General features: G+C 34.3%; 56 protein-coding genes and 2 tRNA genes (1 of these 58 cut by a window edge). 31 read left to right on the top strand and 27 right to left on the bottom strand.

Annotation, left to right across the window (positions count from 1 at the left end):
• Positions 1–223 precede the first annotated feature (223 nt).
• Positions 224–559 (bottom strand): hypothetical protein, encoded by a 336-nt coding sequence (locus tag QLS31_RS03115; protein ID WP_282742504.1) that lies wholly within the window; start codon positions 557–559, stop codon positions 224–226.
• A 123-nt stretch (positions 560–682) separates the two neighbouring features.
• Between QLS31_RS03115 and QLS31_RS03110 the strand changes: the two genes are divergently transcribed.
• The 6 genes from QLS31_RS03110 (at position 683) to QLS31_RS03085 (ending at position 7,285) form a co-directional block, all read left to right on the top strand.
• Positions 683–859, top strand: a complete 177-nt coding sequence (locus QLS31_RS03110; protein ID WP_158589746.1) for a DUF5522 domain-containing protein — start codon at positions 683–685, stop codon at positions 857–859.
• A gap of 217 nt (positions 860–1,076) precedes the next feature.
• Positions 1,077–3,059 (top strand): urocanate hydratase, encoded by a 1,983-nt coding sequence (locus tag QLS31_RS03105; RefSeq protein WP_282742502.1) that lies wholly within the window; start codon positions 1,077–1,079, stop codon positions 3,057–3,059.
• 49 nt (positions 3,060–3,108) lie between these two features.
• Positions 3,109–3,645, top strand: a complete 537-nt coding sequence (locus tag QLS31_RS03100) for a DUF4136 domain-containing protein (RefSeq protein WP_121342739.1) — start codon at positions 3,109–3,111, stop codon at positions 3,643–3,645.
• 60 nt (positions 3,646–3,705) lie between these two features.
• Entirely contained in the window at positions 3,706–4,107 is a 402-nt protein-coding gene (locus tag QLS31_RS03095; protein WP_282742500.1) for a group III truncated hemoglobin, read from the top strand.
• Between the two features lie 63 nt (positions 4,108–4,170).
• Positions 4,171–5,304: an esterase-like activity of phytase family protein gene (locus QLS31_RS03090; RefSeq protein WP_282742498.1), complete on the top strand. Its 1,134-nt coding sequence runs from the start codon at positions 4,171–4,173 to the stop codon at positions 5,302–5,304.
• Positions 5,305–5,527: 223 nt separating this feature from the next.
• Positions 5,528–7,285, top strand: coding sequence for an aromatic amino acid hydroxylase (locus QLS31_RS03085; RefSeq protein ID WP_282742496.1), 1,758 nt, complete (start codon positions 5,528–5,530; stop codon positions 7,283–7,285).
• Between the two features lie 57 nt (positions 7,286–7,342).
• On the opposite strand, the gene QLS31_RS03080 is transcribed toward QLS31_RS03085, so the two are convergent.
• The 4 genes from QLS31_RS03080 to alaS all read right to left on the bottom strand — a co-directional run bounded on the left by QLS31_RS03080 (position 7,343) and on the right by alaS (position 12,713).
• A complete protein-coding gene (locus QLS31_RS03080) occupies positions 7,343–7,963 on the bottom strand; it encodes a DUF4230 domain-containing protein (RefSeq protein ID WP_282742493.1) in 621 nt (206 codons plus the stop codon).
• A 2-nt stretch (positions 7,964–7,965) separates the two neighbouring features.
• Entirely contained in the window at positions 7,966–8,922 is a 957-nt protein-coding gene (locus QLS31_RS03075; protein WP_282742491.1) for a GSCFA domain-containing protein, read from the bottom strand.
• A 134-nt stretch (positions 8,923–9,056) separates the two neighbouring features.
• Complete coding sequence (locus QLS31_RS03070) at positions 9,057–9,746, bottom strand: hypothetical protein (RefSeq protein ID WP_282742489.1); 690 nt, start codon at positions 9,744–9,746, stop codon at positions 9,057–9,059.
• A 333-nt stretch (positions 9,747–10,079) separates the two neighbouring features.
• Positions 10,080–12,713, bottom strand: coding sequence for an alanine--tRNA ligase (gene alaS, locus QLS31_RS03065; RefSeq protein WP_282742487.1), 2,634 nt, complete (start codon positions 12,711–12,713; stop codon positions 10,080–10,082).
• Between the two features lie 344 nt (positions 12,714–13,057).
• Between alaS and QLS31_RS03060 the strand changes: the two genes are divergently transcribed.
• The 9 genes from QLS31_RS03060 (at position 13,058) to QLS31_RS03020 (ending at position 20,909) form a co-directional block, all read left to right on the top strand.
• The gene (locus QLS31_RS03060) at positions 13,058–14,035 is read left to right on the top strand and encodes a M23 family metallopeptidase (protein ID WP_282742485.1); all 978 of its coding nucleotides are present in this window, start codon (positions 13,058–13,060) and stop codon (positions 14,033–14,035) included.
• Between the two features lie 102 nt (positions 14,036–14,137).
• Positions 14,138–14,470 (top strand): MerR family transcriptional regulator, encoded by a 333-nt coding sequence (locus tag QLS31_RS03055; protein ID WP_099714491.1) that lies wholly within the window; start codon positions 14,138–14,140, stop codon positions 14,468–14,470.
• Between the two features lie 12 nt (positions 14,471–14,482).
• Positions 14,483–15,070: a LemA family protein gene (locus QLS31_RS03050; RefSeq protein ID WP_282742483.1), complete on the top strand. Its 588-nt coding sequence runs from the start codon at positions 14,483–14,485 to the stop codon at positions 15,068–15,070.
• 4 nt (positions 15,071–15,074) lie between these two features.
• Positions 15,075–15,512, top strand: a complete 438-nt coding sequence (locus QLS31_RS03045) for a TPM domain-containing protein (RefSeq protein WP_282742481.1) — start codon at positions 15,075–15,077, stop codon at positions 15,510–15,512.
• A gap of 1 nt (position 15,513) precedes the next feature.
• Positions 15,514–16,314, top strand: a complete 801-nt coding sequence (locus tag QLS31_RS03040; protein ID WP_282742478.1) for a TPM domain-containing protein — start codon at positions 15,514–15,516, stop codon at positions 16,312–16,314.
• 113 nt (positions 16,315–16,427) lie between these two features.
• On the top strand, positions 16,428–16,841 hold the full coding sequence (locus QLS31_RS03035) for an Rrf2 family transcriptional regulator (protein ID WP_282742476.1): 414 nt from the start codon (positions 16,428–16,430) through the stop codon (positions 16,839–16,841).
• Between the two features lie 243 nt (positions 16,842–17,084).
• Positions 17,085–19,628 carry a TonB-dependent receptor gene (locus QLS31_RS03030; protein ID WP_282742474.1) on the top strand — a complete coding sequence of 848 codons (2,544 nt, stop codon included), beginning with the start codon at positions 17,085–17,087 and terminating at the stop codon, positions 19,626–19,628.
• 182 nt (positions 19,629–19,810) lie between these two features.
• On the top strand, positions 19,811–20,554 hold the full coding sequence (locus tag QLS31_RS03025) for a DUF2490 domain-containing protein (protein ID WP_282742472.1): 744 nt from the start codon (positions 19,811–19,813) through the stop codon (positions 20,552–20,554).
• Between the two features lie 115 nt (positions 20,555–20,669).
• Positions 20,670–20,909 carry a hypothetical protein gene (locus QLS31_RS03020; protein WP_282742470.1) on the top strand — a complete coding sequence of 80 codons (240 nt, stop codon included), beginning with the start codon at positions 20,670–20,672 and terminating at the stop codon, positions 20,907–20,909.
• A 98-nt stretch (positions 20,910–21,007) separates the two neighbouring features.
• Here QLS31_RS03020 and QLS31_RS03015 read toward each other — a convergent pair whose 3' ends face one another.
• The 3 genes from QLS31_RS03015 to era all read right to left on the bottom strand — a co-directional run bounded on the left by QLS31_RS03015 (position 21,008) and on the right by era (position 24,231).
• Complete coding sequence (locus QLS31_RS03015) at positions 21,008–21,799, bottom strand: SDR family oxidoreductase (protein ID WP_282742468.1); 792 nt, start codon at positions 21,797–21,799, stop codon at positions 21,008–21,010.
• Positions 21,800–21,878: 79 nt separating this feature from the next.
• Positions 21,879–23,189 (bottom strand): ribosome biogenesis GTPase Der, encoded by a 1,311-nt coding sequence (gene der, locus QLS31_RS03010; protein ID WP_099714481.1) that lies wholly within the window; start codon positions 23,187–23,189, stop codon positions 21,879–21,881.
• Positions 23,190–23,349: 160 nt separating this feature from the next.
• Positions 23,350–24,231, bottom strand: coding sequence for a GTPase Era (gene era, locus QLS31_RS03005; RefSeq protein WP_099714480.1), 882 nt, complete (start codon positions 24,229–24,231; stop codon positions 23,350–23,352).
• A 117-nt stretch (positions 24,232–24,348) separates the two neighbouring features.
• On the opposite strand from era, the gene QLS31_RS03000 reads away from it, so the two are divergent.
• From QLS31_RS03000 to QLS31_RS02990, 3 genes are all read left to right on the top strand, one after another.
• A tRNA-Met gene (locus QLS31_RS03000) sits at positions 24,349–24,421 on the top strand.
• Between the two features lie 137 nt (positions 24,422–24,558).
• Positions 24,559–24,631, top strand: a tRNA-Met gene (locus tag QLS31_RS02995).
• Between the two features lie 50 nt (positions 24,632–24,681).
• Positions 24,682–24,936: a GIY-YIG nuclease family protein gene (locus QLS31_RS02990; RefSeq protein ID WP_282742466.1), complete on the top strand. Its 255-nt coding sequence runs from the start codon at positions 24,682–24,684 to the stop codon at positions 24,934–24,936.
• A gap of 193 nt (positions 24,937–25,129) precedes the next feature.
• On the opposite strand, the gene QLS31_RS02985 is transcribed toward QLS31_RS02990, so the two are convergent.
• Entirely contained in the window at positions 25,130–25,984 is an 855-nt protein-coding gene (locus tag QLS31_RS02985) for a leucine-rich repeat domain-containing protein (protein WP_282742464.1), read from the bottom strand.
• A gap of 182 nt (positions 25,985–26,166) precedes the next feature.
• Here QLS31_RS02985 and QLS31_RS02980 point away from each other — a divergent pair, with 182 nt between their 5' ends.
• On the top strand, positions 26,167–26,649 hold the full coding sequence (locus QLS31_RS02980) for a DUF1761 domain-containing protein (RefSeq protein WP_099714477.1): 483 nt from the start codon (positions 26,167–26,169) through the stop codon (positions 26,647–26,649).
• A 50-nt stretch (positions 26,650–26,699) separates the two neighbouring features.
• Here the strand turns inward: QLS31_RS02980 and QLS31_RS02975 are convergent, their stop codons facing one another.
• Complete coding sequence (locus QLS31_RS02975) at positions 26,700–26,987, bottom strand: 4a-hydroxytetrahydrobiopterin dehydratase (protein ID WP_282742462.1); 288 nt, start codon at positions 26,985–26,987, stop codon at positions 26,700–26,702.
• 98 nt (positions 26,988–27,085) lie between these two features.
• On the opposite strand from QLS31_RS02975, the gene QLS31_RS02970 reads away from it, so the two are divergent.
• A complete protein-coding gene (locus QLS31_RS02970) occupies positions 27,086–28,234 on the top strand; it encodes an 8-amino-7-oxononanoate synthase (protein WP_282742521.1) in 1,149 nt (382 codons plus the stop codon).
• Here the strand turns inward: QLS31_RS02970 and QLS31_RS02965 are convergent.
• The gene (locus tag QLS31_RS02965; RefSeq protein WP_099716273.1) at positions 28,227–29,117 is read right to left on the bottom strand and encodes a diacylglycerol kinase family protein; all 891 of its coding nucleotides are present in this window, start codon (positions 29,115–29,117) and stop codon (positions 28,227–28,229) included. The genes QLS31_RS02970 and QLS31_RS02965 overlap by 8 nt on opposite strands.
• Positions 29,118–29,181: 64 nt before the next feature.
• Here QLS31_RS02965 and QLS31_RS02960 point away from each other — a divergent pair, with 64 nt between their 5' ends.
• The gene (locus QLS31_RS02960; protein WP_099714475.1) at positions 29,182–30,150 is read left to right on the top strand and encodes an App1 family protein; all 969 of its coding nucleotides are present in this window, start codon (positions 29,182–29,184) and stop codon (positions 30,148–30,150) included.
• 32 nt (positions 30,151–30,182) lie between these two features.
• Here QLS31_RS02960 and QLS31_RS02955 read toward each other — a convergent pair whose 3' ends face one another.
• Complete coding sequence (locus tag QLS31_RS02955) at positions 30,183–32,090, bottom strand: ATP-binding cassette domain-containing protein (protein WP_099714474.1); 1,908 nt, start codon at positions 32,088–32,090, stop codon at positions 30,183–30,185.
• A gap of 86 nt (positions 32,091–32,176) precedes the next feature.
• Here QLS31_RS02955 and QLS31_RS02950 point away from each other — a divergent pair, with 86 nt between their 5' ends.
• Entirely contained in the window at positions 32,177–32,560 is a 384-nt protein-coding gene (locus QLS31_RS02950) for a DUF983 domain-containing protein (RefSeq protein WP_282742460.1), read from the top strand.
• Between the two features lie 2 nt (positions 32,561–32,562).
• Here QLS31_RS02950 and QLS31_RS02945 read toward each other — a convergent pair whose 3' ends face one another.
• The 7 genes from QLS31_RS02945 to topA form a co-directional block, all read right to left on the bottom strand.
• Positions 32,563–33,615 carry an FAD-dependent oxidoreductase gene (locus tag QLS31_RS02945; RefSeq protein ID WP_282742458.1) on the bottom strand — a complete coding sequence of 351 codons (1,053 nt, stop codon included), beginning with the start codon at positions 33,613–33,615 and terminating at the stop codon, positions 32,563–32,565.
• A gap of 100 nt (positions 33,616–33,715) precedes the next feature.
• Entirely contained in the window at positions 33,716–34,606 is an 891-nt protein-coding gene (gldN, locus tag QLS31_RS02940; RefSeq protein ID WP_099716271.1) for a gliding motility protein GldN, read from the bottom strand.
• A 53-nt stretch (positions 34,607–34,659) separates the two neighbouring features.
• Complete coding sequence (gene gldM / locus QLS31_RS02935) at positions 34,660–36,207, bottom strand: gliding motility protein GldM (protein ID WP_099714472.1); 1,548 nt, start codon at positions 36,205–36,207, stop codon at positions 34,660–34,662.
• 45 nt (positions 36,208–36,252) lie between these two features.
• Positions 36,253–36,900, bottom strand: coding sequence for a gliding motility protein GldL (gene gldL, locus QLS31_RS02930; protein WP_099714471.1), 648 nt, complete (start codon positions 36,898–36,900; stop codon positions 36,253–36,255).
• A gap of 46 nt (positions 36,901–36,946) precedes the next feature.
• The gene (gldK, locus tag QLS31_RS02925) at positions 36,947–38,356 is read right to left on the bottom strand and encodes a gliding motility lipoprotein GldK (RefSeq protein ID WP_282742455.1); all 1,410 of its coding nucleotides are present in this window, start codon (positions 38,354–38,356) and stop codon (positions 36,947–36,949) included.
• 267 nt (positions 38,357–38,623) lie between these two features.
• Complete coding sequence (locus tag QLS31_RS02920) at positions 38,624–39,775, bottom strand: formimidoylglutamase (RefSeq protein WP_282742453.1); 1,152 nt, start codon at positions 39,773–39,775, stop codon at positions 38,624–38,626.
• Positions 39,776–39,846: 71 nt separating this feature from the next.
• Positions 39,847–42,366 carry a type I DNA topoisomerase gene (gene topA, locus QLS31_RS02915; RefSeq protein ID WP_282742451.1) on the bottom strand — a complete coding sequence of 840 codons (2,520 nt, stop codon included), beginning with the start codon at positions 42,364–42,366 and terminating at the stop codon, positions 39,847–39,849.
• A 394-nt stretch (positions 42,367–42,760) separates the two neighbouring features.
• Here topA and miaB point away from each other — a divergent pair, with 394 nt between their 5' ends.
• The 7 genes from miaB (at position 42,761) to groL (ending at position 49,510) form a co-directional block, all read left to right on the top strand.
• Positions 42,761–44,206, top strand: coding sequence for a tRNA (N6-isopentenyl adenosine(37)-C2)-methylthiotransferase MiaB (gene miaB, locus QLS31_RS02910; protein WP_282742449.1), 1,446 nt, complete (start codon positions 42,761–42,763; stop codon positions 44,204–44,206).
• An 81-nt stretch (positions 44,207–44,287) separates the two neighbouring features.
• Complete coding sequence (locus QLS31_RS02905) at positions 44,288–45,544, top strand: sigma 54-interacting transcriptional regulator (RefSeq protein WP_099714467.1); 1,257 nt, start codon at positions 44,288–44,290, stop codon at positions 45,542–45,544.
• Positions 45,545–45,643: 99 nt separating this feature from the next.
• Positions 45,644–46,147 (top strand): LptE family protein, encoded by a 504-nt coding sequence (locus QLS31_RS02900; RefSeq protein ID WP_099714466.1) that lies wholly within the window; start codon positions 45,644–45,646, stop codon positions 46,145–46,147.
• Between the two features lie 80 nt (positions 46,148–46,227).
• The gene (locus tag QLS31_RS02895; protein WP_282742447.1) at positions 46,228–47,079 is read left to right on the top strand and encodes a tetratricopeptide repeat protein; all 852 of its coding nucleotides are present in this window, start codon (positions 46,228–46,230) and stop codon (positions 47,077–47,079) included.
• A gap of 3 nt (positions 47,080–47,082) precedes the next feature.
• Positions 47,083–47,427, top strand: coding sequence for a preprotein translocase subunit SecG (secG, locus tag QLS31_RS02890; RefSeq protein WP_282742446.1), 345 nt, complete (start codon positions 47,083–47,085; stop codon positions 47,425–47,427).
• Between the two features lie 139 nt (positions 47,428–47,566).
• A complete protein-coding gene (locus tag QLS31_RS02885) occupies positions 47,567–47,842 on the top strand; it encodes a co-chaperone GroES (protein WP_007137725.1) in 276 nt (91 codons plus the stop codon).
• A 39-nt stretch (positions 47,843–47,881) separates the two neighbouring features.
• Positions 47,882–49,510 carry a chaperonin GroEL gene (gene groL / locus QLS31_RS02880; RefSeq protein WP_099714464.1) on the top strand — a complete coding sequence of 543 codons (1,629 nt, stop codon included), beginning with the start codon at positions 47,882–47,884 and terminating at the stop codon, positions 49,508–49,510.
• A gap of 76 nt (positions 49,511–49,586) precedes the next feature.
• On the opposite strand, the gene QLS31_RS02875 is transcribed toward groL, so the two are convergent.
• The 8 genes from QLS31_RS02875 to xrtF form a co-directional block, all read right to left on the bottom strand.
• Entirely contained in the window at positions 49,587–50,267 is a 681-nt protein-coding gene (locus QLS31_RS02875) for a VTT domain-containing protein (protein WP_099714462.1), read from the bottom strand.
• 273 nt (positions 50,268–50,540) lie between these two features.
• Positions 50,541–50,882 carry a cation transporter gene (locus QLS31_RS02870; protein ID WP_099714461.1) on the bottom strand — a complete coding sequence of 114 codons (342 nt, stop codon included), beginning with the start codon at positions 50,880–50,882 and terminating at the stop codon, positions 50,541–50,543.
• 18 nt (positions 50,883–50,900) lie between these two features.
• Positions 50,901–52,913 (bottom strand): TonB-dependent receptor, encoded by a 2,013-nt coding sequence (locus QLS31_RS02865; RefSeq protein ID WP_282742444.1) that lies wholly within the window; start codon positions 52,911–52,913, stop codon positions 50,901–50,903.
• A gap of 71 nt (positions 52,914–52,984) precedes the next feature.
• Positions 52,985–53,386 carry a hypothetical protein gene (locus QLS31_RS02860; protein WP_282742443.1) on the bottom strand — a complete coding sequence of 134 codons (402 nt, stop codon included), beginning with the start codon at positions 53,384–53,386 and terminating at the stop codon, positions 52,985–52,987.
• A gap of 51 nt (positions 53,387–53,437) precedes the next feature.
• Positions 53,438–54,793, bottom strand: coding sequence for an MBL fold metallo-hydrolase (locus tag QLS31_RS02855; protein ID WP_282742441.1), 1,356 nt, complete (start codon positions 54,791–54,793; stop codon positions 53,438–53,440).
• A gap of 37 nt (positions 54,794–54,830) precedes the next feature.
• Positions 54,831–55,661: an ATP cone domain-containing protein gene (locus QLS31_RS02850; protein ID WP_121342762.1), complete on the bottom strand. Its 831-nt coding sequence runs from the start codon at positions 55,659–55,661 to the stop codon at positions 54,831–54,833.
• Positions 55,662–55,718: 57 nt separating this feature from the next.
• Positions 55,719–56,162, bottom strand: a complete 444-nt coding sequence (locus QLS31_RS02845; RefSeq protein ID WP_282742439.1) for an exosortase F system-associated protein — start codon at positions 56,160–56,162, stop codon at positions 55,719–55,721.
• Positions 56,140–56,688: an exosortase family protein XrtF gene (gene xrtF / locus QLS31_RS02840; RefSeq protein WP_282742438.1), complete on the bottom strand. Its 549-nt coding sequence runs from the start codon at positions 56,686–56,688 to the stop codon at positions 56,140–56,142. Before xrtF ends, QLS31_RS02845 begins: the two co-directional genes overlap by 23 nt.
• Positions 56,689–56,763: 75 nt before the next feature.
• Between xrtF and QLS31_RS02835 the strand changes: the two genes are divergently transcribed.
• Together QLS31_RS02835 and QLS31_RS02830 are read left to right on the top strand one after the other, a co-directional pair.
• On the top strand, positions 56,764–57,219 hold the full coding sequence (locus QLS31_RS02835) for a GAF domain-containing protein (RefSeq protein ID WP_282710681.1): 456 nt from the start codon (positions 56,764–56,766) through the stop codon (positions 57,217–57,219).
• A gap of 34 nt (positions 57,220–57,253) precedes the next feature.
• Positions 57,254–57,671: the beginning of an energy transducer TonB gene (locus QLS31_RS02830; RefSeq protein WP_282714765.1), read on the top strand. The gene runs 524 nt beyond the window's last position; the window shows 418 of its 942 coding nt (coding positions 1–418); its start codon is at positions 57,254–57,256; the stop codon falls past the right edge of the window.

Raw genomic sequence — 57,671 nt, 5'->3', positions numbered from 1 at the left:
CGATAAAAAGTACAAATAATCGATTAAATACATCTTTTTTTATTTTAAATATATAATTTCTTACAATTAAAAATTTAAACAGTAGCAATTAACCATTTAAGGATTTCTAATAAAAAAATATTTAAAACACTGTAAGTTAATACTGTAGAATTGTTTTAACTCAATAAACAAAAAGCGATAAAACACAATCGAATGAAACAAAATGATTCGCCTAAGACTATTCCTATTTTATGTCTAAATATTTTAAGAATCGAAAAGAAGGTCTGTTTTTTAAGTACTCAAAATTTGATTCATTTGTATAAGCTTCTCTTTCAAAACTAATGTTTCTGTAAGCCAGATTTGCATTTTTATACTGAATCAATCGAACACAATATTCTATCAGATACCAAATAAAAAAGGGAAGTATTAATAATTCTAATTGTTGGCGAAGATGAATTTTCTCGTGATTGACAAAAATTCTATTTCCTTTATCCATTTCATATTTTACAAATACAAAAGGAAATACAGCCAATCCACGATATCCTTTAGGAATTAAATATTTAGCAACAATCAGAAACATTCGCTATAAAATTTATAAATTTGTAATGATAAAAGGGTTCTATTTAATGAAAATCTCAATCGTTTGAGTCGATTTTAATGAATTAGTAATCCAAATAAATTTTACAATAGAATAATCCCAAACATGATTGACCAAAGTAATGAAAATAAATTGATAGAAGGGGAAGATTTCTATTACACACCCGAGGGCTATAAATGCTTTACTGAAAAATACCATTTAAAACGTGGTTATTGCTGTAAAAGTGGCTGTCGCCATTGTCCCTATGGTTTTGATAAAAAAACAGGAACCAATAAAAAGTAATCGAATTTTAGAATCAAAATCAACAAAATAAGAAAACATCAGTTTTAAAAAACATCAAATAAAATGGATATTTGTTCACAGAAATATAGAATCAAAATTCACAAATCCTACCACAGGTCGGATATTCGTTATCCTTAGTCGTTACATTTTTTTTCACACAAAGTTTAAGCTTCTTAAATGAACCAACACAAAAAAAATAACGAATCAACAGCTAAAAATGACTTTTCAAGAACAAATACAACAAGGAATTCCATCGGTTTTACCAAAACCAAAACCATACGAAATTGACATCAATCATGCACCAAAGCGCAAAGAAATCCTTTCAATTGAAGAAAAAAAATTGGCACTTCGCAATGCCTTACGTTATTTTGAACCGCAACATCACGCTGAATTAATCAAAGAATTTTCAGAAGAACTGGAAACCTATGGTCGTATTTATATGTACCGTTTGCGCCCAGATTATAAAATGTACGCAAGACCTATTGCTGAATATCCAGGAAAATGTGAGCAGGCCAAAGCAATTATGCTGATGATTCAAAACAATTTGGATTATGCCGTAGCACAACATCCGCATGAGCTGATTACTTATGGTGGAAATGGGGCCGTTTTTCAAAACTGGGCACAATATCTTTTGACGATGCAATATTTGTCTGAAATGACAGAGGAACAAACGCTGACCATGTATTCCGGTCATCCAATGGGATTGTTCCCTTCCCATAAAGAAGCTCCGCGAGTTGTCGTGACTAACGGAATGGTAATTCCTAATTATTCTAAACCGGACGATTGGGAAAAAATGAATGCACTGGGCGTTTCTCAATACGGACAAATGACCGCAGGAAGCTACATGTACATAGGACCACAAGGAATTGTACACGGAACAACAATTACGGTTTTGAATGGTTTTCGTAAAATAAAACGCAGCCCAAAATGTGGATTATTTGTCACCTCTGGCTTGGGCGGAATGTCTGGCGCGCAACCAAAGGCCGGAAATATTGCCGGTTGTATCACTGTCTGTGCCGAAGTAAACCCAAAAATAACGCACATTCGCCATAGTCAAGGATGGATCAATGAAGTCATTGATGATGTGGATGAATTAGTAAAAAGAGTCACTTTAGCACAAGCTAATAATGAAATTGTTTCCATTGGATATCTTGGAAATGTGGTTGATATTTGGGAAAAATTTCACGAAGAAAACATCCATATCGATTTAGGATCAGATCAAACTTCCTTACATAATCCTTGGGCGGGCGGCTATTATCCAGCTGACATTTCCTTTGAAGAAGCTAATATAATGATGGCATCAACTCCTGATTTATTTAAAACAAAAGTACAGGAAACATTACGTCGTCATACGACAGCAATCAATAAACACACTGCCAAAGGAACGTATTTCTTTGATTATGGAAATGCTTTTTTACTGGAAGCTTCCCGCGCCGGTGCTGATGTTATGGCAGAGAATCATATTGATTTCAGGTATCCGAGTTACGTACAGGATATTATGGGACCAATGTGTTTTGATTATGGTTTTGGCCCTTTTCGATGGGTTTGTGCTTCGGGAAAACCAGAAGATTTAGCCAAAACAGATTTAATTGCTTGTCAGGTTTTGGAAGAAATGGCAAAAACGGCTCCTGAAGAAATTCAGCAACAAATGCAGGATAATATCCATTGGATAAAAGGCGCACAAGAAAATAAATTAGTCGTAGGTTCCCAAGCCCGAATCTTGTATGCTGATGCTGAAGGGCGCGTTAAAATTGCCGAAGCCTTTAATCAGGCGATTGCCAAAGGTGAAATAGGAACTGTCGTTTTAGGCAGGGATCACCATGATGTTTCCGGTACTGATTCGCCATACAGAGAAACTTCAAATATTTATGACGGCTCAAGATTTACAGCTGATATGGCGATACAAAATGTCATTGGAGACAGCTTTCGAGGTGCTACTTGGGTATCCATACACAATGGCGGTGGCGTGGGCTGGGGCGAGGTAATAAACGGTGGATTTGGTATGGTTCTTGATGGATCTCAAGAAGCTTCAAGACGTTTAGAATCAATGCTTTTCTGGGATGTCAACAATGGAATTTCCAGAAGAAGCTGGGCTAGAAATGACGGAGCATTATTTGCAATAAAAAGAGCGATGGAGACGCAACCTTTATTGAAAGTGACCATCCCTAATATAGTAGCCGACAATTTGTTGGATTTTTAAAAATTTGAACGTAACTTTAGTAAACATATAGTAATCAAATAACTAACCCATGAAAGCAATTAAACTCCTTCCAGTACTCCTACTTTTTGTAGCTGCATCTTGCAGTTCCGTAAGAGTGTATTCCGATTATGATAATAACATAAATTTTAGTCAATATAAAACGTATGCTTTCCATAAGAAAGGCATCGATAGAGTTGAAATTTCAGAATTGGATAAAAAAAGAATCCTTAATGCCATAGACCGAGAATTAAGCAAAAAAGGGATGACCAAAAGTGAAAATCCAGATTTGCTGATTAATATTCTTACCAAAGAAAGAGAACGAATAGACGTAAACCAATACAATGCCGGTTGGGGATATGGATGGGGTTACGGATGGAATCCTTACTTATGGGGAGGTCGAAGCACTTATGTTTCCTCTTCAACTGAAGGAACATTGTATATTGATTTAATTGATGCCAAGAAAAAAGAATTGGTTTGGCAAGGTGAAGGTGTTGGTTATCTAACTGAAAACCGCACTGAAAAAGAAAAACAAATCAATGAATTTGTCGCAAAAATTTTAGAGCAATTTCCTCCTAAAGCAAAATAGTTTACCATTACATTTCAACATAAAAGCCTACCTTTGCGTAGGCTTTTTTTATACCCGATCATGGCACAATTTAACGACATTACCACATTCGAAGATATCAAATTACTGGTTGATACTTTTTATTCTAAAGTTCAAAAAGACGAATTTATTGGACCCATATTCAACGAGAAAATAGGCAACCGCTGGCCGGAACATCTGGAAAAAATGTACCGCTTTTGGCAAACTATTTTGCTCGAAGTTCATTCTTATTCCGGAAGTCCATTTCCACCACACAAACAATTACCGGTTGCCAAAGAACATTTTGACCGCTGGATGGAAATTTTCACAGCAACTACCGATAGTTTATTTGTAGGTCCATTGGCCGAAGAAGCGAAACTACGTGCTAAAAATATGGCTGAAATGTTCCATTATAAAATTGATTATTTCCGCAATCTTGAAAAAAATCAAACGAACAATTCATAGTTTTTAAAGTGGGTTTTTAATCCAAAAATCAGATCCTTTTTGCAAACAGCAACACATTTTTTTATGCGCAAATTATTATTTCTTGTCGTTTTACCCGCTTTTCTTCTTTCTTGTTCCAATTTAAAACAAACCGCTGAAAACAAACCAACTCCAAGTTTAAAATTGGTCAGTTCCATTGAAATTCCTTTTGATAAAACGTTTCAGAATACAAAAGTGGGCGGATTGTCCGGAATCGATTATGATGCAAAAAACGATTTGTATTATTTGATATGTGATGACAGATCGATGTTTAACGATTCGAGATTTTATACTGCAAAAATTCGTTTGCTCGAAAATAAAGTAGAAGGTATCGATTTCCAAAGTGTCAGCACTTTAAAAAACGAAACCGGAACAGCGTATGGCGATTGGAACACCACACCAACTACTTCAGCAGATCCCGAAGATATCCGATTCAATCCAAAAACGAATACTTTGATTTGGAGCAGCGAAGGCGCGCGAGTGCTAACTGCCGACAAGGAAGTTTTACAAGATCCTTCACTAAATTTTATGGATTTAAAAGGTGATTTTCTAGGCAATGTTACCTTACCGGAAAATTTAAAAATGAAAAAGCTAGAAAAAGGCCCGAGAAATAATGGAACTTTAGAAGGAATTACATTCGATTTTAAATACAAAAATATTTACACCAATATTGAAGAACCTTTATTTGAAGATGGCGACCAAGCCAATACCAGCAAAGGAGGTTTTATTAGATTCTATCAATTTGATGCCAAAACAAAAGTAAACACCGCTCAATACGGCTACCAACTGGAACCCATTGCTCGCGAACCCAATCCGAAAGGAGCTTTTGGTGTAAATGCCGTTTCAGCAATTCAGTATTATGGTAAAAATCAGTTACTGATAGTAGAACGCTCCTACTCGACCGGAACGCAAGCTTGCACGATAAAAGTATTTTTATGTGATTTAAAAAAGGCAACTAATGTTAAAAACCATCCTTCATTACAGAACCAAAAATTGGAATTAGCTTCTAAAAAACTGATTCTAAACATGGATGATTTGGGAATTTTTATTGATAATATTGAAGGACTTACTTTTGGACCAAAATTAGCAAATGGTAATCCATCTATCATTTTTGTTTCGGATAATAATTTTTCTGATAAACAAAAAACACAGGTTTTGGTGTTTGAGTTGGTGAAGTAGTAAATCCAAAAAAAAGCTGTCAATCCCCAACTCCCCTAGCCCCGATTGCAATGAAAAGCTTTTTGCGAAAGCCGTTTTGGTTTTTCTTGTTGCTGCAGAGCGACCAAAGGAAGCTCCTGCGGGAACTGTAGAAAAACAAACGGGTTTGCAAAAACTTGCAATGAAAAGCGGGAAATAGCTCCTGAAATTCGTACTTTTGCAGTAGAACTACAACGTTTTCGATATGAACTCAACTATAGAAAGCAATCCGTTATTAGACCGATTGCCAAAGCACTTAAAACAATTCATTAAGCCTCAGGATTATAGCGATTATACGCCCATAAATCAAGCGGTTTGGCGTTATGTGATGCGCAAAAATGTAGATTACTTATCAAAAGTGGCGCATAGTTCCTACTTGGAAGGCTTGAAAAAAACGGGAATCGAAATTGACAATATTCCGAGCATGTATGGCATGAACCGTATTTTGACCGAAATAGGTTGGGCTGCAGTTGCCGTGGATGGATTTATTCCGCCTAATGCTTTTATGGAGTTTCAGGCGTATAATGTGCTTGTAATTGCTTCTGACATTCGCCAACTCGAACATATAGAATACACGCCCGCGCCGGATATTATTCACGAAGGAGCCGGTCATGCGCCCATTATTGCCAATCCGGAATATGCGGAATACCTGCGTCGTTTTGGTGAAATAGGATGTAAAGCGATTTCTTCGCATAAAGATTACCAAATGTATGAAGCCATCAGACTGCTTTCTATCTTGAAAGAAGCCGAAGATACACCGCAAGCCGATATTGATGCTGCCGAAAAAGCAGTGGAAGATTTGCAGAATAACATGGGTGAATTATCAGAAATGGCGCAAATTAGAAACCTGCATTGGTGGACTGTGGAATATGGTTTGATTGGAACTATCGACAATCCAAAAATTTACGGTGCCGGACTGCTTTCGTCTATTGGAGAAAGTGCGTGGTGCATGACGGACAATGTGAAGAAAATCCCTTACGATATATCAGCGGCGAACCAGAGTTTTGATATTACAAAACTGCAACCGCAACTTTACGTTACTCCAGATTTTGCTTATTTAAGTTTGGTTTTGGAAGAGTTTGCCAATAAAATGGCGTTGCGTACCGGAGGATTATCCGGAATTAATAAACTGATTCATTCCAATGCTTTAGGAACAATTGAATTGAGTACCGGAATTCAGATTTCGGGCGTTTTTACCAATGTTATTGAAGAAGAAGGAAAACCCGTTTATATCCAAACAACCGGAAAAACAGCATTATCTTACCGTGAAAAAGAATTAGTAGGTCATGGAACAATTAAACATGCCGAAGGTTTTGGAAGTCCTATTGGAAAACTAAAAGGTATAAATCTAGCGATTGAAGACATGAGTCCAAGAGATTTAAGCGCTTATTCTATCACTGAAAGTAAAAGTGTAACGCTTGAATTTGAAGGAGATATTACCGTAAAAGGGGAAATTATTACCGGATCGAGAAACCTGCACGGAGAGATTATTTTAATCAGTTTAAAGAATTGTATCGTGACTCACGGAGAAACTATTTTGTTTCAACCAGAATGGGGAATTTACGATATGGCTGTCGGTAAAAAAGCGATTTCAGCTTTTTCAGGTCCTGCTGATGTGAATAGTTTTGATTTGATTTCACATGTACCAACAAGCAAAACCATCAAAGCGAAACATACAGCGGAACGTGATGATTTAGAGGTTTTATATCAAACGATTCGAAACATAAGAGAAACAAAGGATACAGAAACTTCTTTAGCACCAATTTTTGATAAATTACACACCAATCATCCAAACGACTGGTTGTTAGCTGTTGAAATCGCAGAGCTTTTGAAGGACCGAAACGAACCGCAATTACTACAGGAAATAATGGTTTATCTTGATCAATTAAAACAAAAAAGACCCGAAGTAGCCCATTTGATTGCTGGTGGTTTGGACTTGATTTTCGATAAAGAGAAAGCTTAAAAAAGGAACCGCAGATTCGCAAATTATTAAATGGGTTAATCCGCGGTTCTTTTTTAATTATAATTTTATTTTTTGCCCAAAATCTTTCTCGCTTTCGATAACCTTTCCTTCGTATTGCAATTTCCACCCCATGGTATTGGTCAGAATCAATATTTTAGATAATTCGCTTATCAAGCGATTTTGAGCATTCGTTTTCAACGATGATTTTTCTATTTTCTTCGCCAGATTAGCTTTTACCGATTTGTTGATTTTATTGTAATCATCTCCCGTAAACGGATTCAATTTACTTTGTTCTACATCATAAAACTGAATATCAGGACTTATTTTTATTTCCTCTTTTGGAATACTTACAATTGTGATGGTTTTATTCTTTTCATCGATATCGTATTTCATTTTGTGCAAATCATACGCTACAGTCACATCGGCATTGACGACAACCAAGGCTTTTTTCTCGAAAGAAAGCATGTCCAACAAATATTTTTGCTGATTTTTATAGGTTATCACTTCAGAGAAATGTCCTTCTGTAACAACCAATTTCCCTACGTTCAGAATTTGTTGTTGAATAAGATTCGTATTGTACGTGATATCTTCATCATCGTTTTTCTTAAAATCACAGAATTTGAATAATAAAAATATTCCGCCAATAACTGCTATTCCAATAAGTATTCTTTTAAGCATAATTAAAATTTCATGAATGAATATTGATTTTCCAATTTAGTGATTTTTTCTTTGACTTTCGACTCAAACTTCAAATGACTTTCAGAATCTGGGTTAAAAGGCTTGTGCGAAAGGCTTTTTTGGACATTCTCGACTTCATCCATCACAGCAAAAGCAGTTTCTGAAATGGTAGTTTCCTTGAAACGTTTCCAAATATAATCGATTGCCACTTGATTGGGATGCAACATATCTTCGGCATAAAAACGGTAATCCCGAAGTTCATCCATCATGATTTCGTAGCTGGGAAAATATTCAGTACTCAGTTTACAGTGCTCAGTATTCAGAACATCGTGAATTGCAGAAATCAAATGTGCTTTACTCAACTGATTCTCTACAAAACCGTCTTTAATGTGGCGCACCGGCGAAACCGTAAAAATAATAGTGCAATTTGGATTTACAGAATGAATTAATTCTACTGTATTTGCTATACTATCTTTTATTTCCTCAACAGAAAGTAATTCTTTCTTGAACTGTTTTTGAGGTACTTTATGGCAATTCGCCACAATAGAATCGCTTTCTATATTTCGATAAACCCAAGAGGTTCCATACGTGATGACGAAATGTGTTGATTGGGTTATTTGTTGATTTGTTGATTTGATTATTGCGTTTAATGATGCTAATAATTCCTCTTTATTTGAATTACTCAAATCTGAATGTACATCAAAACAATGCCACCGTTCATTGTGAAAAAAAATATCGTTTTCTGTAAATTGCTTTCCTGAAACTGCAAAATCAATTAACTTTTCAATCGCTAACGGATGAAACAAAATCCCAACTGGATTACAGCTGTTTTTAAATTTAAAATAGTCCAGTTTCTCCGCCATATTTACCGCAAAACAAGAACCTAAAGACATAATAGTAGCATTATAATCTATTGGATAATCACTTTTAGGAATGGGAATTTGGGTTCTGAATTGCATTGCTATTTTATTTACTACAAATTTGAATAATTTTAGCGAATTAAATGAGGTTTAGTTCTTTTTTCATTGGTATAAAAAACCCTTTCAGAGTTTTAAACTTTGAAAGGGTTTATCAATCCTATAAACTCAAAAATTTATTCATAAAAATATTGTGTTTTCAGATACCCCGTATTTCCCTTAGCAAAAATTACTGTTTCCGAAACCTGTTCTGTTGGATAATTATCCGAATCATATTTAAAAGAGCTTTTATAAAAATTAGCTACCGATAATACTTGGTCTCCATTTGTAGTAATTGCAATTACTGTATTTATTAAACTGTTATTAGACGATATGGTCTCCATATGGTCCAATAAATTTTTATATCCCAAGACATTATACAACGGATTATTTTTAGCATCATAGTCAAAACTTACACTGTAACTTGAAGTGATTCCTACTGGCATAGTATCTAAAATCCTTTCATTTTTTATCAAATTTTCATTCTCAAAATACAATGCTCCATGAAATTCTTTTACTTGCTGATTGCCTGAAATCCTGAATCTTTCATAAGAAACCGTTTTATCTGAATTATGAATGTAATTTATTCTGTAATTACCCAAAGATTCAACTTCAACTAATTTACCCACAAGGTAACTGTATTCAATGGTCTCCGAAAGCTGATTTGTTTTATTTAGTATTACCCTTTTTGTAATTAAACCATCCGTATACGTGAAATCAGTACGTTTCTCAGTACCGTCAATACTAACTATTTCAGTTCCATTATAAGTATATACAGTTGTTTCTGAAGTCCCATTTTCTGAAGTTTCAACAACTTTCTTTAGCAATTTTAAACTATCGTCATTATCATTTGAACATGAATAAAGTGTCAATAAAAAAATTGATAATACCCAAAAAATATTTTTTGTTTTTTTCATTATAATAAATAAATCGATTCACCTTACTCAAACCTTGGGGTGCTACATCGATCAAACCTAGAGAAATAAAGTAAAAACGACAATATTCATCGTTACAATCCCTATATTTCAGTTAAACTACTATTTTTAAACTTATCTATGGCACAATAAGGAAGACCCTATAAATAGTGTGTCGAACAAAAAAATAAACCCTTTTAGAACATCTGTCCTAAAAGGGTTTCTATTATAAAAAATAAATTTGTTCTACTTTACAAAGTCAATCGCTTTTTCCAAAGCTTGTTGAATTCCTGCGACATTTTTTCCTCCTGCTGTAGCAAAAAACGGTTGTCCGCCACCACCACCTTGGATAAATTTACCCAATTCACGAACAACTTGTCCAGCATTTAGGTTTTTCTCTGCGACTAATTCTTTAGAAACATAACAGGTTAACATTGGTTTTTCTTCGTCGGCTGTAGCCAAAACTAAAAATAAATTATTCCCTAAATTTCCTAATTCATAAGCCAAATCCTTAGCTCCTTCCGGGTTCAAATCGACTTGTTTTGCCAAGAATTGAACGCCGTTTATTTCCTGTATTTCAGCTATTAAACTCGCTTTTAAGTTTTTGACTTTATCTTTTACCAAAGTCTCGATTTGTTTGGACAATTTTGCATTTTCTTCTTGCATCGAATGAACGGCTTTCAAAATATCCTGAGGATTTTTCAAGGCTGTTTTTACTTCATTCAATGTGCTTTCATACGATGCGAAATGTGCTTTTACCGCATCACTTGTAATGGCTTCAATACGACGAATTCCTGCAGCAACCGCTCCTTCAGAAACGATTTTGAAATGCCAGATTTCAGCTGTATTTTTTACGTGAATTCCACCGCATAATTCCATGCTTTCGCCAAATTTTATCGCACGAACCTCATCACCATATTTCTCTCCAAAAAGCGCCATCGCTCCTTCTTGAATCGCTTGCGCAAAAGGAATATTTCTTCTTTCGATAAGTGGTAATTGCTCCTGGATTCTTGCGTTTACAAAATCTTCTACTTGTTGCAATTCAGCTTCAGTCATTTTAGCAAAATGCGAAAAGTCAAAACGCAAATAGTTTGGATTTACTAAAGATCCTTTTTGTTCTACGTGCGTTCCAAGAATACTTCTCAAGGCTTGGTGCATCAAGTGTGTAGCCGAGTGATTTCTGGAAGACAAGCTTCTCAAATCCTGATTTACTTTAGCCACAAAACCAGCATTTACATTTTCTGGTAATTTTTTTGCAAAATGTAAAATCAGATTATTTTCTTTTTTGGTATCGATGATTTCGATGGTTTCATTTGCAGAAACCAACATTCCTTTATCTCCTACTTGTCCTCCACCTTCTGGATAAAAAGGCGTGTTATCTAAAACAATTTGGTATAAAACACCATCTTTTTTACTGTCAACTTTACGGATACGAGTGATTTTTACGCCACTTTCTGATTGATCGTACCCTACAAATGTTTCTACATTTCCAGGAATCAACACAGACCAGTCTTCGGTAGAAACTTCTGATGCTGCACGGGAACGATTTTTTTGTTCTTGCATAGCAGCATTAAAACCAGCTTCGTCCAGTTCGAATCCTTTTTCTCTAAGAATTAATGCCGTCAAGTCAATTGGAAATCCGAAAGTATCGTATAATTCAAATGCTTTTGCTCCAGAAACGGTTGAACCTTTAGTTTCGGCAACTACATTTTCCAGTAATTGTAATCCTTGGTCTAATGTTCTCAAGAAAGAAGCTTCTTCTTCACGAATCACATTGGTAACCAATTGTTGTTGCGATTTGATTTCCGGGAAAAATTCACCCATTTGATTCGCCAAAACAGCAACCAATTGATTGATGAAAGGTTCTTTGGTATTCAAGAACGTAAATCCGTATCGAATTGCACGACGCAAAATTCTACGAATTACGTAACCAGCTCCTGTGTTAGATGGTAATTGACCGTCAGCAATAGCAAAAGCAACGGCACGAACGTGATCGACCACTACACGAATAGCGATATTGGTTTTCTCCTCGACTGCGCTCGGAGTGACAGAATTATCAAGATATTTATATCCTGTAATTTGTTCTACTTTTTCAATAAGCGGTGTAAAAACATCGGTGTCATAATTCGAAGTTTTCCCTTGCAATGCCATACACAAACGCTCAAATCCCATTCCGGTATCAACGTGTTTTGCAGGCAGTTTTTCTAAAGAACCATCGGCTTTACGGTTGAATTCCATAAATACATTGTTCCAGATTTCCACAACTTGCGGATGGTCATTGTTTACCAAACTTTTTCCTGAAACTAAAGCTTTTTCTTCTGTAGAACGAATGTCAACGTGAATTTCTGAACATGGACCACACGGACCTTGATCTCCCATTTCCCAAAAGTTGTCTTTCTTGTTTCCAAGAATGATTCGGTCTTCATCGATCAATTCCTTCCAAATGTCCCAAGCTTCCTGATCGAATGGTACGTTTTCATCCGGATTTCCTTCAAAAACGGAAACGTATAAGTTTTCTTTTGGAATTTTATATACTTCTGTCAAAAGTTGCCAAGCCCAGTTGATGGCTTCTTTCTTGAAATAATCTCCAAAAGACCAGTTCCCCAACATTTCAAACATGGTGTGGTGGTAGGTATCAAAACCTACATCTTCTAAGTCATTATGCTTTCCTGAAACACGAAGACATTTTTGCGTATCGGCAATTCTGGTACTTTTTGGAGTTCCATTACCCAGAAAATATTCTTTGAACTGCGCCATTCCTGAGTTGTTGAACATCAGTGTTGGATCATCTTTTAGAACTATGGGTGCCGATGGAACGATTAAGTGTCCATTTGATGCAAAAAAATCCAGAAATTGTTTACGTACGTCTTGTGATTTCATTTTTATTGTTTGTTCGGTTATTTGTTAATTTGGTTAATCGGCTGCATCGCATAAACGAATAACCAAATTAACGAATTAACATTTTTTTGCCCCAGATAGCAGTGAAAAGCTTCGAGATTTATAGATTTATTTTTTCTTGAGGTGGCAGAGCGACTCCCGAAGTCTCGGGATAAGATCCTGCTGGCTCATTAGAAAAAAAGATTTATAAACGAGAACTTGTAACGAATAGCTGGAATATGCACATTATTTTATTTATTATTGAAAAAAGGGTGTAACAAATGAAACATTTATTAAATTTGTTCGTCTAACCTTTTACAGTGTGCAAAAATAGGGTATTTTAAAATATGTCGAAAGTAAAATATTATTACGATTCCGAAAATCTAGCCTATAGAAAAATAAAAACACGAAAAAGAAGAAAACTTGGTGTTATTATTCTGTTTTTATTGGCATCGGCATTGTTTGGTTTTTTGAGCTTCATTGTTTTATTGAACACTCCTTATTTTGAAACGCCGAAAGACCGTTTGCAAGCGCGTGAAATTGAAAATTTGAGATTGAATTATGCGCTGCTGAACAAAAAAATGGATCAGGTAAATGGCGTTATTGAAGCTATTGAAAATCGAGATAATAATTTATATCGTGTGTATTTCAACAAATCAGCGATTCCGGATTCTATTCGAAAAGCGGGATTACCAGGAATAAGCAGGTATAAAACACTAGAAGGTTATTACAATTCCCAGTTGGTAATCAATACCACAAAAAGAATTGATGTCCTTAGCAAGGAATTAGCGATTCAGTCGAAATCATTGGATGCAATTTTGAAATTGGCAGAAGCCAAAAGTGATTTTTTATCAGCTATTCCTGCCATTCAGCCAGTACGAAATGAAAATTTAAAGCAAATGGCATCTGGTTTTGGATACCGAACGGATCCTTTTACAAAAGCAAGGAAGATGCATGAAGGCATGGATTTTACAGCTAAAACAGGCACTCCCATTTATGCCACAGGCGACGGAGTTGTAGCAAAAGCGGACAATACTGCCTCAGGATTTGGAAATCATATTGTTATTCGGCATGGATTTGGATACGAAACTTTATACGCGCATCTGAGCAAATACAAAGCTAGAGCGGGACAACGTGTAAAACGAGGCGACATTATAGGTTATGTAGGAAGCACGGGAAGATCCGAAGGGCCGCACTTGCATTATGAGGTTCACAAGGATAAAAAAGTGGTGAATCCGCTTAATTTTTATTACGGAAATATTTCGGCTGTAGAATATGTTGTGATTGCACAATTAGCAAATCAAGAGAATCAATCATTAGACTAACACAAAAATAGTATTCAGTGTTCGGTTGGCAGTGTTCAGATAGAAGATAAAAAAATAGTATTCAGTGACTAATTCAACTCGACAAAAAATAAAAAATTAGCTATGCATATTGAATTATCTAAAGACAAAAGATATTACAGCATTGGCGAGGTAGCCAAAGCATTTGACGTGAATGCATCGCTGATTCGTTTTTGGGACAATGAATTTGATATTCTGAAACCAAAAAAGAATGCGAAAGGCAATCGAATGTTTACTCCGGAGGATATCACTAATTTACAACTGATCTATCATTTAGTCAAAGAAAGAGGTTTTACGCTGGAAGGTGCCAAAACCCATTTGAAAGAAGGACAGAAAAAAACGTTGGATAAGTTTGATATCATTCGAAAATTAGAAACGATACGCACACAATTAACAAATATAAAAAACGAACTTTAAAAACAAAACAAAATGAGAAAATGGTTAATCCCCGGAATTATAATCGCTGTCCTAGTTATTTGGTCAATAAGCTCTTACAATAGCCTTGTGAGTCTAAAAGCTGATTCGAAAACAGCTTGGTCAAATGTTGAAAGTAGTTATCAAAGAAGAAATGACTTAATTGGTAATCTTGTAAAAACGGTTCAAGGTGCTGCAGATTTTGAAAAAAGTACTTTAACAGCCGTTATTGAAGCGCGTGCAAAAGCGACTTCAGTAACTGTTGACCCAACAAACATTTCCCCAGAACAATTAGCAGCTTTCCAACAGGCTCAAAGTGGAGTTTCTGGTGCATTATCAAGATTATTGGTTTCAGTTGAACGTTACCCTGAATTGAAAGCAAATCAAAACTTTTTAGAATTACAATCACAATTGGAAGGTACCGAAAACAGGATTAACGTTACCAGAGACCGTTATAATGAAGTTGTAAATATTTATGACAAAAAAATCCAAAGTTTTCCTAGCGTAATTTTCGCAAAAATATTTGGATTTGAGGAAATGGCAAGATTTAAAGCAGAAGCAGGAGCTGAAAAAGCACCAGATGTAGAATTTGATTTCAAATAAAATGATGTCAGCAACCGAAGCATTCCTAACCCCGGAAGAAGAACGCGACATTGTGGAAGCCATTTCACAAGCCGAACAAAACACTTCGGGAGAAATTAGAGTTCATATAGAAAATCATACAGAAAAACCTCCGCTCGAAAGAGCTCAGGAGGTTTTTCATTCTTTAGGCATGGATAAAACCGCTATCAGAAACGGGGTTTTATTTTATGTTGGTGTTTCAGACCATACTTTTGCAATTATCGGCGATGAAGGTATTGACAAAGCTGTTGAAATTGATTTTTGGGACTGCACTAAAGACCTTGTCATTTCCCATTTTAAGAACAAACAATTTAAAGATGGTTTAGTGGCTGGGATTTTAAGGGCAGGCGAAAGGTTGCAACAATATTTCCCTTTTCAGGATGATGATGCCAATGAACTGTCGAACGAAATATCAAAAGGATAAAATGAAACACTTTAAAATAAAAAACACCCTATTCTTTATATTGGTAACTGTTTTATTTTTCCAATTTTCAGGATTTTCGCAAACCGCAACAATTCCTGAAAGACCAAGTTTTATTGCACCTATAATGGATTTGGATAATACTGGAACTTTAACCAAAGCGCAAACACAGAAATTATATCAAAAACTTAAAAATTATTCTGATTCCACTTCAACTGAAATATTAGTCCTTATAATCAAAACCACAAAAGGGGAAGATATAGCGCGATATGCAACAGATTTAGGACACAAATGGAAAATTGGACAAAAGGGAAAAGATAACGGAATTATTTTTCTTATTGCTAAAGGTGATCGAAAAATGACCATTCAAACCGGTTATGGAACCGAACATCTGATGACTGATGCTTTATCTAAAAGAGTCATAGAACTCGTTGTTAAACCCGAATTCAAGCAGGAAAACTATTTTGCCGGTATTGATAAAGGTACTACAGCCATCATGCAAATAATGAGTGGTGAATACAAAAATGACAAAAAACCCACTTCCAATAAAGGGTTTCCATTTTTACCACTAATCGTTATTGTCATCATTATAATCGTGCTGATATCCCGTAACAAAAGCGGTGGTGGAAATTCCGGTAACAGAGGTGGTGGAATAGGTCCAAGTTTACTTGATGTCATTATTCTAAGCAGCCTTGGAAGAAACAGTGGCGGAGGTGGTTTCGGCGGAGGTTCATCAGGTGGTGGATTTGGCGGATTTGGCGGTGGCGGCGGATTTGGCGGTGGTGGTGCTTCCGGCGACTGGTAATATTCAGTTTCCATATTGATAAAACAAGTACATCCGAAATTAAAAAAATTAAAGGCTCTTTTAAATATTTGTAGCGTCTAATCTATTCAAAAAACATAAATCAATTACAGTAAATGCTTTCACATAAAGCCAAATATGCACTAAAAGCACTCTTATATTTAGCGCAACAAGAAGAAACCCATGTTTCTCGAACTATCGAAATTGCGGAGGCGGCCACTATTCCAAAAAAGTTTTTGGAACAGATTTTATTGGATTTAAAACGCGGACATTTCGTAGGAAGTAAACAAGGTAAATTTGGTGGTTATTATCTCCTAAAATCTAAAAACGACATTACTTTAGCCGATATTCATAGACTTTTTGATGGTGCAATTGCTTTACTTCCTTGTGCATCATTAAATTTTTACGAACGCTGTTCTGATTGCATCGATGAATCGGAATGCCTATTACGACATGGATTGATTACCATTAGAGAAGAAACTTTAAAGGCTATGGAAGGCATTACTATTGCTTCATTGGTAAAAAAATAAAAAAATATCCTTTAAACTCTACTAATTTTATAGAATTAATTATATATTTGCCTCGAATTTAATACATCATTAACAATCCAAATTTAAACGTATGAAAACGTACCGAAGTAAGTTTGCTTTTTTGAATAGGCAATCCCGAAAAAATCAACTAATTATAATTAAAAAAAAGAGTTCTCAAATGATGTGTATGTGTTAGTAAAAAAATTTAAATTAAATTCTAATAATTACATATACTTAATATAAATGAAAAATTCTATAAAAAATATACTTACAATAGTATTCGTTTTAACATTCTCAATATCATTTGCACAGAACATTGAAGGCGTGGTTACCACAAACCAAAACATTCCATTAGAAGCCGCAAATGTTGTAATAAAAGGAACAACTTCTAACACAATTTCAGATTCTTACGGGAAATTTACAATAGACACAAAAGGAAAACTCCCTTTAACTCTTTTAGTTCAATATTTAGGATATAAAACTGCCGAAATAGAAATCTCTTCTTTACCAATACCCTCATTACAAATAAATCTTACTGAAGAAAATACTTTAATCGAAGTCGTAGTTTCTTCAAGACGCCGAATAGAAAAAGTACAAGATGTGCCAATAGCAATATCAGTAATAACAGGAAAACAGGCAGAACAAACTGGAGCTTTTAACGTTAATCGTATAAAAGAGCTGGTTCCTTCAGTTCAATTATATTCGTCAAACCCTAGAAATACGGGAATTAATATTCGAAGCTTAGGTTCTCCATTTGGACTTACAAATGATGGAATCGACCCGGGTGTTGGTTTTTATGTTGATGGCGTTTATTATGCGCGTCCAGCGGCAACCACTTTAGATTTTATCGATATAGATCAAATTGAAGTATTACGCGGCCCGCAAGGATCATTGTTTGGTAAAAATACAACTTCGGGAGCCTTTAACATTACTACTCGTAAACCAAGTTTTACTTCAGGTGCTAACTTTGAAGTGAGTTACGGAAATTACAACTTTTTGCAAGCTAAAGCTTCGATTACTGGAGCTTTGAGCTCAAAAATCGCTGGTCGCATCTCGTTTTCAGGTACACAACGTGATGGTTTAATCGATAATGTTGCAACAGGAAAACCTACCAATACCCTTAATAATCAAGGAATCAGGGGACAATTGCTTTATACCCCTTCTGAAAGAACTACTATTATACTAGCTGCAGATATCACAACGCAACGTCCAGATGGATATGCACAGGTAGTTGCTGGTGTCGCACCTACACAAAGAGCGGCTTACCGTCAATTTGATGCCATTATTGCTGATTTGAATTATCAATTACCAAGTTTAAATGCTTTTGACCGTAAAATTGACCACGATACGTCATGGCGTTCCGGACAAGATATGGGAGGTATATCTCTAAATGTAGATACAAAAATTGGAAATGGAACACTTACGGCAACAACTGCTAGGCGTTTTTGGAATTGGGATCCATCAAACGATAGAGATTTTACAGGATTACAAGTATTAGCAAAATCGCAAAACCCAACCAGACAGACACAAATAACGCAAGAAGTACGTTATGCAGGTCAGCTTACCTCTAAATTAAGTGGTGTTGTAGGTGTATTTTTTATTGACCAAACATCACAAACAGATGGTACAGAGGAATCTGGTAATGCACAATGGAGATTTGCACAAAGCACTACCAGTAATTTATGGAAAACACCAGGTCTGTTTGAAGGATACGGTATCAAAACCGATGCCCGTATTAGAGCTTCCAGTGCGGCAGTATTTGGTCAGTTGGACTGGGCTATAACAGAACGTTTACATGTATTACCAGGTATACGCTATAATTTTGACAAAAAAGATGCTGATTATAACCGTACAACATACGGAGGACTTCAAACGAACGACCCTGCCTTAATTGCCATGAAAAAACTAGTTTATACGGATCAGTCTTTTTCATTTAATACAGATAATACTGATTTTTCTGGTAACATAACTGTTTCTTTTAAAGCTTCTGACAAGATTAATGCATATGCGACTTTTGCAAAAAGCTATAAACCAGTTGGAGTAAACGTAGCTGGATTACCTACTCTTGCCGGACAGCCAATTCTTGAACTTGCCGTCATTAAACCGGAAGAAGTAAATCATTACGAAGTTGGAATAAAAACAGCACCGTTTAAAAACTCAATATTCAATATAACCTTCTTTAATACCGACATCAAAGATTTTCAAACCAATGTACAGGTAGCTGAATTAGGTGTAAACCGTGGCTATCTTGCCAATGCAGATAAAGTACAAGTAAAAGGTATAGAATGGGATGCTAGCTTTGTAATTAGCAAACATTTAACCATTAATGGAGCAGCTACCTATACAGATGCTAAATATGTTAAATTTACAAATGCTCCCCTTCCGCTAGAAGAAACAGGAGCGGCGGTATCATTCAAAGATGTTTCCGGAACTGCATTACCGGGTGCTTCAAAGTGGGCAGGATCTTTAGGTGGTGAACTTTCAGATAAAGCTAAATTCTTTGGGAATACAGGAAAAATATTCCTTGGAGTTGACTCTTATGCGCGTTCTAAATTCTCTTCAAGTCCATCTGCTTCAAAATATTTAGTAGTTCAGGGTTATGCGCTATTTAATGCTCGTTTGGGTTTCCGTGCAACAGATGGTTTGTCTGTACAATTCTGGGGACGAAACCTTTTAAATAAAGATTATTACGAACAACTATTGCCTGCTGGTGGAAATTCAGGACAGTATGCAGGTGTTTTGGGCGATCAAAGAACGTATGGTATTACATTGAAATATTCACTTTAAAAAACTTTCAAAAAAATTAAAATTTGAAACAGCACTCTTAAAAATCAGGTTTTAAGAGTGCTGTTTTCTTTTTTCTAAAACACTATTAAGTTGATAAATTAAAATATTTTTTAAAAACATAAAACAATACCTATAGGATTTATAGACTTTATGTAAATTTGCCAAAATTGAAATAAAGCTCCATGAAAAAATTTAGAGTCATTTTATTCTTACTGCTGTCTATTCTTTGCCAAGCGCAAACGGATGAAAAAAATATAGATCATCAAAGTATTCTTTGGACTCGTTATTACAATCAATTGCTGCTAAACGAAAAATGGTCTTTGCATTCTGAATTTGACAACCGACTTTTTCTAAAACCAGTGCAAGAAAACTTATATGTCGTCCGAATTCAAGGTCGCTATAAAATCAATGATCATTTAGAGACAGGTGCTGGCTTTGCTTATTTTTCTGTTGATACACAAGTCCCTGAAATTAATCCTGATTACAATACCCCTGAATTTAGAGGACAGCAGGATCTTACATGGAAATCAAATGTTAATAAAGTAACGCTGACACAACGTTTTCAAGTAGAAGAGCGATTTATTCACAATGCTGATAATGTAAAGTTGCTTCCTGGCACCACATTTTTTTGGAGATTCAGATACAGACTCCAAGGTGACTATACCTTTTGGAAAAAAGAAAAACAGTTGTTAAAAGCCGTACTGTCTGATGAAATAATGTTCAATTTTGGAAAAAAAATAATTAGAAATACGTTTGATCAAAATAGAATTTATGCTGCCATACATTATGGACTCAATAGCAATTTAGCATTTGAACTCGGTTACCTAAACAGTTTTCAAAGAAGAAGCAATGGAATCGATTATTTCAACAGAGACATTATCCGCTTCAGTATTTTTCATAAAATTAATATCTTAAAAAAAGTATAAACAGCATTTATAATTTGCTACCGGTAAATAATTATAAATATTTTAAATATTGATTATCAATACATTAACTAATTTTTTAAAATTCGTGCCGTAACTTTATTTAAAAGATATAGCCATGAAAAATTTTGCAATTAAACTCGTGTGGTTCACTACCATTTATGTTTTTGTTTTTGCCGGTTTATGTCAAACTAATGTTGCTTTACCGGTAATAATGACCCTATATTGCGCTGGTATACCGTTGATCCCTTTTATGGTATTCACCGTGATAACTGATGATTATCAAACTACAAAAACATTTAAAGATTGGTACGGCGACCATCCAATGGAAACTTTGGAAAAAGAAGAAGAAAGCTAATCGCGCAAATCCGTTTTTAACAAAGAAATCCCTACTGCTCGGGATTTCTTCGTATTTTAAAATACTATAAGTATCAATTTGAACTATTGAAATTCAGATTATCTAACTTTACTTTGCAGAACAAAACGATGCAACAGTTTAGGAAAAAAACGTTTCAAATAAACGCCTAAAACTTCCTTGCCGCCAATGTAAGCTTCAAAGGTATTTGATTCAACAGCTTTGATTAATTTTTTTACAAAAATAGCCACTGGCATACCATTTAAAGTGGCTTCATCGTCAGTATTTTGTTTTGATCCATCAGCAGTAAGTGCATTAATCGCCACATTCGTTTGGATAAATCCTGGACAAATTAAGGTAACATTGATATTATCATGTTGATGTTCCATTCTCAAAACATCAAAAAAACCGTGTAAAGCATGTTTTGCACCACAATATCCGGAACGATACGGCGATCCAAACTTTCCCATCAAACTGGTAATGGTTACAAAATGGCCTTTCTTATTCTTGATAAAATGAGGTAATAATGCTTTTGTTAAGGCAACCGTCCCGAGATAATCTGTTTCGATGAGTTTTTTATCTACTTCAAAATCGGTTTCTACAATCAGCGAACGCTGGCTAATCCCACCATTATTGATAAGCAGATCCACTTTTCCAAAGGCGGCAATGGCTTTTTCTGCATGATTTTTGGCGTTGTCAAAATCAACCAAATCAAAAGGCAAAATGGCGACTTCTGTGTTTGAACATTTAGATTTTACCGTTTCTAAAGCATCACTATTTCTAGCCGAAAGAATTAATTTGCAATTTTTACCAGCTAATTCATAAGCTAAAGCCTCTCCTATTCCGCTTGAAGCGCCTGTAATCCAAACTACTTTGCCATTTATTGCATTCATATTTTTTCATAAAAATAAAAAAAGTTTATCGAGCTTTTACAAACTCAATAAACTTTCTATTTTAATTTAGAAATAAAAACTATTTCTCTCTGATATAAATATCGATTGGCACTCCTGAAAAGTCCCAGTTTTCTCTAATTTTATTTTCCAGATAACGTTTGTAAGGTTCTTTTACATATTGTGGCATATTGGCAAAAAACACAAATTGTGGTGTTGGTGTTGGCAACTGCATGCAATATTTAATTTTTACATATTTCCCTTTTGTAGCTGGTGGCGGGTATGCTTCAATCACTTTCAACATAAATTCGTTGAATTTTGAAGTAGCAATACGTTGCTGTCTGTTTTCGAAAACTTTAACGGTTGCTTCCAATGCTTTCAACAAACGTTGTTTTGTTAAAGCTGAAACAAAAAGAATAGGCACATCCGTAAATGGCATTAATTCTTCTCTGATTTTAGCTTCATAATCACGAGTTGACATCGTTTCTTTCTCGACTAAATCCCATTTATTCACTAAGATGACAACACCTTTACGGTTTTTCTCCGCTAACCAAAAAATACTTTGATCCTGACCTTCAAAACCACGAGTGGCATCAATAATCAAAATACAAATATCCGCATGTTCAATCGCACGAACGGAACGCATTACCGAGTAAAACTCTAAATCTTCCTTTACTTTTGCTTTACGACGGATTCCCGCAGTATCCACTAAGTTGAATTCGAAACCAAAACGGTCAAATTTCGTATCGATAGAATCACGGGTTGTTCCCGCAATATCAGTAACAATATATCGGTCTTTACCAATTAAGGCATTGATAAAACTTGATTTTCCAGCATTAGGACGACCTACAACCGCAAAACGAGGTAATGCAACTTCTTCTTGGGTTGGTTCTGGTTTCACTGGAAAAGCATCAATCAATGCATCCAATAAATCTCCTGTTCCACTTCCTGAAATACTGGCAAACGTATAATATTCTCCTAAACCAAGGTTGTAAAACTCTACCGCATCTTTCTCACGCATCGCATTATCCACCTTATTTACAGCAAGTAAAACCGGCTTTGTTACTTTACGCAACAATCTCGCAACAGCATCATCCATTGGAGTAATGCCTTCTTCTACATCAACCACAAAAATGATAACATCCGCTTCATCAATGGCAAGTTCCACTTGTTTACGAATTTCGCCTTCAAAAACGTCATCCGACCCACGTACGTAACCACCTGTATCAATTACAGAAAACTCTTTTCCGTTCCACTCGCTTTTACCATAGTTTCTATCTCGGGTCACCCCAGATACTGAATCTACAATAGCTTCTCTTCTTTGTATCAGCCTATTAAAAAGGGTTGATTTCCCTACATTAGGTCTTCCTACTATCGCAACAATGTTATTCATAATATAAATTCAAATATTTTGCAAAGGTACTCTATTATTTTGTAATCTAAGCTATCCGTTTTTTGCGTGAAGGATAGCAGTGAAAATCCTTTGTTGCAATTCTTTTTGCAACAAAGATTGTAACGTATAGCCTGACCCTTGTGGTCACGCCCAAATTATATTATTGATTGTATCCGAATCGTTTTAACATATTTGCGTTGCTTCTCCAGTTTTTATTCACTTTCACGTACAACTCAATATGGATTTGTTTGCCAAAGAATTTCTCTAAATCGACACGGGCTTCCATTCCAACTTTTTTCAAAGCGGCACCTTTATGCCCGATGATAATTCCTTTTTGGGTATCGCGCTCCACCATAATCAAAGAACGGATTCTTATGATGTTTTCATCCTCAAAAAACTCTTCGGTAACAATTTCTACTGCGTATGGTATTTCTTTGCTGTAATTCAACAAGATTTTCTCACGGATGGTTTCATTTACAAAGAAACGTTCCGGTTTGTCTGTCAATTGGTCTTTTGGATAATAAGCAGGTGATTCCGGCAACAATTCAATGATTCTTCCAAAAACTTCCGGTACATTAAAATTCTGCAAAGCCGATATTGGAAAAATTTCCGCATTAGGAACTTTGGCAGTCCAGAAAGCCACTTGTTCTTCCAGTTGCGCCTGATTTGAGTTATCGATTTTATTCAATAATAATAGAACAGGAATTTTGGCATGGATTATTTTATTGAAAAACGCTTCGTCTTTCAACTCTTGTTCTCCAATTTCCACCATATAAATCAGCACATCAGCATCTTCAAAAGCGGACTTCACAAAATTCATCATTGATTCCTGCATTTCGTATGCCGGTTTGATGATTCCAGGTGTATCTGATAAGATCATTTGAAAATCTTCTCCATTTACAATTCCCAGAATTCTATGACGTGTTGTTTGTGCTTTTGATGTGATTATTGACAATCTTTCTCCAACAAAGGCATTCATAAGTGTTGATTTACCAACATTTGGATTCCCGATGATGTTTACAAAACCTGCTTTATGTGACATTTCTATTATAATTTATTCCGCAAAGGTAGTCATATCAAGTCAATAGACGAAATAAAACATTTTTTAAAATTTTCGTTGGAAATTTAGAAATTCGTCGTACATTTGCACCCGAAACAACGCGGGATAGAGCAGTAGGCAGCTCGTCGGGCTCATAACCCGAAGGTCACAGGTTCGAGTCCTGTTCCCGCTACTAAGAATTTTATTGAAATTACAAACGCACATCGCGGGATAGAGCAGTAGGCAGCTCGTCGGGCTCATATCCGCCACGGCGGACACAGATTTAAGCCAAATGCTGTTAAGAATTTTATTGAAATTACAAACGCACATCGCGGGATAGAGCAGTAGGCAGCTCGTCGGGCTCATAACCCGAAGGTCACAGGTTCGAGTCCTGTTCCCGCTACTGAGAAAAAACCATCAATTTTATTGATGGTTTTTTTATACCTTGTAATTATGGATGAATTTGTTGTGTACATTCTATATTCTGAAAAATTCGAAAAGAATTATACTGGTTTTACTTCTAATTTAATTGAACGATTCAAATCTCATAATCTTTTAGGGACAAAAGGATATACTTTAAAATTTAGACCTTGGAAGGTTATTCATGTTGAGTTTTTCAATTCAAAATCAGCAGCAATGAAAAGAGAAAAATATTTAAAATCCGGAATTGGGAGAGAATTTATTCAAAATTTTAATCTAAACTTATAATTTGAAACATTCACGCTTACCACGTGAACGGCTTGAAAGCTTCAGAAAAATCAGGAGCTTACAACTACACCAAAACAATCTAAACAAAAAAAACCTGTGAAGCAAACTTTCACAGGTTTAGACAAACTAAGTTTATTAAAACAACTAAATATGTAATATCAAAGAGTAATGCAAACTCTTTATTATTTCTAAATTAATCTTCAGAAGCAATAGCTGTATTTTTACCAGCATTAACTTCTAATAAAACCGCTACTCCCTTATCATTTATCATTGTCATATTCAACGTATCCAAAACTGCTAAATTTCTAGATGTTAATCCATTAAACTTATTATAAGAAATATTCATTTCTTTCAATTTATCTAATTTCTCAAGCTCGAAAGGTATCTGACCAATCATTTTATTATCAAACAAACTAAGATTTTCAAGTGATGTCATGTTTACTACTTCACTACTTAATCCCCCTGAAAGTTTATTACTGTTTAAAAGCAATGTTTTTAGCGTTTTTATTTCATATAATGAAGTTGGGATTTGCCCTACTATTTCATTATTGAATAACGAAAGTGTTTCTAATTGATTCAAAGCTCCAATTTGCATTGGTAATTCTCCTGAAATGGCATTCATATACAATTCTAAATCTTTCAAATTACTCATATCACAAATAGAAGAAGGAATTGTTCCTGATAGTCTATTGAAAGAAAGATTCAATACTTTCATTTCTTTTAATTTCCCTATTGAAGAAGGAATTATTCCTGATATTTGATTTTTGTGTAAATCCAATTTTTGTAAACTTATCAGGTTTAAAAGTTCTTCAGGAATTTCACCAATCAAATTGTTATTGTCCAAGGTAATAGAAATCACTTTATCGTCTTGCAACGTAACACCATGCCAAGTAGAAATAGGTGATGTTAAATCCCATTTTACTTTCCACTGATCTCCATTTGTAGATTGATACAGTTTTACTAACGCATCTTTCTCAGATTGAGACACATCTGCAAACATTGAAAAAGAAAACAAAAGGGTTAAAAATAGAGTAGTTATATTTCTCATAACGTTAGAATTATTTCTTTAATACACATAAAACTACATACTACGAAACTAATCAGCAAATAAAATCGACGAAATACACTGTTTTGTGATTTTTATAGCGTTATATCTTACAAGAATGTTCGATTTTCTTAATTAAATATTAATTTGTTAAATTTGATTTACTAATCTTTAAAACCAATTTTATGGAAATCAATTTTCTGGCACTTTTTGTTGCTGCGTTATCTACACTTGTAGTAGGATTTGTTTGGTACAATCCAAAAGTTTTTGGAACCATTTGGATGAAAGAATCCGGTATGACCGAAGAAAAAATGAAAGGAGGAAATATGCTCTTGACATTTGGACTATCATTACTGTACGCCTTTTTCATAAGCTTTATAATACAAATGCTGACAATACACCAATTTGGCGCATTAGGAATGGTGGGAGGAGATCCAAGTATCGCAAAACCTTCTTACGAGGCTTTTATGGCAGATTACGGAATGGCATTCAGAACTTTCAAGCACGGAGCTTTACATGGTTTTATGACTGGACTATTTTTAGTATTACCGGTTATAGGAACTAATGCATTATACGAAAGAAGAAGCTTCAAATACACTCTGGTAACAGGTGGTTTTTGGATTGTATGCTTTATGATTATGGGAGGAATTATTTGTGCCTGGAAATAATTTCCAAAAAAATAAAATAAATTTCGTCTTGGCATTCTTCAAGACGAAATTTAATTTTTTTTTTGGATTCCCTCAATAGCTTTGGCTAAATCTAAATCCTTATCGGTAACTCCGCTTGCATCATGTGTTGTCAGCCTGATTGTGACTTTATTATACACATTGAATAATTCCGGATGGTGATTTCTTTTCTCGGCCATCACTCCTACTTGCACTATAAAACCTAATGCTTGAGTAAAATTTGAAAAGGCAAACTTTTTCTCAATTCCATTATTAGCAAACTGCCAATCTTTAAGCGCCTTTAACTCTGGTTGAATTGTCTCTGCTGAATAGGTTTCCATAATATACTTTTTAATTTATATAAAGTTAGTTAATTTCGAGACATTGAGAAATACTTTAACTTTATTAACTAATTTTGAAAAAAAATTACTCTTCAATTTTGACTACACCTTATTCTTTTAAAATTTATAGTGAGACAGCGCAACTTCCTTCAAACTGGGACGACTTAGCTGTTTCAACCATTTTTTTATCCAAAAAATACTTGGAGATTTTAGAAAAATCATCTCCGGAAAATATGGTGTGTCATTTTATTGGACTATTCGAAAATGAAACTTTAGTTGGGATTGCTCTCTCTCAATTTTTAGATTTAAACCTACTGGAATCTTTTGGAGATCGAGACAAATGCATTAAAACCACTGTTCGAAATTTAGTTTTCAGAAATTTCGGTTCTCATGTTCTTGTAATTGGAAACAACATGCTGACCGGGCAAAATTCTTTTGCACTTTCAGAGTTTATTGATAAAAAGAAAGCGTTGCAAACCTTGAGATCAGCAACAACAGCATTGAAAAAAATGTTTCAGTCCAAAGGTAAAAAGATTCATATTACCACCTATAAAGATTTTCACAAAGAAGACATTACGAACTTTGGCATTCCGGAATTCGAAAATGATTATCAGTTTTCGACACAACCGAATATGGTTTTTCACATCAATGAAAACTGGAAATCTGAACAAGATTACATTGACTCACTTTCAAAAAAATACAGAGATCAATACAAACGAGCCCGAAAAAAAGCAACCGTTATTGAGAAAAGAAAAATGCATTTGGAGGACATCATAGTTCTGGAAGATACTATTTATGACTTGTATCTTCATGTGGCCAAAAATGCGCCTTTCAATACTTTTTTTCTGCCTAAAAACCATTTTAGGGTTTTCAAAGAAATCTTTAAAGACAAGTTTCTTTTTTATGGCTATTTTATTGATGAAAAATTAATTGGATTTAATACTTTAATAAAAAATGGTTCCGTAATGGACACTTATTTTCTGGGGTATGACGAAAGTATTCAACGCGAAAAAATGCTGTATTTGAATATGCTCTATGATATGATCGCATATTCCATCAATAAAGGTTTTAAGGAAATTGTGCTTGCAAGAACGGCATTGGAAATTAAAAGTTCTGTTGGTGCAAAACCTATAAAAATGTATGGATTTATAGCCCATAGCAATCAAATAGTCAATTCGTATATGCCTAAAATATTTAGATATCTGGAACCTGAAACCAATTGGCAGGAACGAAACCCCTTTAAATAATCCCGCTGATTAAATTCGGAATAGCTACTTTCATTTGTTTGGGTAAAATTTCAATGTTCAGATTTGTCTCGGTACCGCAATATTCCCCATCAATTTGAAAACTAACTGGAACATTTGTCCTAACCATTGCTTTATCTGTAGAAATTATTTCAACATCTTCTGAATCTAAAGGCATATTTCCTGAAATAATTTTTCCAAGTACTACCAAATCTAAATTTTTCAAAATAACTAATTCAAACTTTCCATCATCCATAACGCCATTAGGATTGATAGAAACTCCTGTACCGTATTTTTGAGAATTCGCAATCACAATCATTCTTGCTGTACATTCAATTGTTTCAAAATCGCCTGTTATTGTTGCAGTAAAAGGATCGTCTAAATCAATCAAAGTGGTAACTGTTTGTATTGCGTATCCCCATTTTCCTCGAATACTACTATTTTCATAGTTCTTAATCATTTCTGCATTTACGCCTAAGTCGCTCAAATGGATACTTTTTTTCCCATTGATAGAAATCATATCTATTTCCATGTAGTCGTTATGAAATGCGATTTCTAAGTTTTCTTCGATTGTGGATGGCAAATTTAAATCTACAGCTAAACCATTGGCAGAACCAGCCGGGATAATCCCAATAATAACGTCATGGTTTTCCATAGCCTCAGCAACCATTTTTATTGTCCCATCACCACCGGCAACAATAATTCGTTCCGGATTATAGGTTTCATAGAGCACTTTTATATTCTCAATATCAGAGGCTCCCGAAGTATTATAAATTACAAGATTTAAATTCTCGTTTCCTGCAAAAATTGTTGTCGCATCAATCAACTCTGATTTATCAACATCACCAGAGATTGGATTTACAACCAGCATAATATTATTTTTCAAACTTTTTCTTCTTTTATTGATTAAAAACAATTAATTTCAACAACACTCAAAAGTACTACAATAAATGAAACCAATTTTAAAATTATATCGCGGCTATGCTAATGAACAGGAATTGATTGTGATGGGGCATGTTTTTAAGCCAACAACAATTCAAGAGTATAATTTTCAAAAAAAGAATCTGAAAAACGCTACTTCGGTAATTAAAATGTTTCAAATAAAAACACAGGCAAACGCCGATGTATACTTAGAACACAACAATGCCAAAATTCATACCAAAACATTAATCGACGGTTATTTTAAATTCTGTGTTCCATTAGACCAAAACACTAATTATGGATGGATTGATTATGAAGTAAGTATTGTTTACAAAAATGAATCCATAACAACCCGAGACAGTTACATTCGACCTCACAAAGGAAATTTAGGAATCATATCAGATATTGATGATACTTTTTTAGTTTCGCATACACTGAATCCTTTGAAAAAATTATATGTTTTATTATTTAAAAACGTAAACAAGAGAAAAATCTATGAAGATGTTGTGACGCATTATCAGGCGTTAAGCACAGCAGGAAGGGAAAACAAAGAGGAATTCAATGCTTTTTTCTATGTTTCCAGCAGCGAATGGAATTTGTATCGTTTTATCACAAAATTCACCGAAATTCATCAGCTCCCGAAAGCAGTTTTATTATTGAAGGATATTAAAACAAGCCTCACTGATTTTTTCTTGACCGGCAGAGGCAATCACAATCATAAGTTTGACAAAATAAAACACATTTTAGAATTTTACCCTAATTTAGAATACGTGCTTCTTGGAGATGATTCGCAACACGATCCATTTCTATACGAGGCCATTTGTAAAATTTTTCCAGTAACCGTAAAAGCCGTTTATATTAGACAAACCGGAACTAGCAAAAAAGAAAAAGTAACCGCGGTTTTGAAAAATTTAGAAACCTTGAAAGTTTCTGTTTGTTATTTTCAAAATAGCAGCGAAGCCATTGCGCACTCTAAAATGATTGGGATTATTGCATAAAAAAAGAGTTCCAAAATTGGAACTCTCTATTTCTATAAATTATCTATTTCTTCCTGAACTATTTCCCAATCAGAGAGAAGTTTGTCCAATTCTGCTTTTTTCTTATTGTATGCCGTGAAAAATTTAGCGTCTTCAATGTGTTTATCATAATTAGAAGCGAGCATTTTATCATCTTGCTGAATGTCCTTTTCTAATTGTTTGATTTGACTCTCGACTTTGCTCAATTTATTCTGCAACGCTTTCCCTTTTTTCTGATCTTCGTAAGAAGCTTTGTTGCTTTCTTTAGGCGCAGCTGCTTTTTGGGCATCTTTTTTCTCCACTTCACGCATATTTTCCATATTGCGTTGCTCTAAGAAATAGTTGATATCCCCTAAATATTCTTTTATTTTTTGGTCTTTGAATTCGTAAACCAAATTTGACATTCCCTGCAAGAAATCCCTATCGTGAGAAACCAGCAATAAAGTTCCGCCAAATTTTTGAAGTGCGGCTTTCAAAACATTCTTAGATTTAATATCCAAGTGATTCGTAGGCTCATCCATCAGCAAAACATTGATTGGTTGCAAAAGCAATTTACATAGCGCTAAACGGTTTCTTTCGCCTCCAGAAAGGACTTTTACCTTTTTTTCTACATCATCACCACGAAACAAGAAAGAACCCAACATATCGCGTACTTTCATTCGGTTTGTATCTGCAGCAGCATCCTCCATGGTTTGCAACAAAGTGATTTCGCCATCCAGATATTCGGCTTGATTTTGCGCAAAATAACCCAGCTGTACATTATGTCCTAACTTGATATTTCCTTTATACTCGAATTCGTCAACAATAGCTTTAATGAAAGTCGATTTTCCTTGTCCGTTTTGTCCAACGAATGCAATTTTACTTCCACGTTCCACTAACAAACTGATATCTTTCAAAATCGTTTTATCACCGTAACTTTTAGTCACGTTTTCGGCTTCAATTACAACTCTCCCCGGTTCTTTTGAAACAGGAAAAGTAATATTCATCACCGAGTTGTCATCTTCATCAACTTCGATACGTTCTACTTTATCTAATTTTTTGATTAATGATTGTGCCATCGATGCTTTGGAAGCTTTAGCACGGAATTTTTCAATTAATTTCTCGGTTTCTTCAATCTTTTTGGCTTGGTTTTTTTGCGTTGCCAATTGTTTCTCACGAATTTCATGACGTAATTCTAAATATTGAGAATATGGTTTATTGAAATCATATGCTTTTCCTAGGGAAATTTCGATCGTTCTGTTCGTCACATTATCCAAAAACATTTTATCGTGCGAAACAATCACCACAACTCCAGGATAATTTCGAAGGAAACTTTCTAACCAGATGATACTTTCTATATCCAAGTGATTCGTAGGCTCATCCAGCAACAAAACATCATTGGCCTGCAATAATAATTTGGCTAATTCAATACGCATTCTCCATCCACCCGAAAAAGTTTCGGTTTGATTGTCGAATACATCTCTTTTAAATCCTAAACCAAGTAAAATTTTCTCGGTATCTCCCACATAATTATAACCACCTAATAAATCAAAACGATGGGTATAATCGGATAAATCTTCAATGATTTGACTATATTCATCACTTTCATAATCCGTTCTTGTAACTAACAAGTGATTAATCTCTTCGAGCTTTTTCTCTACAATTTTAATCTCTGTAAAAGCTTCGTATGCTTCTTCCAAAACTGTTCTTCCTTGTTCAAAATCAATATCCTGACGCAAGAATCCCATACGAAGATCTTTCTCTTGAGAAATAACACCTGAATCAGGAGCAAAATCTTTAGCCAACATTTTAAGCATGGTAGATTTTCCCGCTCCATTCTTTCCTACAAGACCCACACGGTCTCCGGCACCCAATCGAAAGGTAACTTCTTCAAACAAATAAGTACCACCAAACGAAACGGATAAATTGTGTATATTAAGCATGTATTGTTATTTTATTCCTTTTCGAATGTGTAAATTTGTATCCCGAATTGTCGGGACTAAAAAAGGAAAAATTAAATTTTTTGCAAATGTTAAAAAAAGGATCCAAATTATATAGCATTTTAACAGGAACTTGTCCTAAATGTCAGAATGAGAGTATGTATTTGGACAAAAATCCGTTACATTTCAATAAAATCTTGAAAATGAATGAAAATTGCAGCCATTGTGGTTTAAAATATCAAATTGAACCTTCCTTTTTTTATGGCGCAATGTATGTCAGTTATGGATTGAATGTCGCTGTTGGAATAGCAGCTTTTTTAATCTCATTTGTAATCTTTGGCTCCAGCCTAAAAGTGGCTTTTATTGCTATAATTGCCTCACTTATTGTCTTATTTCCATTTGTCTTGCGCTGGTCCAGAAACATTTACATCAATATGTTTGTTTCGTATGATCCAAAAACGAACCAAAAATAATATTACTGCTGCCCTTTAGGCAGAAATCTTTTAATATCAATTTCCTTATTTAGTGGAACTTGATATTCTATATTTTCAAATAATGCTTTTGCCATTGCCGGTCCCAGCATAACTCCTCTGGTTCCCAAACCATTTAGAATATGTATGAATTCATAATTTCTATGCGTTCCCACTAATGGTCTTCTGTCTTTTACAGTAGGTCGAACGCCAGCAAAATGCTCGACAATTTCAAAATCACACGTAATAATTTCCTTTATTCTATCTACTAATTCCGTTTTTCCTTCCTCAGTAGGTAAATCTGTCTTATCTTTCCAATTATACGTTGCACCAACTTTGAATAAATCATTCCCAAGTGGTAAAATAAACACACTCGTATTCACAATTACATCTAAATCTAACTCAGGTGCTTTAATAATAAAAAGCTCTCCTTTGGTCCCGTCTAAAGGCAACTGATTAAAATAGGGATTGGCATGCATCCCAAAACCTTCCGCAAAAATGATATGTTTGGCGTGAATATTTTTATATTGAATACCGTCAGAATTAATTATTAAAGCATCATAATCAAAAGATTCTTCTTGAAACAAATTGTTATGCTTTAGATACTCTCTGTATTTATTTAAAAGCAAAGCGGTGTCTACATAGCCCGTTTGTAAAACTTCGCCATAACCATAAGGAGAATCAATTCCTATGTACTTTTTAGAAATCAACTCTGTTGACAAAAAAGGAGCAAGCGCAACTTTATCCGAAGCGGCAAACCAATTATTCTGTTCTTCAACGGAAAAGAATTTTCTTAAAATAGGACTTTTGAAATCAACCTTACAATTTAGTTTTTCTTCTAAAATAGTATAAAATTCATTCATTAAAAATAATTGCTCTTGAGCCTTCCAAACCTCGCTAAAACGTTTTAAAATAACAGGATTATACAAACCTCCAGCAATTTTAGATGAATTTTGAGAATTATTATCCAATACTAAAATAGATTTATCATTCCGCAAAGCAATCTCTGCGAATGAAATACCTGCTAAACCAGAACCTATAATTAAATAATCAATCATTTGAAATTATACCTTTTAAATAAGTGCAAAGTAAACACATTAAAACAAAAAAACTCTTACCATTATAGTAAGAGTTTTTTAATTTACTTTAAAACCGGTATTAATAATTCCACATATCTTGTTCGAAATTGCGAATTTTTTCTTTTACTCTTTCCGATTCTAATAATTGATTTTGAGCGTTATCTTTCATGTATTCTTCAATAGTTCTATCGCCGTATACATTTTCTTCTTTGTAAATGACACTATTAAAACGCCTCGAGTTTAATATTTGATCAAATGAAACTGGCATCGCTGAATTTTTATCATTGAACGCTTTTGCTTCATGCAAAACATCTCTTGCAGCCGGGAAAAATACCCAGAACAATTCGATATAATCCTTTTCATCACTGTTCATTGTATAAACATCCGGAGTTACAGGACAAATTCCCAATAAACGATACTTCAATTCACTCTGACGTTTGTCAAAATACCAGTATCCTTTAATTTTATATTGGGTTACATCTTGAGCAGCTAAGTCTTGTCTTAAAATATACTCATCAGATATTTGGTTTCCTGCATTAATTTGTTCTCTACCTGCGTCAGTAGTATCTATACGAGTCAATGAAGTTTGAATATCTTGCATTGATTTTTTGGTATTAAAATAACTATCGGTATACACCTCAGTAATTTTACCATTTTTCAAAGCTTTCGTAAGTACATCATACAAAGACCTTCTATCAGAACCAATATTTGAAGTATCAATAGGAAAATACAAAGCAAAATTAATTTTTTCACTTAAGTCAATAATTTCCCATGTAGTCTTACCCATTAAAACATCTCTATCATGCACATAACCATAGACTAATGGTTTATCATTATCTGAAATGAGTTGTGCTGCAGTTTTAAGTCCTATTTGGTCAGGAGTTTTTGCATTAAGCAAATTAGACTGTCCAAAAGAGGCGAAACTTCCCGTAATAGAGACAATAGCGATTAAAAAATTTCTTACATTCATCATGGTATCATAATAAGATATTGAAGTAGGTCAAATATAAACTTACTTATTATTTATTGTATTTCAAAAATTACTGGAGCAGTTCTTGGCAATAAATAGCTACCTGCACCTACAAGTTTTGTTTTTATTTCAGAAATAGTAACTTGATCTCCTCTAACTGCTTTTGAAAGTACAGCATTACACTGTGCATTCAATTTATTTCCTGTAACAACTACAGTAGGCTGACCAGTTACTTTTAAATTAAATCCAATTACGTTTAATCCAACTTCAAAGTCGAAATCAACTAATTTAGCTCCAATAGTAGCAATTTGTAAATTTGATTTAGGTCCTTTTACAACACCCATTTCTCCTCTAATAGTTCCTGTTGGACCAGGAATACCTTTTATTCTAAAGGTTTTCTTGTCAGAAACTTTAGAACCGTCAGGAAGTGCACCAGTTACATTAATAACCACTTCAGAACCTGAACCTGGACTCATATTGTATTTACCACCACCTGCAGAACTTAATCCTGGAGCGCTAGCAGAAACTTTATCAGCAGAAACTCCTGCAAAAGAAATAGTCATTGGGTTAACAACACCTCTGTAAACTACATTCATTTTATCAGCAGAAATAGTAGCCGATTTTGGTCTCGCAACAACAACATATTTATCTTTAATAGGTAAGCTAACTACTTTCCCATTCTCATCAAAATTAAATGAACCGCCAATAGCATGTTCTCCAATATTACCAGCACCAAAAGAGAACTTAGCTTGACCCGCTTGCGCTTGTACACTAGATCCATTAACAATAACAGATTTTGCTTTTAATGATGGATCAAATTTACCTAGAATAATTTTTCCTGTTACCGCCTCTCCTTGAAAGAAAACCGATTTATCAAGAACTACAATAGGTTGGTAAGCCGTAAGTGATGCTGCAGCAACTAAGTCCGACTGGAACATTCCTGTCATTACATCGCTTTCAGTTGTTTTGATATCTGCTTGCAATTGAGACAATTTAGTAATTGTAGCAATAAGTGGATATCCCTTATAGTTGTAATCAATCCAATCTAATTTAGCACCTGCTTTTTCAGAATAAACTGGTTTTGTAGCAAATCTAGCTTCAATCTTTTTCATTTCAGATTCAGCAATTGAACTTCCACCAATTGCTTTTATTTGAGTTGAGAAATTATTGATTTTATCTAAGAACTCTTTACCTTGTTTAGAAACTCTATCTCCAGTAAAGAACATTCTGTCAATTAAATCTCCTTTATCCATTTGCTCGTATGGCAAATTTCCTTCGGCATCTCTTTCAAATTTCGTAGTAACCTTTGTTTTGATATTTTCTATGTAGTCGTTAAACTCTTTAGACAAAGCTCTAATTTTTTCAACTTTAGCTTTTTTATCACCAAATTGACCTGGTTGATCCACTGCTTTTTGAGCTAATTGTTGAAATGAACTTTCATTTCTAGTATCAGTTATAGAGTTAGACTCTACTATTTTATTATTTAAAATCCCAAAAGCTGATAATACCTCTTTGGACATATTTAATGCTAACATCGCGATAAAAACCAAGTACATTAGGTTAATCATCTTCTGTCTAGGGGTTAGTTTTCCTCCTGCCATATTTTCTACTAATTAGTTTGTTGTTTTTTTATAGTTTGAAACTAATTATCCTTTATTACCCATTGCAGAAAGCATTCCACCATAAACATTGTTCAATGAAGCAATATTTGCAGTCATAGATTGCATTTGTTCTTTTAATTTTCCTGCATTTTCAGCAATTTCTTTATTTGCTTCAGCATTTCTTGAAGCACTTTCTAATTGTACTTTGTATAAGCTGTTTAAAGATTCCATCTGTGCCGCAGCCATAGACAATTCTTCACTGTATTTTTTAGTTGCAGAAATAGAATCTACTGTTGGAGCAATTCCTTTGGCAGCTGATTCAAAATTTTTGATACTATTCCCTAAGCTTGCCATTAATTCTCCATCAATTTTAGCATCTTTCAACATTGCATCCAATTTTTGAGACAACAATCCTTGAGTATCAGCAGGAGCTTCAACTTTTTTCTTAGATTCACCTTTTACTCCATTTGCTAATTCAGGATAAACTAATGTCCAATCCAATTCATCATCAACTGGTTCAAAAGCAGAAAGAGCAAAGATTAAAGCTTCAACAACAAGACCTATTGTAAGCATTAAATTCCCTGTTATAAATCCAAATTCAATGTGTGTAATTTTGAATAATGCTCCAATAATTACAACCGCAGCTCCCATACCGTATGCGAAATTCATTTGTTTTTTACTTAGTAATGCCATAATAGTTTTTTTTTAATTTAATAGATATAGATTTGGTTTCTTTTATTTATTTCTTTTTCCCGTTACCGGTGGTTTGAAGTCCCATGTAATCTTGAACTGTTCTAAAACCGATATAACTTCTTGCAGAATCTGCATATTCATGATCACGAGTACTCACTTGAAGGAAGTAAGCAACATCTTTCCATGAACCACCACGAACCACTTTTCTTTGATTTTTATAATCCTGAACATTCGGGTTCATTGAAGAAACATATTCATAAGCATTTGGATCATATGATGAATCAGTCCACTCAGAAACGTTTCCAGCCATATTATAAAGATTATAACCATTTGGCTCATAGGATTTTGCTTCTACAGTATACAACGCTTCATCTGCCGCATAATCACCTCTGTTAGGTTTGAAATTCGCCAAGAAACAACCTCTGTCATTTTTAGTATAAGGACCACCCCAAGGATAAGTAGCTGATTCTAAACCACCTCTTGCTGAATATTCCCATTCTGCTTCTGTTGGCAATCTGAAAGAGTTTATTAAATCGTGACCTTTCTTTTTAGATTTTATGTAAGTATTTTTATTTAAAGTTCTCCAAGCGCAAAAAGCTTTTGCCTGAGTCCATTTAACTCCTACAACTGGATAATCCCCGTAAGCTTTATGCCAGAAATAATCATTGTGCATTGGCTCATTATAAGAATAAGCATAATCTTTAATCCAAACCGTTGTGTCAGGATATACTTTTACTTCTTCTGTTCTGATGAAGTTTTTTCTATTTCCTACTTTAGCTTTTGCAGCTGCCTGGATGTCCATCCAAGAGTAACGGAATTTTAATTTATTTACATCTATAGTTCTTAATCCATTGTATGAAGCCTCTATTGGCAAATACATTGAATCCATTACTTCGGCGTAATATGCATCTGGATACAACTTAGTATCCTTGATTAGTTTCACTTTCTTGTTAAGCTTTCTTCCTGCATAAGGATCATCAGCAGTACCTACACTATAATAATTATCATACATGTATTTATCATAAGCTGTCATCTTTTCAGGATCTGAATCATTAAAAGCAAAATCACCAATACTTCCGGCATTTTTACCTTTACCTTTAGCATCTCCCGCACCAGCAGTCTGACCACTTTCATCAGCAAGAATAGCTAATCTAACTCTCATAGTAGAATCTTTTACCCATTCTACAAATTGACGGTATTCACTATTGGTAATTTCCGTTTCATCCATATAAAATGAACGAACAGTAACAGTTTTTGTAGGAGCATCTTCCACATTAGCTAAATCACCATCTGATTTACCCATAATAAAAGCACCACCAGGAATTAAAGCCATACCATAAGGCTTTTCAGGATGCCATTTACCTCCATTAATACCAACTAATTCTCCTTTATCGCTTGATTTACCACAGCCGATTAAAAGGGCCAAAATTGACGTATATGCAATGAACTTCTTCATATAAATTTGGTTATCTATTCATTATTTTTAAGTGTGTAAACCTATTTATTATTTATTAATAAAACAATATTTTTGTTATGAAATTAATTTGAGCTCAAAAATAATGTTAAATAAAATACAAAAAAAATATTTTGTCGATAAAATGCTAAAATAATCGATAAAATACACAAAAATCGATTTTTTTATCTATTTTATAATGTTAAGCTTATAAAATCCATTAATTTTTAAACAATTTTCAAGGACAGAATTGTAAATGTAAAATAATGATTACAAAATATTCTTTCGTTGTGCTTTCCACCATCTTTCAGGCAATTCTTGGTTGCATGCCAATAAATATTCTTCATAGGAACATGGTAATAACGTATTTCTTTTTAGTTTATTATTAACATTTGAAATAAATGGAATTTCTATCCACCATCGATCCGTTTTATCACTTTTATAAAAAACAAGTTCCTCTTCTTCTAATGGAACAATGTATTTTAAATAATTCTCTTTGCTTCCAAAAGGATACTCATTAGAACGATAATGAAACCCTTCTATGAAATACCAAATTATCTGTGCAATGATGACCGATTCTTGTGCTGAATTATTATGATTGAATATTCCAAATGATGATACTTTATCACTTATTCCCGCATATCGTGACAAAGAACAAATTTCTTTTCCATTAAAACCATTTGGTGCAAACGAAATAAAATTTCCAGAATCAGATGATTTAACCGAATTCAAATCAATACTTACTAAATCAGCATCTCTAAAAACAGGCTCCGAAATAGAAATATTATTAGAAACTTCCCCTAATCTATAGGCATCAAAAAACAGTTTTTCTATCAAATCTATTTCTTCCTGCGAATTAAAATACGTTTGATACCCAATATTACAATAATTGAAAAGATTATTAGGCTCGTCTACAATTATTTTTGTCAAATAAGACGAAGACGAGACTTCCTCTTCATCCTTACCAAAATCAAATTTATTATCAATGGAAACTAGGTTGACCATTTGTTCCAAATCATCGTAAGCTCTGTAGAGCGCGTACGTCAAATCTTGAGAACCGCCAATAACTATAGGAGTTACTTTTTTCTTGATTAAACTTGCAACCACTTTTTTTAAGGCAAAATAAGTGTCTTCAGCAGAATTTCCTGCCAGAATATCGCCTAAATCAGCAATAGAAGCATCCCAATTTCCTGGAAACAATCCGTAAAGCTCTTTTCTAAGTGGTATTAAATCTACATCCGAAACAGCTTTTTTGTCTCCTCGATTTTCTAAAACGCCTATTACAGCAATTTTAATCTTATTTAAATCCGGAAACTGTTTTTCTGTATGCAGCACAATTTTACTTCCCAATTGCTGAGAAGTCAATCCGTTTATATAAGCAAGGATTTCATCATCTACGGGTTTCAGAAAATCAAATTCCATTTTATTTCTTTTTTTTCCTCTCCCCGACCTCTTCATAGGAGAAGGAAGGTAAGAATGGAATGTGTTTATACTTATTTCTTCTTAACAGCTGCTTTCTTAGCTGCTGGTTTTTTTGTCGCTATTGCTTTCTTTGCCGGTGCTTTTTTTACTGGTGTTTTCTTGGCAATCATTTCCTGAACTTCGGCTAATGTCAATTTTGTGGCATCAACATCTTTACTTAATTCAATTTTGATTTTACCTTTAGTAATTACCGAACGTCCCCAACGGGCTTTTTCAACTAAAATTCCTTCTTCTTCCCAATTATGCAAAACCTTATCAATATTCTTTTGCAATTTATCTTCAATCAAGGCTTCAATATCCGATTGAGAAAGATTATCAAAGTTATACTTTTTACTCACATTAATAAACAAACCGTTCCATTTGATAAAAGGACCAAAACGCCCCACACCTTTCTGTACACCTTCTCCTTTATAAACTGCTATTGGCGCATCGGCGGCGGCTTTTTCATCAATTAATTCCTGGGCTCTTTCAAAATCTACATCTAATGGATTTTCTCCTTTTGGCAACGAAACAAAAGCGGCTCCGTGACGAATATATGGACCATAACGACCATTACTCACCTCAACTTCTTCTCCTTTATATTCTCCAAGATTTTTTGGCAACAAGAATAAATTCAATGTTTCCTCTAAAGTGATGTTTCCAATATTTTGATCTGCCATTAAACTGGCAAATTTTTTCTCTTCATCATCGGCAGCTCCAATTTGAGCCATTGGTCCAAATTTCCCTAAACGCACCGAAACTGGTTTCCCTGTTTTTGGATCTGTTCCAAGAATTCTTTCACCGCTTTCTCTATCTGCATTCGCTTCTACATCTTTCACAGTTGGGTGAAATTTATCGTAGAACTCTTGCATCATTTTTGTCCAAACGATATTTCCTTCTGCAATTTCATCAAAATCCTGTTCCACTTTTGCAGTGAAATTATAATCTAAAATGTTTCCAAAATTCTTAACCAAGAAATCTGTAACAATAGTTCCAATATCTGTAGGAACTAATTTCCCTTTATCAGAACCTGTATTTTCCTTCAGTAACTTCTCTCCTACTTTCCCGGATTGTAAAGTCAATTGCGTATAATTACGTTCTTGACCGTCAAGATTTCCTTTCTCCACATAATTTCTGTTGATAATCGTAGAAATCGTTGGCGCATAAGTAGAAGGACGACCAATTCCTAATTCCTCTAATTTTTTTACCAAAGAAGCTTCCGTATATCTTGCTGGTGGTCTAGAATATCTTTCGGTTGCTGAGATATAATTGTTTTGTAATTTTTCGTTGACTTTCATCGCAGGCAACATTCCTTCTTGCTCCTCTTCATCGTCATCATGACCTTCTAAGTATACTTTCAAGAAACCTTCAAAAAGCAAAACTTCTCCAGATGCCGTGAATATTTCACCGTGATTATTTGCTTCAATTTTGACGTTAGTACGTTCTAATTGGGCATCACTCATTTGCGAAGCCAATGTTCTTTTCCAAATCAAATCATACAAACGCGCTTGATCTCTGTCGATATCTACTGTATGACGCGACATATCTGTAGGACGAATCGCCTCATGCGCTTCCTGTGCTCCTTTGCTTTTATTGACAAAAGTTCGAGGTTTAGAAAATTCTTTTCCGTAGGATTTGATGATTTCCGCTTCAGCAGCTTCCATTGCATCTTTAGATAAGTTCACACTATCCGTTCTCATATAAGTGATAAGTCCGGCTTCGTACAAACGTTGTGCGAGTTGCATGGTAATTCCAACAGGCAAATACAATTTACGAGCGGCTTCTTGTTGCAAAGTCGAAGTGGTAAATGGACCAGTTGGTGATTTTTTGGTAGGCTTCGTTTCTAAATCGGCTACCTTATATGTAGAACCTATATTTTTATTTAAAAAATCTTCGGCTTCTTTTTTAGTATTGAAATTTTTAGGCAGTTTGGCTTTGAATGTTTTTCCAGATTCGTTAGTAAATTCAGCCACAACAGAATATGTTGCAATGGCTTTAAAATTCTGAATTTCTCTTTCACGCTCTACAATCAAACGAACAGACACTGATTGTACACGACCCGCAGAAAGTCCCCCTTTTATTTTTCTCCAAAGTACAGGCGACAATTCATAACCAACCAATCTGTCCAAAACACGACGCGCTTGTTGTGCATTGACTAAATTATAATCGATTTCTCGTGGATTATCAATTGCTTTTAGAATCGCAGTTTTAGTAATTTCGTGAAAAACAATTCGCTTAGTTTTGGTTTTGTCTAATTTCAATTCTTCGGCAAGATGCCAAGAAATAGCCTCACCCTCGCGATCCTCATCACTTGCTAACCAAACCATTTCGGCTTTTTTTGCTAATCCTTTTAATTTGGTGACCAACGCTTTTTTATCGGCAGAAACTTCATATTTAGGTTTGAAACCATTTTCTACATCTACTCCAATTTCTTTGGAAGGTAAGTCAGCAATATGCCCATAACTGGACTCTACTTGAAAATCACTTCCTAGAAATTTCTCGATTGTTTTTGCCTTTGCAGGGGACTCAACTATAACTAAATTCTTTGCCATTGCTCTATTTTTCTGGGACAAAAGTATCTAATTTTTTTAAATATTGGGCTTTAGATTTTATTTTTGAATTATTTCACAATCATTAATAGGTAAGTTATTGCCATACTCGACTGTTTTTTAGCCTCGATTATAGTGAAAAGCCCGGAGCAAAAAAGTAAAAGTTTCCTGTTCTAAAAAAGCGACCAACGGAAGCTCTTTTCAGGACTTTGGAAACTTTACTTTTTTTGTGAGTCTCGAAAGGTCGGGATTGTAACAGAAAGCGGGACACGAGCAAAGCGAACTGACGAAGTAAATACCTCCCCAGAAAAAATGCCTTAAAATAGTGTTAATTCTTAATCTGACATCTTGTCATATTTATTTGAATTGCGTTATCTTTGTGCTTTGAAAATACATGATGGAAAAGATTATTGAAGAAAGTAAGCAAGGCGAAAGTCTTGTTCTGGAGAATAAACCTGAGAATACAAAAAAACTATTTATAGAAAGTTACGGTTGTGCGATGAATTTTTCGGACAGTGAAATTGTAGCTTCTATTCTATCCGGAAACGGATACAATACAACGCAAGTTCTGGAAGAAGCCGATTTGGTTTTAGTCAATACCTGTTCTATTCGGGACAAAGCGGAGCAAACTATTCGCAAACGTTTGGAAAAATATAATGCTGTAAAACGTATTAATCCAAAAATGAAAGTGGGCGTTTTAGGCTGTATGGCGGAACGATTGAAAAGTCAATTCCTTGAAGAAGAAAAAATCGTTGATCTTGTTGTGGGTCCTGATGCCTATAAAGATTTGCCGAACCTTTTACTGGAAGTAGAAGAAGGTCGTGATGCGATTAACGTGATTTTGTCGAAAGACGAAACCTATGGTGATATTTCTCCGGTTCGATTGATGAGTAACGGAATTACCGCTTTGGTTTCAATTACTCGTGGTTGTGATAATATGTGTACGTTTTGCGTGGTGCCTTTTACCCGTGGACGTGAGCGCAGTCGTGAGCCTCAAAGTATCATGAAGGAAATTCAAGATTTGTGGGACAAAGGGTTTAAAGAAATTACACTTTTGGGACAAAATGTAGATAGTTTCCTTTGGTATGGTGGCGGATTGAAGAAAGATTTTGAAAATGCTACCGAAATGCAAAAAGCTACGGCAGTTGATTTTGACCAATTACTGGAAATGGTAGCTATTGGTTTCCCTAAAATGAGAATCCGATTTTCGACCTCTAATCCACAAGATATGCACGAAAGTGTTTTGCACGTTATTGCAAAACATCCTAATATTTGCAAACACATTCACTTGCCGGTGCAGTCCGGAAGCAATAGAATTTTGAAAGAAATGAACCGTTTGCACACGCGTGAAGAATACATGACTTTGATTGACAAAATTAGAACTATTATCCCAAACAGTTCGATTTCACAGGATATGATTGCTGGCTTCCCTACAGAAACCGAAGAAGATCATCAAGACACTTTGAGTTTGATGGAATATGTAAAATATAATTTTGGTTATATGTATTCGTATTCCGAACGTCCGGGAACTTTGGCAGGAAGAAAAATGGAAGATGATGTAACCGAAGAAACGAAAGCAAGAAGATTACAGGAAATTGTCGATTTACAACAAAAACACGCTTGGTTCCGCTCTGAGGAATTCATTGGACAAACGGTAGAAGTTTTAGTTGAGAAAGTTTCAAAAAAATCGACAGAAGAATTTTCAGGAAGAAATTCACAAAGTATTACCGTTGTTTTTCCGAAAGAAAATTACAAGATTGGGGATTTTGTGAATGTGAGAATTACTTCTTGTACCAGCGGAACTTTGAAAGGAGAAGCAGTTGGTTTGAGTGAGATGAATTAAGAAAAGTTTAAAATTTAAGGTTTAAAGTTGTCTCAATAACTTGAAACTTTAAACAAATAGAACTTTAAACAAAAATAAAATATGGAATCAGTTCAAGCTATAAAACAACGATTTGAGATTATCGGGAATGACCCGAAGCTCAACCGTGCGATAGAAAAAGCCATTCAGGTAGCTCCAACTGATATTACCGTTTTAGTAGCGGGAGAAAGCGGTGTGGGAAAAGAGAATATTCCTAGAATTATTCATTCGCTTTCGCACAGAAAACACGGAAAATACATTGCCGTAAACTGTGGAGCCATTCCTGAAGGAACGATTGACAGTGAACTTTTCGGACATGAAAAAGGCGCTTTTACCGGCGCAACCAATACACGTGAAGGTTATTTTGAAGTAGCTGACGGCGGAACTATTTTCTTGGACGAAGTAGGTGAACTGCCTTTAACTACTCAAGTGCGTTTGTTACGTGTTCTTGAAAATGGCGAATTTATAAAAGTAGGTTCTTCCCAGGTTCAAAAAACTGATGTACGAATTGTAGCCGCTACCAATGTCAATTTATTTGATGCTATCGAAAAAGGGAAATTCCGTGAGGATTTATATTATCGTCTAAGTACGGTGGATATTACTTTGCCCCCTTTACGCGATCGAAAAGATGACATTCATTTGTTATTCAGAAAATTCGTTGCTGACTTTGCCCATAAATATAAAATGCCGCCTTTAAAACTGGACGAAAACGCTATCCAATTATTGCAGAAGTTTCGTTGGAGCGGTAATATTCGTCAATTGCGAAATGTAGCCGAACAAATCTCTGTTTTGGAAACGAATCGTGATATTTCAGCCGTGACTTTACAATCATATCTACCGGTTCTGGGAAACAATTTACCATCTGTCATAAAGGATAAGAAAAGCGAAAGTGATTTTAGTACCGAAAGAGAAATTTTGTACAAAGTACTTTTTGATATGAAAAGTGATTTGAACGATTTGAAAAAATTAACTTTGGAATTGATTCAAAACGGTGTGTCTAAAGTTCAGGAAACCAATCAGCATTTGATAAAAAAAATATATGGTTCGAAAGAAAATGACAGTGAAATAGATTTTGAAGAAGAACCAAGATCAGCCTTAATCACTACTCAAAACAATGAAGAGCTGTATCAGGAACATGATGATAATTATCTTTTTGCAGAAACAATCGAAGAAGAAGAAACGTTGCGTTTAGAGCAAAAAGAAATCGAAATGATTAAAAAATCATTAGAAAAAAACAAAGGAAAACGAAAAGCTGCCGCAGACGAATTGGGCATTTCTGAAAGGACTTTATATAGAAAAATTAAACAATTTGACTTGTAGTTTTTACCACAAAAGCACTAAGACACAAATGATTTAATTCAAAAAGAATATCTTTGACCCGAGCGTTAGAAACCGGCGAAGCAAATTTTAAAATAGAAAATGAAATATATAAAACTTATTCTGCTTTCAATAATTATAGTAAGCATCAACAGTTGCTCGGTTTATAACTTTACCGGAACTGGTAAAATTGATGCCGAAACATTTCAAGTTGGCTTTTTTCAGAATAACGCTGAATTAATTGAACCTGGTATTGACAGAACATTTACATTAGAACTTCAAGATTTAATCCAGAATCAAACCAATTTAAACTTGGTCAAAAGTAGTGCTGATTTGACTTACGAAGGAGAAATTGTAGATTACAGAATAAGTCCAATGACTGCTACTGCAGATCAGCGAGCAGCTCAGAACCGATTAACAATTCGAGTGAATGTTCGTTTTACTAATAAGAAAAAAGAAACAGATGATTTTGAAAAACCATTCACTTTTTTCTACGATTATCCTGCGGAACAACAATTGACAGGAGCAACTTTGAACAGTGCTTTAAAGGAAATTTTTGAAAGAATTACACAAGACATCTTTAATGAGTCACTTGCAAAATGGTAAATGGGTTTAAATTCGATAATTTGTTGATTCGGTTAACCGAGGAACAAACAAACGAATAACCAAATAAACGAATACCCTTTATGAACGTAACCGATTATACTTATTTGATTAATAAACCTGATGCTATCCATGAAAAGCAAACGGAAGCTTTGGAAAAAGTACTCGTTGAGTTTCCTTATTTTCAAAGTGCCAGAGCAATTCAATTAAAAGGTCTTTACAATCAAAACAGTTTTAAATACAATACTGCTTTAAAAGTTACTGCAGCACATTCAACTGACCGATCTATTTTATTTGACTTCATTACTTCGGATACGTTCACTTCGATTCAAAAAGGTCTTTACGATAAAAAAGCACTAGAAATTCTTGATATAAATGTGGTCGACAGTGAAACCATTGTTACTGAAGAAAAAACGGAATCTAAAATAAATTCTTTAGAAAGATCCATACTCACATCAATAAAAGAAGCTTCTGCTGTCGATGTTGATGATGCTTCAAAAACTACCGAAGAGAAACTGGCAATTGGAAAACCTTTAGATTTCTCTAAAAGTGAGCAACATTCCTTTCAAGAATGGCTTCAACTTTCCCGCACTGAACCTATCCAAAGAGAGAAAGAAAGTGCTATTAATTTACCACTTCCTGTAATAGATGAAGATAAAAGAAAGAAATTAGAATTAATCGATAAGTTTATTGAAGCCAGTCCAAAGATTTCTCCGGTAAAACATGGAGTTGCTTCGACCGTTACTTTTGACTTAAATGCAGCAGATAATTCTTTCTTGATGACAGAGACTTTGGCCAGAGTGTATTTAGAACAAAAAAAATATCAAAAAGCGATTCAAGCTTATGAAATATTAATTTTGAAATATCCAGAAAAAAGTAGTTTCTTTGCAGACCGCATATCGGATATTAAGATTTTACAACATAATAATAATTAAACAATGAGCACATTTTCAATTTTTTTAGTTTTAATAACTATAGTTTGTTTTCTATTAATCGTAGTTATCATGGTTCAAAACCCTAAAGGTGGAGGATTATCATCTACAATAGGTGGTTCTCAAATGTTAGGTGGAGTACAAAAAACAACTGATTTTTTAGACAAAAGCACTTGGACATTAGCAACTATACTAATTGCACTTATACTACTTTCTAGCTTAAGCTTTACAGGAACATTAAGTGATACTGATTCTAAAATCATCGAAAACACAGGAAGTACAGCGCCAGCTACAAACACGCCAGCTGCTCCTGCTCAAAACACTCCTGCTGCAACAAATCCAGCAGAATAAATTATTACAACATATTCTAAATGCCAGCCTGTCAAAGCTGGCATTTTTTATAAGAAATTATGTCAGTTTCATTAGGATGGCACAATTTCTGAAATCTCCATAACCGTAATAAAAATAAATAATATAAAAATATACAATCATGGCTTTAAACATTAAACCCCTTTCAGACAGAGTTCTTATCGAACCCGTTGCAGCTGAAACAAAAACTGCTTCAGGAATTTTTATTCCAGATACAGCAAAAGAAAAACCACAAAAAGGAACTGTTGTTGCTGTTGGAAACGGAACAAAAGAACACACAATGACTGTAAAAATTGGTGATTCTGTGCTTTACGGAAAATACGCTGGTACGGAATTAAAACTGGAAGGAAAAGATTATTTGATCATGCGTGAAGACGATATTTTAGCAATAATATAATCGAATTAACAAATAAACGAATTAACAAATAAAATTAAAATGGCAAAAGATATAAAATTTGATATTGAAGCACGTGACGGTTTAAAACGTGGTGTTGATGCATTGGCAAATGCAGTAAAAGTAACGCTAGGACCAAAAGGTCGTAATGTAATTATTGGAAAAGCTTTTGGTGGACCAAACGTTACTAAAGATGGTGTTACCGTTGCAAAAGAAATTGAATTAAAAGATCCATTGGAAAACATGGGTGCTCAAATGGTAAAAGAAGTAGCGTCAAAAACTAATGATTTAGCCGGAGACGGAACTACAACTGCAACTGTTTTGGCACAAGCTATCGTAAAAGAAGGTTTGAAAAACGTTGCTGCAGGTGCAAATCCAATGGATTTGAAACGCGGTATTGACAAAGCGGTTGAGGCTATTGTAGCTGACTTAGCGAAACAAGCAAAAGTAGTAGGAAGTGATTCTGAAAAAATCAAACAAATTGCTTCAATTTCTGCTAACAATGACGAAGTAATTGGTGAGTTAATCGCTACTGCTTTCGCAAAAGTTGGAAAAGAAGGTGTTATCACTGTTGAAGAGGCAAAAGGAACTGATACTTATGTTGATGTTGTTGAAGGAATGCAATTTGACAGAGGATATCTTTCTCCTTATTTTGTGACTAATTCAGAAAAAATGGAAGTAGAATTGGAAAATCCTTACATCCTTTTGTATGACAAAAAAGTTTCTTCTTTAAAAGAATTATTACCAGTTTTGGAACCAGTTGCTCAATCTGGAAAACCATTATTGATTATTGCTGAAGATGTTGATGGTGAAGCATTATCTACATTGGTAGTAAATAAATTACGTGGAGCCTTGAAAATCGCTGCTGTAAAAGCACCTGGCTTTGGTGACAGAAGAAAAGCAATGCTTGAAGATATTGCTATCTTAACCGGAGGAACAGTAATTTCAGAAGAAAGAGGATACACTTTAGAAAACACAACTATCGAAATGTTAGGAACTGCTAAAAAAGTGACTATCGATAAAGACAATACAACGATTGTAAGTGGTGCTGGTGAAGCTGACATTATCAAGAATCGTGTCAACCAAATCAAAGGTCAAATGGAAGCTACAACTTCTGATTATGACAAAGAAAAATTGCAGGAACGTTTGGCTAAATTAGCTGGTGGAGTTGCTGTACTTTATGTTGGTGCTGCTTCTGAAGTAGAAATGAAAGAGAAAAAAGACAGAGTTGATGACGCACTTCACGCAACTCGTGCAGCTGTTGAAGAAGGAATTGTTGCCGGTGGTGGTGTTGCTTTATTGAGAGCTAAAAATGCATTAAGCACTCTAAAAGCTGACAACGCTGATGAAGCAACAGGAATTCAAATTGTATCTCGTGCTGTAGAGTCTCCTTTGAGAACTATCGTTGAAAACGCAGGTCTTGAAGGTTCAGTTGTTGTTGCAAAAGTTGCTGAAGGAAAAGGTGATTTTGGATACAACGCAAAAACGGATGAATATGTTGACATGCTTAAAGCAGGTATTATTGATCCTAAAAAAGTAACTCGTGTAGCGTTAGAAAACGCAGCTTCGGTTGCCGGAATGATATTGACTACTGAATGTGCTTTGATTGATATTAGAGAAGATAATGGCGGTGGAAACCCAATGGGTGGAGGTATGCCAGGAATGATGTAATACCGTCAATCCCTTATAAATAAAAACCGTCTCGATAAAAATTGAGACGGTTTTTTTTATGATAAAAAATTATTAATTATTCTTGAGTTTTTGACTTTCTGCTGAACTTATAAATTACCGGTAAAACAGTAATCCCAACTAAAGCTATAACAATTATTTCGATGTGTTCTTTCAAATCAATCTGATAATTTTCAAGTAGAAAACCATATAAATAATGTCCTGCGAAAATCAATGTGAATGACCAAATGAAAGAACTTAAAATGTTATAAAACATAAATTTCTTTTTGTCCATAGAAACAATTCCAGCTACTATTGGCGCAAAAGTTCTAAAAATTGGAAGGAATCGAGCAAAAATAATTGCTTTACCTCCGTATTTCTCAAAGAAATCTTTTGATTGAACCAAATATTTTTTCTTAAACCAAAAACTATCTTCCTTATTGTACAAATAATAACCGCTTTTTGAACCAAACCAATATCCAACAACATTACCCAATATCCCTGCTAAAGCAACAAGTGTTGATAAGAGAACGACATTCGCAAAATCATTTTCAATGAATAAAATGTTTTCTATTAAATCACGGCTGTAAATCCCTGCTAAAAACAACAAACTATCTCCTGGTAAAAAGAACCCCGCAAAAAGACCTGTTTCTGCAAAAACAATAAATAAAACTATATAAATACCCAATTTAATTCCATTAACATCAAAATGAATATAAAAAAGCGGGTCAATCAAATTCTTCCAATCAAAATCGTTCATTCTACGGTGTTTTATGCTAAAATTATTCGTGCGTGAAAGTACGGATAATATATCTTAACCACAATTTATGCTGCTATTTTAAAGTTTTATTAACTATTTAAATTAGCCGAATTAACTCTCCATTGCCAACAATCAAATATTGTTTTTTTTATTCGGGATTCTAGCGCTTTAAAAACATGGCTTTTTATAGTTAACCACCATAATTTCATTCAAAAAAACATTCAAAATATGGCATTAAAAAAACCAAAGCTTTCACTTTGGTTTTCTTTAAAATTATTTTCGCTCATATTGGCAACAAGTATGAAGCTTTTCATAATCTTCCTTTAATGCCTTGACTTCATCTGTATCGTGACCAACTTTTGCAATCGCTTTTTGAATCGTAAGAACATCTGTTTTCTGTTCGTTTGCAATCAAATATAAAGTGCCACAATCCATATGCCAATCGGCAGATTTCACTCCCGAGACACTTAATGCCGCTTTTTCAATTCTCTTTTTACACATTTCACAATTCCCGCTCACATGAAATTCAACTTTAGCATTTTTATTTTTCACTTCTTGAGCCTGAACTGTAAATCCAACAAATGTCAGTAACAGTACTACAATTATATTTTTCATAATTTAATTTTTTTAAGACTATTTAATTTTAAAACGTAAACCCGCATAATACATTTGTCCAAAAACTGGACCATAAACTATTGATGCATCAAAAGTAGGACCAAATGGATTTTCATTACCCAGAATAACATTATCCTGTTTGTAATTTCCAATATTTTCTCCACCAATATAGATTTCAAAAGTAGAAGAAAAAGTCCGTGTAACTTGTATATTCATCACAGAAAATGATGGCGAAAATTCTGGTAGCCTTTCTTCTTCAGGATTTGTTGATGTATTGGGCAATTGTTGTTTGCCAAGCCAGTTAAAAGTATAATCAAACTTCCATTGTTTTCCTTTATCCAAAATATGGGTTTCATATCCTAAATTTCCAAAGAAACGATGTTTTGCCTGCAATGGCCTTTGATACGTTCCTGACAAATAATCTGATTGAATATCATAGTACTTGTAGGCTGTTCGCAAATTAAAATGTTTGGCTAATTCATAATTAAACTCTACTTGCAAACTATTGGCATACGATTTCCCAATTAAGTTGTAAAACAATACCTGTTGCGGACTTTGTAATACATCAACAACTGCCTGGTTTTGAAAATCGGTTCTGTAGAAATCAAACCCAACATCAGCATTCTTACCAAAAAGTAAAAAACCCTGCATAAAACTCAGCCCATAATTCCATGCAATTTCAGGATTCAAACCGTATATTTTTCCATTGGTATCTAAAAAATCAAAGGTTCTTGAACTTGCCAAAAGCTGTTGATTTTCGGCAAAAACATTAGCGCTTCGTTTCCCTCTTCCTGCTGAAAATCGCAAAACACCTTTCTCCCAAGGATTGTATCGCACATGCAATCTTGGCGTAGCAAAAGTCCCCAAACGATTATGATTGTCTATTCTACCGCCAAGAACTACGCTAAAATCATCTGTGTTATCGTAGGTATATTCGAAAAAAGCGCCAACCGAATTATCAATCCTACTGTAATCATTTGCATTGACAAACTCACCGTATTTATCATAGGTAAAGTTCAGACCCGTTGAAAATTTATGTTTCGTGTTATTGATAATCGAATTAAAAATCAGGTTCGAATAATAACTTTTTTGTTTAATATTATATTGATTTAACCCAAAATAAGAATTTTGATCATGACTGTTAAAAGCATTTTGAAAACCAATACTCTGATACGGCATATCCGGAAAAACATACCCTAATTTAGTGGAAACATCAAACCGTTCCGTATTGATTTCGGAGCCCCAATAATTCGTTGTCCCCTTATCTCTATCAGGGTCAAAATTTAATTCTCCTGTTTGTTTTTGATCATTCATATAACGGAAGTTGATCAAACTTACCCATCCTTTTTCGGCATTGGTATATTGCCAACGGTTCAAAACATTGATTTGTTTTGCCAATGGATTGTCCAGAAAACCATCGTCATTCATATCGTTTTTTGAAACCCTCGTGTTTCCGTGAACAAACAAGCTGCTACTCCATTTCTCAGAAATTTTCTTGTTGAAATGCGTGTTTAATTCGAATCGGGAATCTGTTGAACCATACGCATTAAGAAAAAATGGAATATCGCTTATGGGCTTTATCAATTCGGTATTAATTTGTCCCGAAATACTTTCGAATCCATTAACTACACTTCCCGCTCCTTTGGTGATTTGAATACTTTCGACCCAAGTTCCCGGAGTGAATGACAATCCGTAAGCTTGAGAAGCACCACGCACCGAAGGAATGTTTTCCTCTGTAATCATCAAATAAGGACTCGTTAATCCCAGCATTTTTATTTGTTTCGTTCCCGTCAAAGCATCCGAAAAATTAACGTCGATTGAAGGATTGGTTTCAAAACTTTCTGCCAAATTACAACAAGCAGCTTTGAGTAGCTCTTTGCTTGTCAGCACTGTAGTATTAGCCGTTAAGCTATATGATTTTTTTAAACTTTTACTGTTGCCTTTTACTTTTATCTCCTGCAAAGTATCTTGCGAATAAGAATTAAAAGCACAAAAGAAGAACAATAAAAGTATTGAAATTTGTTTTTGCATGATTGATTTTTAATGTTTGAAAAATGTAAAATCACAAAGGTGTGATTCAAGTTTTTATAGAAACATTAAAATTACGCGTAGAAAATATATTGGTGGTATAATTTAAAAAAAGGAGGCGCATTTGCATCGCAGCAATACGAAAGAGATGGACTGTTTTTAAAATTTGAAACAAATGAAAACACAGAAGGATTCCATTCATTCATTTGAAATATAAAACCGGGATGAAAAGAGACTGTTTTTTGAATTAAATCATCTGTTTTCTTTTGAAATTTAACCTCTTTATCTTTGCAACAATGTGATTCTTTTTCAATAACCCCACAACAATCCTTTTCTAATTTTTGATCCTGAACAGGCGTTTTAAGAGTTACCGAAGTAATCTCACTTCCACAATAACGAACATTAAATGCTAATCCCATATTGGAAACCAATACGAAAAAAGCCAAAAGTAAACTTATATGTTTGTTAAATTTCACCTTGCAAAATTAGTGATTTTATCACATCAAAAAATTAAATTCCTAAAGAATTTACAACTCAAATTCTTGTCCCATTAAAGGAATTTTACAGTCAAAACCATATTTTTCATGAATTTTTATACGAAGCTCATCCATAGGCTCATTTTCTCCATGCACAAGAAAAACTCGTGTAGGCTTATTTTCCAATTCTGACAACCAGTTAAGCAAATCTTTTTGATCTCCATGTGCTGACAAACCTTGTATTTCCAGAATATTAGCTTTTACAGGATAATAGCGACCATGAATTTTAATTTCTTTTGCTCCTTCCAGTAATTTTCTTCCGCGGGTTCCTTCGGCTTGATATCCCACAATAATTACGGTAGTTTCCGGAAGACCAATATAATGTTCGAGATAACCCAGTACTCTTCCTCCAGTTACCATTCCGCTGGCAGCAATAACCACTTTAGGCTGTTCATCAAAAATAACTTGCATGGTTTCTTGATAATCAGAAACCAATGAAAACATTTTACTCATTTCGGCACATTCTTCCAGCGATAGCTTGTGCCATTTTTTATTATTCGAAAAAATATTCAGTGCATTAATCCCCATTGGAGTGTCAATAATATAAGGGATATTAGGGATTTTATCCTCCTCTCTGAGTTGCCACAATAAGTACATGATGGTCTGGGCACGCTCTACGGCAAAACTCGGAATAATGATGGTTCCGCCTTTCTCAACGGTATTATTTATATAAGTTTCCAATTCTAATTTAGTATCTGTTTGAGGATGCAGTCGATTGCCATAGGTACTTTCGAGAAAAACATAATCGGCTTTTTTAGGTTTGGTTGGCGGATACATCAATACATCATTATCGCGACCAATGTCTCCGGAAAAAACCAACGTTTTATTTTCAAGTGTCAACGCAATGCTGCAAGCTCCTAAAATATGGCCGGCATTTGTATAAACAGCTTCAATTTGGGCATCCAAAGGAATGGGTTCATTGGTTTTAATTACTCTAAAAAACGGAAAAACTTTTTCAGCCTGTTCTACCGTATAAAGTGGTTCGGCAATTTCATGTTTGGAATATTTCCCTTCATTAGCATTTTTGGCTTCTTCTTCCTGAATTTTCGCACTATCCAGCAGGATGAGTTTAGTAATGTCTTTTGTGGGACTCGTGCAATAAATTTTGCCTTCAAAACCTTGATTTACCAATCTTGGCAACCAACCGCAATGATCTAAATGGCCGTGAGTAAGCAAAACAAAATCTATCGTGGCTGGTAAAATAGGTAAAGGTTCCCAATTGAGTTCCCGTAAAGGCTTGATGCCCTGAAACAATCCACAGTCTATCAAAATCCGAATCCCATTACTTTCAATTAATGTTTTTGAACCGGTTACTGTGCCTGCTCCACCAATAAATTTAACTTTCATATGATTTGAATTTAAAATTAAACAATCCTGTATTATTTTAAATATAACTGCATAATTCCGTTGCTTCTTTTAATACGTTTTTTATCCGGTTTGGACTCAATCCTATTTTTTCTAAACAATCGGAATGGTTTATAATTTCTTTGACTAAAATCACGTCTAATATCAATAACTTATCTTTTTCGGCTATTGATAAAGTGGTTAAGCAAGTTACCGGATAAAGATAGTGTGTGTCATTTTTTGTTTTTAGATTATTGTCTTCAGGATAATTCCAACTTAATAAATTCAATCCGGAGCATTTTGCAAAATCGACAGCATCAGTCGTAAACCTGTTATTTGTGACAATCCAACAATTTGAAATACTATCTTTTTTTTCAAAAATGGCATGCTGTCTTTCCTTCAAATCATTGAAACGAGATAAAATATACATGGGAACTTTCACATCCGAAGCGGCTTCCCTCCCCAGATGATATTTACATTCAATCATTGAAATTTGCTCATTCTTCTTTACTAAAACATCAATTTCATGCAACACACATTTGCCTTGCAAGCTCATATTTGTTACCGTTTGATACTGTTCCGAAGCAAAAAGACGGGCGATATATTTTTCGAAAAAGAAACCTGCCGGACCTAACAGTCGTATTGCTTCTCTTAAATTATAACGTGCCGCATGGGAATTAGCCGTTTTTTTCAATAATGAAAAAGCCATTTTGTAGATTTGTTTCGTAGAAATACCCTCATACATTTGTTTTTTTATAGCATAAAGTATGTTATCGACCGCAATAGCACTTGCTCCCGATTTTAAAAGTGACTTTTTAAGTTTATCAGAATTAAATTCGACAATATCCCCAGAATGTTTGATGATTTTCATATCCTTATTGATTTGATAAACAAACACTTAAATCAACATAAAGATAAAGAAAAAAGACTACTTATTTTGTTTTTGATAATAAAATCCCGGAACAAATAATAAGACAAAAATAGGTTGAATCAAAAACCTGCGAACGTAAAATAAGACCCAATTACTATTTTCATTCGCAAAGTAGACTATGTAGAAAAAAGCAACAATAAGAATCATGAAGAAAAAATAATACAGAACGAAGGCAAATTTAACCATCGCGACATCCTTGAAAATGACATAAATAATACCCAATGAAATAACGGCATTTAATGTGTAACGGAACAATAGTCCTAAAAATAATTGAGTTGAATCAAAACTTGGTAGCCTTAACTTGGCAAAATCTTTTTTGAAAAAATTCAGAAAAGGATCATAAAACAACTGATTTTCAAAAGTACGAACAAGCACTAATAATACAACCAAAAGAAGGAATTGTACGAATCTCAGTTTGTTATTTAATATCTTTTGAAGCATATCTTGAAAATTTACGAACCCAAATTAACCACAAAATAAAAACTACACCATAAATATACAAAGGAAAAAGGACTCCGTGTAAAAACGGCTCTTGTTTTGGAAAATAAAAAATCAGTGCACTTAAAGCAGCTATTCTCAAAATATTCAACACATAAATAAGAAGGCTTCCGCCAAAGATAAAAAGCAGCGTTGCTTGTAGCTTCCCCGAAAAAGCTAATACAAATGAAATAAACAAAATAATTACACTAATTGCATTACAGCCTTCTACAATACGGGCAACATATTTTTGATTATAAAACAGCTTCATATAAGGATGCGCAGCACTTTCTTCAATTGAAGATCCATTATTGAACAATTGCAGTACTTGCTCCGTATTTTCACTCACCATTCTGGTAATAGAATCTATTTTATTTCCCTCAAAACCATTAAGGTAGCGCTGATACAAAAAAGTCAGCACTATATAACTCAAAAAAAAGGTTGCCAAAAAAAGCAAAAACGGTTTGTAGAGAATAAAATATTTTTTCAAAATCTATTTTTTAACAAATTTATGTAATTTTTGAAACTGGCTTTAAATACTTTTGCATAAATAAAAATTAAAAACATGACATTTCAAGAATTACAACCAAAAGTAACCGAAATCACTTTAAATACAACGCTGTCAAGAGACGAAAAACTATTGTCTATTTGTGAGCTTCTTAGCGACTCCATTTCCTATTACAATTGGGTTGGATTTTATTTTGCGAATCATGAATCCAAAACATTACACTTAGGTCCTTATGTTGGAGCAGAAACAGATCATACTGTAATCCCTTTTGGAAAAGGAATTTGCGGACAAGTAGCAGTTTCTAATGAAAATTTTGTAGTTCCTGACGTTGCAGCACAAGACAATTATATCGCTTGTAGTTTTACCGTAAAATCAGAAATTGTAGTACCACTTTTTGTAAACGGAGAAAACATAGGACAAATTGATATTGACAGCCATGTCTTGGATCCTTTTACTAAAGACGATGAATTATTTTTGGAATTTGTAAATACAGAAGTAGCTAAATTGTACTAAAATAATTACATTTGACAGCAAATAAAAACATCTTATGTCAACTAATCTATTTGCTGCAATATTATTTTTGGTATCCACTTTCTCATTTTCACAAACTCCAAAAGACGGAAAAATATTTTTAGATTCAACATGGAATGAGACTACTGAAGCGAATCATAAATATTATAGAATAATCAAAGATTATTATTCTGATAAAGAAAGCTATAAAATTTATGATTATTTTAAATCAGGAGTCTTACAAATGGCCGGAGCCTCAAAATTCAAAGATCGTTTACAAAAAGAAGGTCCGTTTGTTTATTATTATGAAAATGGTAACAAAGAATCCATGGAAAGTTATATAAACGGTTCGCAAACTGGAAAACAATATAATTGGTATCAAAATGGACAAAAAAAATCAGAGACTGAATATTTCATAGATAACAACAGTAGAACTCCTAGTTATAAAATAATTC

Origin of the sequence: Flavobacterium sp. XS2P24, from assembly GCF_030010285.1 — a bacterium.
Classification (GTDB): Bacteria; Bacteroidota; Bacteroidia; order Flavobacteriales; family Flavobacteriaceae; genus Flavobacterium; species Flavobacterium algoritolerans.
Note: the sequence above shows the minus strand (reverse complement) of the source record. Positions and strands in the feature narration are given on the sequence as shown.

Excerpts from the sequence above, each read along its gene's own strand:
- QLS31_RS03115 (WP_282742504.1), bottom strand. The coding sequence starts at position 559 with ATGTTTCTGATTGTTGCTAAATATTTAATTCCTAAAGGATATCGTGGA.
- QLS31_RS03110 (WP_158589746.1), top strand. The coding sequence starts at position 683 with ATGATTGACCAAAGTAATGAAAATAAATTGATAGAAGGGGAAGATTTC.
- QLS31_RS03105 (WP_282742502.1), top strand. The coding sequence starts at position 1,077 with ATGACTTTTCAAGAACAAATACAACAAGGAATTCCATCGGTTTTACCA.
- QLS31_RS03100 (WP_121342739.1), top strand. The coding sequence starts at position 3,109 with ATGAAAGCAATTAAACTCCTTCCAGTACTCCTACTTTTTGTAGCTGCA.
- QLS31_RS03095 (WP_282742500.1), top strand. The coding sequence starts at position 3,706 with ATGGCACAATTTAACGACATTACCACATTCGAAGATATCAAATTACTG.
- QLS31_RS03090 (WP_282742498.1), top strand. The coding sequence starts at position 4,171 with ATGCGCAAATTATTATTTCTTGTCGTTTTACCCGCTTTTCTTCTTTCT.
- QLS31_RS03085 (WP_282742496.1), top strand. The coding sequence starts at position 5,528 with ATGAACTCAACTATAGAAAGCAATCCGTTATTAGACCGATTGCCAAAG.
- QLS31_RS03080 (WP_282742493.1), bottom strand. The coding sequence starts at position 7,963 with ATGCTTAAAAGAATACTTATTGGAATAGCAGTTATTGGCGGAATATTT.
- QLS31_RS03075 (WP_282742491.1), bottom strand. The coding sequence starts at position 8,922 with ATGCAATTCAGAACCCAAATTCCCATTCCTAAAAGTGATTATCCAATA.
- alaS (WP_282742487.1), bottom strand. The coding sequence starts at position 12,713 with ATGAAATCACAAGACGTACGTAAACAATTTCTGGATTTTTTTGCATCA.
- QLS31_RS03060 (WP_282742485.1), top strand. The coding sequence starts at position 13,058 with ATGTCGAAAGTAAAATATTATTACGATTCCGAAAATCTAGCCTATAGA.
- QLS31_RS03055 (WP_099714491.1), top strand. The coding sequence starts at position 14,138 with ATGCATATTGAATTATCTAAAGACAAAAGATATTACAGCATTGGCGAG.
- QLS31_RS03050 (WP_282742483.1), top strand. The coding sequence starts at position 14,483 with ATGAGAAAATGGTTAATCCCCGGAATTATAATCGCTGTCCTAGTTATT.
- QLS31_RS03045 (WP_282742481.1), top strand. The coding sequence starts at position 15,075 with ATGTCAGCAACCGAAGCATTCCTAACCCCGGAAGAAGAACGCGACATT.
- QLS31_RS03040 (WP_282742478.1), top strand. The coding sequence starts at position 15,514 with ATGAAACACTTTAAAATAAAAAACACCCTATTCTTTATATTGGTAACT.
- QLS31_RS03035 (WP_282742476.1), top strand. The coding sequence starts at position 16,428 with ATGCTTTCACATAAAGCCAAATATGCACTAAAAGCACTCTTATATTTA.
- QLS31_RS03030 (WP_282742474.1), top strand. The coding sequence starts at position 17,085 with ATGAAAAATTCTATAAAAAATATACTTACAATAGTATTCGTTTTAACA.
- QLS31_RS03025 (WP_282742472.1), top strand. The coding sequence starts at position 19,811 with ATGAAAAAATTTAGAGTCATTTTATTCTTACTGCTGTCTATTCTTTGC.
- QLS31_RS03020 (WP_282742470.1), top strand. The coding sequence starts at position 20,670 with ATGAAAAATTTTGCAATTAAACTCGTGTGGTTCACTACCATTTATGTT.
- QLS31_RS03015 (WP_282742468.1), bottom strand. The coding sequence starts at position 21,799 with ATGAATGCAATAAATGGCAAAGTAGTTTGGATTACAGGCGCTTCAAGC.
- der (WP_099714481.1), bottom strand. The coding sequence starts at position 23,189 with ATGAATAACATTGTTGCGATAGTAGGAAGACCTAATGTAGGGAAATCA.
- era (WP_099714480.1), bottom strand. The coding sequence starts at position 24,231 with ATGTCACATAAAGCAGGTTTTGTAAACATCATCGGGAATCCAAATGTT.
- QLS31_RS02990 (WP_282742466.1), top strand. The coding sequence starts at position 24,682 with ATGGATGAATTTGTTGTGTACATTCTATATTCTGAAAAATTCGAAAAG.
- QLS31_RS02985 (WP_282742464.1), bottom strand. The coding sequence starts at position 25,984 with ATGAGAAATATAACTACTCTATTTTTAACCCTTTTGTTTTCTTTTTCA.
- QLS31_RS02980 (WP_099714477.1), top strand. The coding sequence starts at position 26,167 with ATGGAAATCAATTTTCTGGCACTTTTTGTTGCTGCGTTATCTACACTT.
- QLS31_RS02975 (WP_282742462.1), bottom strand. The coding sequence starts at position 26,987 with ATGGAAACCTATTCAGCAGAGACAATTCAACCAGAGTTAAAGGCGCTT.
- QLS31_RS02960 (WP_099714475.1), top strand. The coding sequence starts at position 29,182 with ATGAAACCAATTTTAAAATTATATCGCGGCTATGCTAATGAACAGGAA.
- QLS31_RS02955 (WP_099714474.1), bottom strand. The coding sequence starts at position 32,090 with ATGCTTAATATACACAATTTATCCGTTTCGTTTGGTGGTACTTATTTG.
- QLS31_RS02950 (WP_282742460.1), top strand. The coding sequence starts at position 32,177 with ATGTTAAAAAAAGGATCCAAATTATATAGCATTTTAACAGGAACTTGT.
- QLS31_RS02945 (WP_282742458.1), bottom strand. The coding sequence starts at position 33,615 with ATGATTGATTATTTAATTATAGGTTCTGGTTTAGCAGGTATTTCATTC.
- gldN (WP_099716271.1), bottom strand. The coding sequence starts at position 34,606 with ATGAATGTAAGAAATTTTTTAATCGCTATTGTCTCTATTACGGGAAGT.
- gldM (WP_099714472.1), bottom strand. The coding sequence starts at position 36,207 with ATGGCAGGAGGAAAACTAACCCCTAGACAGAAGATGATTAACCTAATG.
- gldL (WP_099714471.1), bottom strand. The coding sequence starts at position 36,900 with ATGGCATTACTAAGTAAAAAACAAATGAATTTCGCATACGGTATGGGA.
- gldK (WP_282742455.1), bottom strand. The coding sequence starts at position 38,356 with ATGAAGAAGTTCATTGCATATACGTCAATTTTGGCCCTTTTAATCGGC.
- QLS31_RS02920 (WP_282742453.1), bottom strand. The coding sequence starts at position 39,775 with ATGGAATTTGATTTTCTGAAACCCGTAGATGATGAAATCCTTGCTTAT.
- topA (WP_282742451.1), bottom strand. The coding sequence starts at position 42,366 with ATGGCAAAGAATTTAGTTATAGTTGAGTCCCCTGCAAAGGCAAAAACA.
- miaB (WP_282742449.1), top strand. The coding sequence starts at position 42,761 with ATGGAAAAGATTATTGAAGAAAGTAAGCAAGGCGAAAGTCTTGTTCTG.
- QLS31_RS02905 (WP_099714467.1), top strand. The coding sequence starts at position 44,288 with ATGGAATCAGTTCAAGCTATAAAACAACGATTTGAGATTATCGGGAAT.
- QLS31_RS02900 (WP_099714466.1), top strand. The coding sequence starts at position 45,644 with ATGAAATATATAAAACTTATTCTGCTTTCAATAATTATAGTAAGCATC.
- QLS31_RS02895 (WP_282742447.1), top strand. The coding sequence starts at position 46,228 with ATGAACGTAACCGATTATACTTATTTGATTAATAAACCTGATGCTATC.
- secG (WP_282742446.1), top strand. The coding sequence starts at position 47,083 with ATGAGCACATTTTCAATTTTTTTAGTTTTAATAACTATAGTTTGTTTT.
- QLS31_RS02885 (WP_007137725.1), top strand. The coding sequence starts at position 47,567 with ATGGCTTTAAACATTAAACCCCTTTCAGACAGAGTTCTTATCGAACCC.
- groL (WP_099714464.1), top strand. The coding sequence starts at position 47,882 with ATGGCAAAAGATATAAAATTTGATATTGAAGCACGTGACGGTTTAAAA.
- QLS31_RS02875 (WP_099714462.1), bottom strand. The coding sequence starts at position 50,267 with ATGAACGATTTTGATTGGAAGAATTTGATTGACCCGCTTTTTTATATT.
- QLS31_RS02870 (WP_099714461.1), bottom strand. The coding sequence starts at position 50,882 with ATGAAAAATATAATTGTAGTACTGTTACTGACATTTGTTGGATTTACA.
- QLS31_RS02865 (WP_282742444.1), bottom strand. The coding sequence starts at position 52,913 with ATGCAAAAACAAATTTCAATACTTTTATTGTTCTTCTTTTGTGCTTTT.
- QLS31_RS02855 (WP_282742441.1), bottom strand. The coding sequence starts at position 54,793 with ATGAAAGTTAAATTTATTGGTGGAGCAGGCACAGTAACCGGTTCAAAA.
- QLS31_RS02850 (WP_121342762.1), bottom strand. The coding sequence starts at position 55,661 with ATGAAAATCATCAAACATTCTGGGGATATTGTCGAATTTAATTCTGAT.
- QLS31_RS02845 (WP_282742439.1), bottom strand. The coding sequence starts at position 56,162 with ATGCTTCAAAAGATATTAAATAACAAACTGAGATTCGTACAATTCCTT.
- QLS31_RS02835 (WP_282710681.1), top strand. The coding sequence starts at position 56,764 with ATGACATTTCAAGAATTACAACCAAAAGTAACCGAAATCACTTTAAAT.